This window comes from Microtetraspora glauca, from assembly GCF_040656155.1.
Classification (GTDB): Bacteria; Actinomycetota; Actinomycetes; order Streptosporangiales; family Streptosporangiaceae; genus Microtetraspora; species Microtetraspora glauca.
Window position 1 is genome coordinate 1 of sequence record NZ_JBFALK010000012.1, and the last position, 57,671, is coordinate 57,671.

At 66.3% G+C, this 57,671-nt stretch carries 49 protein-coding genes and 4 pseudogenes; 22 read left to right on the forward strand and 31 right to left on the reverse strand.

Annotation, left to right across the window (positions count from 1 at the left end; translation table 11 throughout):
- Positions 1-814: hypothetical protein (locus AB0I59_RS21585; RefSeq protein WP_358135314.1), on the reverse strand; the 814-nt coding region annotated here is incomplete at its 3' end.
- 738 nt (positions 815-1,552) lie between these two features.
- Between AB0I59_RS21585 and AB0I59_RS21590 the strand changes: the two genes are divergently transcribed.
- From AB0I59_RS21590 to AB0I59_RS21605, 4 genes are all read left to right on the forward strand, one after another.
- Positions 1,553-2,470, forward strand: a complete 918-nt coding sequence (locus tag AB0I59_RS21590) for an NsdA family TPR-like regulatory protein (RefSeq protein ID WP_494410552.1) — start codon at positions 1,553-1,555, stop codon at positions 2,468-2,470.
- The gene (locus AB0I59_RS21595; RefSeq protein ID WP_358135319.1) at positions 2,445-2,960 is read left to right on the forward strand and encodes an NUDIX domain-containing protein; all 516 of its coding nucleotides are present in this window, start codon (positions 2,445-2,447) and stop codon (positions 2,958-2,960) included. The genes AB0I59_RS21590 and AB0I59_RS21595 overlap by 26 nt, the downstream gene beginning before the upstream one ends.
- A gap of 79 nt (positions 2,961-3,039) precedes the next feature.
- Positions 3,040-3,981 (forward strand): NaeI family type II restriction endonuclease, encoded by a 942-nt coding sequence (locus tag AB0I59_RS21600; RefSeq protein WP_358135321.1) that lies wholly within the window; start codon positions 3,040-3,042, stop codon positions 3,979-3,981.
- A gap of 160 nt (positions 3,982-4,141) precedes the next feature.
- Positions 4,142-5,329: a restriction endonuclease gene (locus AB0I59_RS21605; protein WP_358135323.1), complete on the forward strand. Its 1,188-nt coding sequence runs from the start codon at positions 4,142-4,144 to the stop codon at positions 5,327-5,329.
- 8 nt (positions 5,330-5,337) lie between these two features.
- On the opposite strand, the gene AB0I59_RS21610 is transcribed toward AB0I59_RS21605, so the two are convergent.
- Positions 5,338-5,826, reverse strand: coding sequence for a very short patch repair endonuclease (locus tag AB0I59_RS21610; RefSeq protein ID WP_358135325.1), 489 nt, complete (start codon positions 5,824-5,826; stop codon positions 5,338-5,340).
- A 97-nt stretch (positions 5,827-5,923) separates the two neighbouring features.
- Here AB0I59_RS21610 and AB0I59_RS21615 point away from each other — a divergent pair, with 97 nt between their 5' ends.
- The 4 genes from AB0I59_RS21615 to AB0I59_RS21630 all read left to right on the forward strand — a co-directional run bounded on the left by AB0I59_RS21615 (position 5,924) and on the right by AB0I59_RS21630 (position 12,358).
- Positions 5,924-7,216, forward strand: a complete 1,293-nt coding sequence (locus tag AB0I59_RS21615; RefSeq protein ID WP_358135327.1) for a DNA cytosine methyltransferase — start codon at positions 5,924-5,926, stop codon at positions 7,214-7,216.
- Between the two features lie 266 nt (positions 7,217-7,482).
- Entirely contained in the window at positions 7,483-10,002 is a 2,520-nt protein-coding gene (locus AB0I59_RS21620) for an ATP-binding protein (RefSeq protein ID WP_358135329.1), read from the forward strand.
- The gene (locus tag AB0I59_RS21625; RefSeq protein WP_358135331.1) at positions 10,002-11,759 is read left to right on the forward strand and encodes a DEAD/DEAH box helicase family protein; all 1,758 of its coding nucleotides are present in this window, start codon (positions 10,002-10,004) and stop codon (positions 11,757-11,759) included. The genes AB0I59_RS21620 and AB0I59_RS21625 overlap by 1 nt, the downstream gene beginning before the upstream one ends.
- Before the next feature lie 8 nt (positions 11,760-11,767).
- Entirely contained in the window at positions 11,768-12,358 is a 591-nt protein-coding gene (locus AB0I59_RS21630; protein ID WP_358135333.1) for a KpnI family restriction enzyme N-terminal domain-containing protein, read from the forward strand.
- A 70-nt stretch (positions 12,359-12,428) separates the two neighbouring features.
- Here the strand turns inward: AB0I59_RS21630 and AB0I59_RS21635 are convergent, their stop codons facing one another.
- Positions 12,429-12,665 carry a hypothetical protein gene (locus AB0I59_RS21635; RefSeq protein WP_358135335.1) on the reverse strand — a complete coding sequence of 79 codons (237 nt, stop codon included), beginning with the start codon at positions 12,663-12,665 and terminating at the stop codon, positions 12,429-12,431.
- Positions 12,666-13,018: 353 nt separating this feature from the next.
- On the opposite strand from AB0I59_RS21635, the gene AB0I59_RS21640 reads away from it, so the two are divergent.
- Positions 13,019-13,288, forward strand: a complete 270-nt coding sequence (locus tag AB0I59_RS21640; protein ID WP_358135337.1) for a hypothetical protein — start codon at positions 13,019-13,021, stop codon at positions 13,286-13,288.
- Positions 13,289-13,336: 48 nt separating this feature from the next.
- Here AB0I59_RS21640 and AB0I59_RS21645 read toward each other — a convergent pair whose 3' ends face one another.
- The 10 genes and pseudogenes from AB0I59_RS21645 to AB0I59_RS21690 form a co-directional block, all read right to left on the reverse strand.
- Positions 13,337-15,214 carry a hypothetical protein gene (locus tag AB0I59_RS21645; protein ID WP_358135340.1) on the reverse strand — a complete coding sequence of 626 codons (1,878 nt, stop codon included), beginning with the start codon at positions 15,212-15,214 and terminating at the stop codon, positions 13,337-13,339.
- A gap of 164 nt (positions 15,215-15,378) precedes the next feature.
- Positions 15,379-17,646 carry an AAA family ATPase gene (locus AB0I59_RS21650; RefSeq protein WP_358135343.1) on the reverse strand — a complete coding sequence of 756 codons (2,268 nt, stop codon included), beginning with the start codon at positions 17,644-17,646 and terminating at the stop codon, positions 15,379-15,381.
- Positions 17,627-18,745, reverse strand: a complete 1,119-nt coding sequence (locus tag AB0I59_RS21655) for a hypothetical protein (protein ID WP_358135346.1) — start codon at positions 18,743-18,745, stop codon at positions 17,627-17,629. Before AB0I59_RS21655 ends, AB0I59_RS21650 begins: the two co-directional genes overlap by 20 nt.
- 82 nt (positions 18,746-18,827) lie before the next feature.
- The gene (locus tag AB0I59_RS21660; RefSeq protein WP_358135349.1) at positions 18,828-22,073 is read right to left on the reverse strand and encodes a DEAD/DEAH box helicase; all 3,246 of its coding nucleotides are present in this window, start codon (positions 22,071-22,073) and stop codon (positions 18,828-18,830) included.
- Positions 22,070-23,317: a protein kinase domain-containing protein gene (locus AB0I59_RS21665; RefSeq protein WP_358135351.1), complete on the reverse strand. Its 1,248-nt coding sequence runs from the start codon at positions 23,315-23,317 to the stop codon at positions 22,070-22,072. Before AB0I59_RS21665 ends, AB0I59_RS21660 begins: the two co-directional genes overlap by 4 nt.
- A 94-nt stretch (positions 23,318-23,411) precedes the next feature.
- Positions 23,412-24,086, reverse strand: a complete 675-nt coding sequence (locus AB0I59_RS21670; protein ID WP_358135354.1) for a vWA domain-containing protein — start codon at positions 24,084-24,086, stop codon at positions 23,412-23,414.
- Positions 24,087-24,088: 2 nt separating this feature from the next.
- A complete protein-coding gene (locus tag AB0I59_RS21675; RefSeq protein WP_358135357.1) occupies positions 24,089-25,147 on the reverse strand; it encodes an FHA domain-containing protein in 1,059 nt (352 codons plus the stop codon).
- A gap of 112 nt (positions 25,148-25,259) precedes the next feature.
- Positions 25,260-25,529 (reverse strand): annotated as a pseudogene (locus tag AB0I59_RS21680) (IS3 family transposase); the annotation flags it as partial.
- Positions 25,530-26,079: 550 nt separating this feature from the next.
- Positions 26,080-27,318, reverse strand: coding sequence for an RNA polymerase sigma factor (locus tag AB0I59_RS21685; RefSeq protein ID WP_358135360.1), 1,239 nt, complete (start codon positions 27,316-27,318; stop codon positions 26,080-26,082).
- Positions 27,318-27,721, reverse strand: a pseudogene (locus tag AB0I59_RS21690) (YciI family protein). Before AB0I59_RS21690 ends, AB0I59_RS21685 begins: the two are co-directional and overlap by 1 nt.
- A gap of 152 nt (positions 27,722-27,873) precedes the next feature.
- On the opposite strand from AB0I59_RS21690, the gene AB0I59_RS21695 reads away from it, so the two are divergent.
- A complete protein-coding gene (locus AB0I59_RS21695; protein ID WP_358135363.1) occupies positions 27,874-28,266 on the forward strand; it encodes a hypothetical protein in 393 nt (130 codons plus the stop codon).
- A gap of 388 nt (positions 28,267-28,654) precedes the next feature.
- Here AB0I59_RS21695 and AB0I59_RS21700 read toward each other — a convergent pair whose 3' ends face one another.
- Both AB0I59_RS21700 and AB0I59_RS21705 read right to left on the reverse strand, forming a co-directional pair.
- Complete coding sequence (locus AB0I59_RS21700; protein ID WP_358135365.1) at positions 28,655-29,284, reverse strand: hypothetical protein; 630 nt, start codon at positions 29,282-29,284, stop codon at positions 28,655-28,657.
- A gap of 84 nt (positions 29,285-29,368) precedes the next feature.
- Complete coding sequence (locus AB0I59_RS21705; RefSeq protein ID WP_358135823.1) at positions 29,369-29,875, reverse strand: tyrosine-type recombinase/integrase; 507 nt, start codon at positions 29,873-29,875, stop codon at positions 29,369-29,371.
- On the opposite strand from AB0I59_RS21705, the pseudogene AB0I59_RS21710 reads away from it, so the two are divergent.
- Positions 29,864-30,147: pseudogene (locus AB0I59_RS21710) on the forward strand (IS1380 family transposase); the annotation flags it as partial. The gene AB0I59_RS21705 and the pseudogene AB0I59_RS21710 sit on opposite strands and share 12 nt — an antisense overlap.
- 55 nt (positions 30,148-30,202) lie before the next feature.
- Here AB0I59_RS21710 and AB0I59_RS21715 read toward each other — a convergent pair.
- The gene (locus AB0I59_RS21715) at positions 30,203-31,531 is read right to left on the reverse strand and encodes an aminotransferase-like domain-containing protein (RefSeq protein WP_358135368.1); all 1,329 of its coding nucleotides are present in this window, start codon (positions 31,529-31,531) and stop codon (positions 30,203-30,205) included.
- Between the two features lie 113 nt (positions 31,532-31,644).
- Between AB0I59_RS21715 and AB0I59_RS21720 the strand changes: the two genes are divergently transcribed.
- From AB0I59_RS21720 to AB0I59_RS21735, 4 genes are all read left to right on the forward strand, one after another.
- Positions 31,645-32,556 (forward strand): branched-chain amino acid transaminase, encoded by a 912-nt coding sequence (locus AB0I59_RS21720; RefSeq protein ID WP_358135371.1) that lies wholly within the window; start codon positions 31,645-31,647, stop codon positions 32,554-32,556.
- Positions 32,557-32,736: 180 nt separating this feature from the next.
- On the forward strand, positions 32,737-32,865 hold the full coding sequence (locus tag AB0I59_RS21725; RefSeq protein ID WP_358135374.1) for a hypothetical protein: 129 nt from the start codon (positions 32,737-32,739) through the stop codon (positions 32,863-32,865).
- 75 nt (positions 32,866-32,940) lie between these two features.
- On the forward strand, positions 32,941-33,045 hold the full coding sequence (locus AB0I59_RS21730; RefSeq protein WP_358135826.1) for a hypothetical protein: 105 nt from the start codon (positions 32,941-32,943) through the stop codon (positions 33,043-33,045).
- 123 nt (positions 33,046-33,168) lie between these two features.
- Positions 33,169-33,828, forward strand: coding sequence for an HAD family hydrolase (locus AB0I59_RS21735; RefSeq protein WP_061252957.1), 660 nt, complete (start codon positions 33,169-33,171; stop codon positions 33,826-33,828).
- An 18-nt stretch (positions 33,829-33,846) separates the two neighbouring features.
- On the opposite strand, the gene AB0I59_RS21740 is transcribed toward AB0I59_RS21735, so the two are convergent.
- From AB0I59_RS21740 to AB0I59_RS21750, 3 genes are all read right to left on the reverse strand, one after another.
- Positions 33,847-34,347 carry a hypothetical protein gene (locus AB0I59_RS21740; RefSeq protein WP_358135376.1) on the reverse strand — a complete coding sequence of 167 codons (501 nt, stop codon included), beginning with the start codon at positions 34,345-34,347 and terminating at the stop codon, positions 33,847-33,849.
- Between the two features lie 262 nt (positions 34,348-34,609).
- The gene (locus tag AB0I59_RS21745; protein ID WP_061252955.1) at positions 34,610-34,828 is read right to left on the reverse strand and encodes a hypothetical protein; all 219 of its coding nucleotides are present in this window, start codon (positions 34,826-34,828) and stop codon (positions 34,610-34,612) included.
- A gap of 189 nt (positions 34,829-35,017) precedes the next feature.
- Positions 35,018-35,341, reverse strand: a complete 324-nt coding sequence (locus tag AB0I59_RS21750; protein ID WP_358135379.1) for a YciI family protein — start codon at positions 35,339-35,341, stop codon at positions 35,018-35,020.
- Positions 35,342-35,676: 335 nt separating this feature from the next.
- On the opposite strand from AB0I59_RS21750, the gene AB0I59_RS21755 reads away from it, so the two are divergent.
- Both AB0I59_RS21755 and AB0I59_RS21760 read left to right on the forward strand, forming a co-directional pair.
- Complete coding sequence (locus AB0I59_RS21755) at positions 35,677-36,348, forward strand: class I SAM-dependent methyltransferase (protein ID WP_358135382.1); 672 nt, start codon at positions 35,677-35,679, stop codon at positions 36,346-36,348.
- Positions 36,303-36,536 (forward strand): annotated as a pseudogene (locus AB0I59_RS21760) (transposase family protein); the annotation flags it as partial. The gene AB0I59_RS21755 and the pseudogene AB0I59_RS21760, both read left to right, overlap by 46 nt.
- A gap of 152 nt (positions 36,537-36,688) precedes the next feature.
- Here the strand turns inward: AB0I59_RS21760 and AB0I59_RS21765 are convergent.
- The 8 genes from AB0I59_RS21765 to AB0I59_RS21800 all read right to left on the reverse strand — a co-directional run bounded on the left by AB0I59_RS21765 (position 36,689) and on the right by AB0I59_RS21800 (position 46,014).
- Complete coding sequence (locus AB0I59_RS21765) at positions 36,689-37,189, reverse strand: hypothetical protein (protein ID WP_358135385.1); 501 nt, start codon at positions 37,187-37,189, stop codon at positions 36,689-36,691.
- A gap of 170 nt (positions 37,190-37,359) precedes the next feature.
- On the reverse strand, positions 37,360-39,387 hold the full coding sequence (locus tag AB0I59_RS21770; protein ID WP_358135387.1) for a hypothetical protein: 2,028 nt from the start codon (positions 39,385-39,387) through the stop codon (positions 37,360-37,362).
- A 210-nt stretch (positions 39,388-39,597) separates the two neighbouring features.
- A complete protein-coding gene (locus tag AB0I59_RS21775; protein ID WP_061252951.1) occupies positions 39,598-40,140 on the reverse strand; it encodes a hypothetical protein in 543 nt (180 codons plus the stop codon).
- Positions 40,141-40,305: 165 nt separating this feature from the next.
- The gene (locus AB0I59_RS21780; RefSeq protein WP_358135390.1) at positions 40,306-40,752 is read right to left on the reverse strand and encodes a histone-like nucleoid-structuring protein Lsr2; all 447 of its coding nucleotides are present in this window, start codon (positions 40,750-40,752) and stop codon (positions 40,306-40,308) included.
- A gap of 333 nt (positions 40,753-41,085) precedes the next feature.
- Positions 41,086-41,721 (reverse strand): SRPBCC family protein, encoded by a 636-nt coding sequence (locus AB0I59_RS21785; protein WP_358135392.1) that lies wholly within the window; start codon positions 41,719-41,721, stop codon positions 41,086-41,088.
- A 192-nt stretch (positions 41,722-41,913) separates the two neighbouring features.
- On the reverse strand, positions 41,914-42,972 hold the full coding sequence (locus AB0I59_RS21790; protein WP_358135395.1) for a cobalamin B12-binding domain-containing protein: 1,059 nt from the start codon (positions 42,970-42,972) through the stop codon (positions 41,914-41,916).
- Positions 42,965-44,269, reverse strand: coding sequence for a PP2C family protein-serine/threonine phosphatase (locus AB0I59_RS21795; RefSeq protein WP_358135398.1), 1,305 nt, complete (start codon positions 44,267-44,269; stop codon positions 42,965-42,967). Before AB0I59_RS21795 ends, AB0I59_RS21790 begins: the two co-directional genes overlap by 8 nt.
- Positions 44,270-44,427: 158 nt before the next feature.
- Positions 44,428-46,014 carry a TIGR03086 family metal-binding protein gene (locus tag AB0I59_RS21800; RefSeq protein ID WP_358135401.1) on the reverse strand — a complete coding sequence of 529 codons (1,587 nt, stop codon included), beginning with the start codon at positions 46,012-46,014 and terminating at the stop codon, positions 44,428-44,430.
- Between the two features lie 277 nt (positions 46,015-46,291).
- Between AB0I59_RS21800 and AB0I59_RS21805 the strand changes: the two genes are divergently transcribed.
- The gene (locus tag AB0I59_RS21805; protein WP_358135404.1) at positions 46,292-46,822 is read left to right on the forward strand and encodes a GNAT family N-acetyltransferase; all 531 of its coding nucleotides are present in this window, start codon (positions 46,292-46,294) and stop codon (positions 46,820-46,822) included.
- A 17-nt stretch (positions 46,823-46,839) separates the two neighbouring features.
- Here the strand turns inward: AB0I59_RS21805 and AB0I59_RS21810 are convergent, their stop codons facing one another.
- Positions 46,840-48,366 carry a protein kinase domain-containing protein gene (locus tag AB0I59_RS21810; protein ID WP_358135407.1) on the reverse strand — a complete coding sequence of 509 codons (1,527 nt, stop codon included), beginning with the start codon at positions 48,364-48,366 and terminating at the stop codon, positions 46,840-46,842.
- 9 nt (positions 48,367-48,375) lie between these two features.
- Positions 48,376-49,791, reverse strand: a complete 1,416-nt coding sequence (locus tag AB0I59_RS21815; protein WP_061252943.1) for a DUF4407 domain-containing protein — start codon at positions 49,789-49,791, stop codon at positions 48,376-48,378.
- Positions 49,792-50,027: 236 nt separating this feature from the next.
- Between AB0I59_RS21815 and AB0I59_RS21820 the strand changes: the two genes are divergently transcribed.
- Positions 50,028-51,461, forward strand: a complete 1,434-nt coding sequence (locus AB0I59_RS21820; protein WP_358135410.1) for a hypothetical protein — start codon at positions 50,028-50,030, stop codon at positions 51,459-51,461.
- 40 nt (positions 51,462-51,501) lie between these two features.
- Here the strand turns inward: AB0I59_RS21820 and AB0I59_RS21825 are convergent, their stop codons facing one another.
- On the reverse strand, positions 51,502-52,695 hold the full coding sequence (locus tag AB0I59_RS21825; RefSeq protein ID WP_358135413.1) for an RNA-guided endonuclease InsQ/TnpB family protein: 1,194 nt from the start codon (positions 52,693-52,695) through the stop codon (positions 51,502-51,504).
- Positions 52,696-52,802: 107 nt separating this feature from the next.
- On the opposite strand from AB0I59_RS21825, the gene AB0I59_RS21830 reads away from it, so the two are divergent.
- A complete protein-coding gene (locus AB0I59_RS21830; RefSeq protein ID WP_061252941.1) occupies positions 52,803-53,825 on the forward strand; it encodes a hypothetical protein in 1,023 nt (340 codons plus the stop codon).
- Positions 53,822-56,206, forward strand: a complete 2,385-nt coding sequence (locus AB0I59_RS21835; RefSeq protein ID WP_358135417.1) for a hypothetical protein — start codon at positions 53,822-53,824, stop codon at positions 56,204-56,206. Before AB0I59_RS21830 ends, AB0I59_RS21835 begins: the two co-directional genes overlap by 4 nt.
- Positions 56,207-56,267: 61 nt before the next feature.
- Here the strand turns inward: AB0I59_RS21835 and AB0I59_RS21840 are convergent, their stop codons facing one another.
- Positions 56,268-56,798, reverse strand: a complete 531-nt coding sequence (locus AB0I59_RS21840; RefSeq protein ID WP_082776495.1) for an Lrp/AsnC family transcriptional regulator — start codon at positions 56,796-56,798, stop codon at positions 56,268-56,270.
- A 128-nt stretch (positions 56,799-56,926) separates the two neighbouring features.
- Here AB0I59_RS21840 and AB0I59_RS21845 point away from each other — a divergent pair, with 128 nt between their 5' ends.
- Positions 56,927-57,640 carry a nitroreductase family protein gene (locus tag AB0I59_RS21845; RefSeq protein ID WP_358135421.1) on the forward strand — a complete coding sequence of 238 codons (714 nt, stop codon included), beginning with the start codon at positions 56,927-56,929 and terminating at the stop codon, positions 57,638-57,640.
- Positions 57,641-57,671: the final 31 nt, after the last annotated feature.

Below are 57,671 nucleotides of genomic sequence, written 5' to 3' on the forward strand. Positions count from 1 at the left end.
AGATCACCGTTGGTTCGCCCGGGTCGGGGACGACCTCGCCGTCGGCGATGGCATACAGGTGCTCAACGCGGGCCTTCTTGGTCGCATAGTCCGGGAGGCTCAGTGGACTGACATGCGGGAACGGCAAAAATCGCTCCTGACAATAGGAGCCCAAAAAAAGAGCATTTCGCCGTCGCATGAAATGTCCTCGCAGCCCAAGAAGGGGTAACCGCGCGGAGGAATCACGGTAATGCGCCGCGATGACGAAATCCAGTAGCCGAATGTAATCGACACAGGTAAACAGGCAGCCTATCGCCCATATTCGCTCATTTATGTCATGACATATGCGAGTAATCGGCCAGATAAAAATTGCGCGGCAGGAGTTTCCCCCTCCTGCCGCGCGGTCCGGCGAACTCCGTCCCGCCTGCGCGCGGGACTTACGGATCGGCCAGAGAACGACCGCCGGGCTCGCCGGAGTCTTCGGGCATACGGCACCGCGAGTCAGAAGCACCGCCGCGTCGCCGATGTCCAATTCATCGAAAGAAATTAAGAGGGGCCAGGCGTGCATCTCCTTGTCGAAGTCCCGCATGCGTTCCCGGTACAGCAGAGCGATCAAGCGGGCGGCACCGACGGGATCGTTCGGCGGATGAAGGTGCCAGCGCTGCTCCTGCCCGGCCCAGCGATACACATGCAAGAGCCCCGTCCAGACGACGAGCCCGGGAGCGAGGCTGAGCATCGGGTTACCGGAGTTCAACCGGAAGGCACCCCTGTCCTCCGTGGGGATCTCGACGGGTTTCAGCTCCCGCCGGAGGTCCTCGATCACTTCGTCTCTCATCGGGACGCCTCCGTCGTACGAACGCTCCCCGAGCGCGAGGCCGGCCTGTCACGACGGATCCGTACCGGCCTGGCCCTGAAATGACGCTCGATTTCCCACGCCTGGCGCTCAAGCTGATCGGGTGTGCGCGACTCGATGTGCGGCGCGGCGGCGAAATCCCGCGTCCTGGGCAAGGCCCAGAAGTGGCCGGTGTGCCGGCCGTAACAGACGGTCCAGGAGGTCAGGCGAGCCGCGAGAAGCCGGACGGCTTCTCTTGCATTCGTCTCGTCCATGTCGGTGCCCTCGCATTGCCGGAAATCGGGTCAGTCCCAGTAGAGGGCCTGCGTACCGGCCCAGGGAGGGTGACAATGAGGAGCACCAGCGGACACGCACCGTGTTCGAGCGAGTGCGGAGGCCGATATGACCGATTCACCCCAGTGGGCGAAGCGAATTCGTGCCGAGCGCAAGGCCCGATTGTGGGACGTCCACACAACAGCGCGCCGCCTGCGCGCCGCCGCAGGCGACAGCGGGCGCGATCTCCCCGACCACGAGGCGCTCGTACGGTCCATCCGCCGCTGGGAGTCGGGACAGATCAGCACGCTGAGCGAGCGGTACCGGCTGCTGTTCTGCCGAGCATTCGGGCTGGGAGAGGAGACCCTCTTCGCTCGCTCGACAGCAGAGACGCCCTCCAGCCCAGCGAATCCATCTACCGTGAACGGCGGAGTTCCGGCGCCCGCCGACCCTCGCGATTTGAGCGCGATGACCGCCTTCAGAGGAGCCGACCGGCAGGTCGGAGGCGGTCACCTCTACGCCACAGTGGTCGGCTATCTGGAACGAGACGTCGCGCCGCGCCTGTTCGGAGGCTCCGACGGACCGTCGGTGTTCGTCCCCGCCGCCGCGCTCACCGAGATGGCCGGATGGATGGCGCACGACGCCGGCCAGGACACCACCGCGGACCGGCACTTCTGCCGAGCGCTCGACCTTGCGAGCATCGGAGGTGACCGGCAGCTCGAAGCACACATCCTCGGCAGCATGAGCCACCTCTCGCAGCACCGCGGACGCGCGGCCGATGCCGTACGGCTGGCGCGCCGTGGCACGGAGATGCTGACCGCCACGCGCATCTCGGCTCCCGCCATGGAAGCGCGCCTGCTGACCATGGCCGCACGAAGCTTCGCCTCTTTGGGCGACTCGGCGGAATCCGCGAGCCTCCTGCTGCAGGCGGAACGCGTTCTGGATGACGAGCCGACGAGTACGCCGTCGCCCTGGGTCGGCCCTTTCGATGAAGGCTCGCTGGCACTCGATGCGGCGCGCTCCATGCTCGCGCTTGGGCAGATGCACGAGGCTCGCCGACAGGCCGACCGCGCCGTGGCCCTGAGGCCGGGAAAACGGACGCGCAGCAGAGCGCTGGGGCAATTGCTCCTCGCGAAGGTGCTGCTGGCCGAAAGCCATGTCGGGGAAGCGTGCCACCTGGCGCGGGGCGTACTCGAGGACACTCGGTCCCTGAGCTCGCTGGTCGTTACTCGCCAATTGGCCGATCTCCGTGGACTGCTTGAGGCGTACCGTGAAGAGGAGATCGTCGCCGAGTCCCTCACGGCATTGAGCACGGCCTTGGAGGAGCGGCGCTGGCTGTACCAATGGAGAGGTTCTGAACGTGGACCCCGAAGCCCCGCTCTATGAGCGCGATCCGGTCGCCTGGAACGCCTACTTGGCTGAAGGCAACGCCAAGCAAGCCCGCAAGCGCGTCGGTGCCGACGTCCTGATCCGGGACGAGCAGGGGCGGATTCTCCTCGTCGATCCGAAGTACAAGCCGGACTGGGACCTGCCCGGAGGCATGGCCGAGGCAAACGAATCCCCTGCAGCTGCTGCCCGACGCGAGATCAAGGAAGAACTCGGGCTCGACCTGGAGATCGGCCGCCTACTCGTCGTCGACTGGGTCTCCCCCCACGGCCCCTGGGACGACTCCCTGATGTTCATCTTCGACGGCGGAATCCTCTCCGGCGAGGAGAGCGCGAAGGTCTCCCTCGCAGAGGATGAGCTGGCCGGGTTCGGATTCCACAACGGGCACCGGGCGCCTCATCTGCTACGCCCCTACGTCTGGCGACGTACCCGAGCTGCTGTGAAAGCGCTGCGTGCGAATGGCCCCATCTACCTTGAAGACGCTACGTGACGAAGCCTCTGGCCTCGTATGCCGCTTGCTTCAGCGCAAGGTACAGCTATTTGTGACGAAAGTAAGCTAAATTCACCGCGTGATCAGCGACCCATTACCCGGCATGACTGCGCCTGATTCGAAGCTGGAGGCGGTCTTTGCTCATCTGCTAGGCATGAACCCCGACGGCGCAAGGATGGCCGCAGCCATACGGCGTACCTTCGACATGCTCCTTGATGGGCAGCACACCGGCCGCTTCCGCTGGGAGCAGCTGCACAAGACAGAGAAGACCCACTGCGGCACGCTGATCGAGATCAACCTGCAGCGCGAGTTCGGCTTCGCCGACGGCGAGGTGCTCGACTACTCAATCGCCGGTAGCGAAGTCGACTGCAAGTACTCCCAAGACCTAGCTGACTGGATGATCCCACCGGAGGCCGCGGGCGAGATTCTCCTCGGCCTGTGGGCAAACGACCATGCCGGTCGTTGGAGCGCGGGACTGGTGCGGGCAGATCAGGAAAACCTGAACCCCGGCCGAAATCGGGACGCTAAACGAACCTTGAGCAAGCACGGCCGTACAGCGATCCGCTGGCTGTTCAAGGACGCCCCACTCCAGGAGAACGTCCTTTTGCGCCTCGCGGACAAGGACATCGACGCGATCTTCCGTCCCACGAGCGGTCAGAAGCGGATCAACGAGCTGTTCCGGCGAGCCCAGGGACGCCCAATCAGCAGGAACGTGGTGGCCACCGTAGCTATGCAGGAGGACTACATGAAGCGCGTCCGTGGCAACGGCGGCGCGCGTAGCGCTCTCCGCTCTGAGGGGATCGTCATTTTTGGCCAGTACAGGAATCACGCCCAAGCCGCCGCAGCTCTCGGCCTCCCATCACCTGGTCCTGGCGAGTTCGTGAGTGCACACCTTGCCCGCCGACGTGCACACCATGCGGAGGCTCCTTACCTGGAACTCGATGGTGAGCAATGGGTTGTGGCAACCGCTGGAGATCCGATCGAGCAGGTGCCGCTTCTTCCTGACATCGGCGGACTCTAACTCTCGAGGTTGGGTTTCCGCTGGTAGACGACGAACTCACCGACGAGGTATCGATGCCAACACGATTGGACCGGCGAGTTCCTGCCTGACAACGTCCAGATGTGAACAAGGGCCCCCGGACCATTTTCGCAAATTTGGACATATTAGGTAACCTCCCATCGTGGAGGCAAAAGATCAGGCCGTGCCGTTTGCCGATCTAGCGACAGCCGACCTCGTGCTGGACGCCGTCTATGCAGGCGGCACTGCAGGAACCATGGCCGACGATCCCCTCACCCGCCTCCTTCCTGGAGTAGGCAACCAAGGCGGCTTCCGCTTCCACGGCTCCCCCGCGAAGAGGGACGTACGCTTCGCTGTGCTCTTCACCACAGGGGTAGAGCCGGACTGGCCGGACGAGCTGGATCCTCAGAACGGCTTGTTCACCTACTACGGCGACAATCGTCGACCAGGCAGAGAACTGCACGAGACCCCACGCCGCGGGAACGTGCTGCTCCGCGACGCCTTCGAGTGGAGCCACGGTTCTACGCGGGCCAAGGTGCCACCGTTTCTCCTGTTTGAAAGATCTGCACCGACCGGCCGCAATGTCCGGTTCCGCGGCCTGTTGGCTCCTGGCGGTGCAGCTCTAACCCCCGACGATGAACTCCAGGCCATCTGGCGCTCCACTCGAGGTGTGCGGTTCCAGAACTATCGTTCCCGCTTTACCGTCCTGGATGTCCCCAAGATCACCCGTGCTTGGATCCAAGACTTGATCGCAGGCGACCCTCTGGGAGCGAACTGCCCACTTGCATGGCGAGAGTGGGTTGAAGCACGTACCTACCTCCCACTGCTTGCTCCCGCCACGACGACCATCCGCAGCACTGCCGAGCAGCGGCCGGACGCGGCCGGCAAGAGCATTGTCGCGGCAATCCACCAGCACTTCTCGAGCCGACCCCACGACTTTGAGGCATGCGCAGTGGAGATCTGGCGGATGATCGCCCCTGCCACAGGCAAATGCGATGTTACGCCGCGTAGCCGCGACGGCGGCCGTGATGCCATCGGAGAGTACATGCTCGGGCCGGATGGCGACCGAGTCGCAGTGGAGTTCGCGCTTGAGGCCAAGTGCTATGCGGCCGACAACTCTGTAGGCGTCAAAGATGTTGCACGCCTGATCTCACGGATCCGGCACCGGCAGTTCGGGGTGTTCGTCACGACGTCGTTCTTCAATAAGCAGGTGTATGAGGAGGTGCGCACCGACGCACACCCGATCATCATGATCTGCGGGCGCGACATCGCCGACGTCCTCCGGCGCCACGGATACGGGGACATCGAAGCCTTACAGGCTTGGCTCGACCGGCACTTCCCTGCGACGTGAGATTTACGTCAGCCGGGTTCGCTAGTATCGCGCGCATGTTCGGAACGGGAGACCAGCGCAGCCACAACTGCCTCCACGGCCGCTGGCAGCAACTCATGCTCCCAGAGCCGGACGACCCGCCAGCCCGCGCCTTCCAGAGCGGCGTTGACAGCCTGGTCACGTTCCATGTTCCGGCGCAGCTTCGGCGTCCAGTACCACTCGTTTATGGTTGGCTGGCGCCCATGTTCAGGGCAGACGTGCCAGAAGCAGCCATCGACGAAGACCGCAACCTTGCGGGCGTTGAAGACGATATCCGGGCGAACCCTCACGCCTTCAAGATCGAGTCGCAGATCCTTGCGGTAGCGGTAGCCCAACCGGTGCAGCGCACTACGCAACGCCACCTCAGGCTTGGTGTCCGCTCGCCGGTTCGCCTGCATGTTCCGCGAACGGCCTTCGTTGAGCGGGGCTGGATAAAGCCCTCGCGCATGGGCCTGCTTGCGAGCTTGATCTCTAGGCATGGCCCTCCGAATTCTCCCGTATCCCCCGCTCCTCAAGAGGAGGATACGACCGGCAGCGCATCCCATTTGAACGCGGATCCCACGAGGAGTGCACCCCATGGCTCTTGAAGTCGTCGAGATCTGCGCCGGCGCAGGGGGGCAGGCCCTCGGGCTGCACCGAGCCGGCTTCGTCCACCGTCTAGCATTCGAACTAGACCCCAACGCCTGCGAAACCCTGCGCATGAACGCCAGGGCGGGACGGGTCACGGTCTCTGACCCCGATCTAGCCGCTAACGGCAACTGGGTGGTTCCCGGAGACGTTGCTGATCCGCAGAATTGGCATCCGGAAGACTTCAGAGGAATCGATCTCCTGGCCGGCGGCGTACCCTGCCCGCCCTTCACTGTTGCAGGCAAGCAGCTGGGCGCGACCGACGAGCGAGACCTGTTCGCATGGGCGGTTACCCAGGTGAAGACAGTTCGGCCGCGAGCGCTCCTCCTGGAAAATGTGCGTGGGCTGAGCATGCCAAGGTTCGCTGGCTACCGCCAGCACGTGCTAGACCAACTCCGCTCGTTCGGCTACGCAGCCGAATGGCGGCTCCTTCACGCCTCCGACTACGGCGTCCCCCAACTCCGCCCCCGATTCGTCCTTATCGCAATGGCGCCCGAGGATTTCGCATACTTCCACTGGCCTGAGCCAACCGGACCTGCCCCCACTGTTGGCGACACGCTCAAGGATTTGCTTGGCAAGCGCGGATGGAAGGACGTGGGCGCCTGGACTGAGAAGGCGGACAAGATCGCTCCTACCATCGTCGGTGGTTCCAAGAAGCACGGCGGTGCCGACCTCGGCCCTTCCCGCGCCAAGCGTGCTTGGAAGGAAATGGGGGTCGACGCCCTTGGGCTTGCTAACGACGACGACATTCCCGATCAGGATGCCAAGTATGAAATAGGGCCAAAACTCACCTGCGAAATGGTCGCCCGTCTACAGGGTTGGGACGACAAGGAGTTCTCCTGGGAGTTCTTCGGGCGGAAGACCACGAAGTACCGGCAGATCGGTAACGCGTTCCCTCCGCCGGTTGCCAAGGCTCTAGGAAAGGCTATCGCGGCTGCCCTAAGCCACGAGGGAGAGCCACGCGAACAGGACCTTGACACAGAGCACGACCCCATCTATCGCGCACTCCAGACCAACGGTGGCTTCATGACAGCTGCCCAGATTGCGCGGACCACCAAACTGGCCCTGGAGCCACACGAGCTAGAACGCCGAATCAGCCTTCTCGGGCGCGACTTCCACATTGAGATCCGCAACGGGAAAGCTCCTGCAGCATACAAGCTTGGTGAATTTAAGGCGTTCCTCGGCCAGGAAAGCCATGCGCGCCACGAGCAGTTCCAACAGCTTAAAAGCAAGATCAGCTAGAGCGCTTCGCGCACATATCACAGTCACTCTGAAAACGGCACCCTTATCGGATGCAAAAGCAGCAGCTTTCGGAGCCCTCACGCTGAGCTCCCCGGGAGCTACGCTTCGCGTACGGCAACCCTAAACAGGCACCCCCTCTCCCGTTCTCCGAGAACGCACAGCTGCCCAAGACGCCGCCAGTTACTGTTTGGTTACTATGCTGCTTTTCTTCAGGGCTCACCATACGCTGTTCCTATTGCGACCCAGTTATTGGTCAAGGAGCAGCTGTGAGCTCGCACAAGCTCGTGGATATCCAGCCCACGCCCAACGTCCTGCTGGCACTGACACGCACCCCGATCACGCCGCTCGATGCCCTATGCGAGCTGATCGACAACGCCATCGACTCGTTCCGCGCTGCTGAGATCCAGGGCAAGCCGTCCTCTTTCCGGCACGTCTTTCTCGAGGTGCCCGGGGCATCCGAGGTAAACCGAGGCGACGGCTACGTCCGGGTACGGGACTCTGGGCCTGGCCTCACCGAGGAGCAGATCGCGAACGCGCTGCGCGCTGGGTATTCGTCCAAGAACGCGTTCGACACCCTGGGCCTGTTCGGCATGGGATTCAACATCGCCACTGGCAAGCTCGGGAGGGTCACAAAGCTTATCTCGGCCCGGGCCGAGGATTCCCATGCCCTCCAAGTCACGCTTGACCTGCCCAAATTGATCGATCAAGGTACCTTCGAGGTGCCGGCTGAGGTCATCGACAAGCCACACGGGCTCGAGCACGGGACGATCGTCGAGATCCGCGGATGGTGGCCGGAGGGCGATCCGAACAACGCCTTCATTCGCAAGCTTGCCTCTATGGGGAAGAACGTCATCCGTGAGCAACTTGCCCGCCGATACGCAACCATCCTTCGAGGCGAAGGCGGGCACCGTACGAAAATTACGGTGAATGGGGAGTCCTACCCGGCATTCGAGCACTGCGTCTGGGACGCAAGTCGCTTCGTCGAGCGGCCTGAGCATGGTCGAATCTTCGCGCGCATCGCATTCGATCAGGAGCTAGCCAAGTCGGTCCGTTGTCCGCGGGACGGCACACTGATGAATGGTCAGCCCTGCGGCCGATGCGGCGGCATGGAGGCCCGAGAGATCAAGGAAAGGGTCTGGGGCTGGGTGGGAATCCAGCGGTATGACGACCCGAACGAGTACGGAATCGACTTGATCCGAAACGGCCGGGCGATCCGCATCGGGGAAAAGTATGCCTTCTTCGAGTACATCGACGAGAATACCAAGAAGGCCGAGAAAGAATACCCTATCGACCAGCAGTACGGCCGGATCGTCGGGGAGGTCCATCTCGACCACATTCCGGTTGACTTCTCGAAGCAGGACTTCCAGCGGACCAGTGACGAATGGCACACCGCGATGGAGTTTCTGCGGGGGGCGTCTCTGCTGCCGAGCAAGTGGGCCGCAGGCGAATCGAACTCCTCCCCGGTGTCAATGCTCTTCCAGGGGTACCGAAAGGTCCGCAACTTTGGCCGGGCCCACATGTATATGGGCCAATACAATCCCGTGAAGGGAAAGGCCGAACGAATCTCACGCGAGATCGAGCGCGACTACCTCACCCGATTCCGTGGCAAGGAGCCCGGCTACTACGACGATGCCAAGTGGTGGGAACTCGTCGAGAGCGCGAATGACAAGCCGATTGAAGAGCTTCCTGAATGCCCCGAATGCGGCTTCCAGAACGCTCCGCGTACGGAGATCTGTGAGGGCTGTAACTACGTCCTGCTAAGCAAGAACTGCCTGAAATCCGACTGCGGGGAGCAACTTGCCAAGTCCGCCATCAGCTGCGGAGTGTGTGGCAGCTCGCAGATCCCCGAGGTGGTCACGCCGTGGACATGCGAGTTCTGTACGAAGGTGAACGCGGCCAGGGATGAGGCGTGCCTGAATTGCGGATTGGTGCGCGGATCAGTTCACCCAGCGAGTGAGGGGGAACTCCTTGCCTCCTCGACCGAGTGGAGCGATCTCTCAGTAACCGGGCTAACGATCAGCCTGGCGGACGGCGCGACCAGTTCACCGGTGGACGTCGTCTCCCGGATGATGCAGCGGCCGATCATCCCTGCGTACGGCCGTGAGCCGATCCCGGTAATCAGCCATAAGAAGATCGGCAAGATCTCGGTGTTCATTGACCATGCGCACTCGGCCTTCACTGAACTGAGCATGCGCCCTGAGGACCTGGTCGCCGCCGAGACCGCCCAGTATTTCTACGACCAATACGCGTCGCTAACTGGGCAGAAAGGACACTCCCCAGGAGTACTCATGGCCGAAGTGCTCCGCCGCGCCTGGGGCGATCTGGTCGCCGAGACCCCCGAAGGTGTACGTGAGGAGATTAAGCAGCTCTTCCGGCTGATTGCTGACCGGCTCGCTGGGGCCCCCGAAGCCGAAGACTTCTACTCAGACCTTGACGAGAAGCAGCAGCGTTCCCTCGCTGAGGGCATGATCTCCTCTGGGGTCGACCTTAGCGAGCTCAGCCGAATGAAGCAGTCTGGGGAGTACCTTCGTTACTGCGACGCGACTGCGTTGGTGGCGTTCTTCCGAAAGTTCCCGCAGTCCTGGTTCAGTGGGCAGGTCTGGCGAGACCCATGGCCCAATGATGATCTCGGCATCATGGTGGCCGCCGGGCTCCAGGAGGAGCTTGCCACTAAGTACCTGCGTTGCTTGGAGGACTGCGCCTCCTACCTTCGTTACCAGCGGCCCGAACCGCTTCTGGTTATCCGGGCGCGCGCTGCCGCCGACTTCCTGGACAGCAAGCTCTGATGTCTCAGCGGATCGTAAGCGACCTGCTGCTCAGCGGGACCGGCTGGCAGGCATTCGAACGGATGGTGATGCGGTTGGTCCTGGCACGGGATTTCGAGCACGTACGCCTTGCCGGCACCTCCGGAGACGGCGGAGCGGACGTCATTGCTACGAGGGCCGGGAAACGGTGGCTCTTCCAGGTCAAGCGATGGCGCCGTGCCGTGGGCCCAGAGGTCGTTGCAGAGACCCTCGCCGCGTGCCAGCGCTACGAGGCCGACATACCAGTGATCGTGAGCCGGAACGGATTCGAACACGCGGTGCTGCAGCAGCAGCGCCAGCTCATCGCCCAGGGCATCAAGCTGCAACTATGGGATAGCCGGAAGCTATTCAAACAGGCAGAACTCGCTGAGGACGAATCCCTCGCCCAGCGCATGTCCGCGAAGTACGATCTGCGCAGCTATCAGGCCGAGGCCGTTGACCGGATCATGGGCGAGTTCGTCCGCGGATCGCGCAGCGCCCTGGTAGTGCTCGCGACGGGCCTGGGCAAAACGTTCGTGGCGGCGGAGTTCTACCGCCGATTCACGCTCACCCGTCCCGAGGCCAAGGCACTCGTGCTCGCGCATCGCAACGAGCTCGTCTACCAGCTGGAACGCTCCTTCTGGCCGATGCTGCGTGCTTCCCAATCCACCGGAATCTGGAATGGCCATGAGCGGCCTGACCTTGACGCGCTCAAAGACCTGGACGTCGTCTTTGCCTGTGTGGACAGCGTCGCCTCTGGCTTGGACTCGGGCCGGGAGCTTCAGCACTTCGACCTCGTAGTCGTCGACGAGTGCCATCACCTGGGCACTCTGGCGTATAACACCGTGCTGGCCGAGCTGTCCGCCGGAGACGGGGGCGCGTTCCTCGTCGGGATGACCGCGACACCCTGGCGCCCCGACGGCAGTGCACTGGGTCAGTGGTTCGACCACCCGGTGGTGAACATCGACCTGGTCCGAGGCCTGCGCGAGGGTTACCTGGCTAACGTCGACTATCGGATGTACACCGACAACATCAACTGGGACGCGCTTCAAGACCTCCAAGGCAAGCGGTTCAGCCCCAAGGGCATCAACCGGAAGCTATTCATCGAGGAGTGGGACGACGCCGTCGTGGAGCGCCTCGCCGAGGTATGGCAGGAGCAGCGAAACCCGCGAGGCATCGTTTTCTGCGGCACGATCGACCACGCAGAGAAGATGGCGTCCAGGATCAATGCCCTGGCGTTCACCCGCGCCCAGGCCATCTACTCGCGATCGGTCAGCGGCCGGGCTATGAACCCGGTCGCCCGCAACAAGGCCCTCTGGGACTTCGCGGAGGGCCAAACCGGGGTCCTGTGTGCGGTCGATATGCTCAACGAAGGAGTCGACGTACCTGACGTCAACATCGTCGTGTTCCAGAGAGTCACCCACAGCCGCCGGATTTTCGTTCAGCAACTGGGCCGCGGCCTCCGACTCGCCCCCGGCAAGGACCGCGTCATCGTTCTGGACTTCGTATCTGACATCCGGCGCTTCGCCGCCGGCCTTGACCTGCAGAACTCCCTGGATGGCCCGCGGGACCAAACCGCGGCACGCATCCGCCTCGGTAACAAGGTCACCTTCCTGCACGCCAATGAGGAGGACAAGGTCGGCGCGCAGTTCCTCCGCGAGTGGCTCGGAGATCTCAAAGCAGTAGAGGAAGCGGGAGAAGATGTGCATATCCTTCGCTATCCACCGGAATACGTTCCAGGCGCGCCCAAGCGGAGGTAGAAGTCTTCATGTCCAGCGGCGACTCGATCTTAGAAGCGCAATGGTCCCGCCTGCGGCCAGAGCTCCTTGATGCTTACTCGACCCTGATCGACCAGCTCAGGGAGTCCGCATCCCACCAAGACTTGCTCGACGCCTATCTCGCAGCGAAAAGAGTATCCGCAATCGCCTATCAGGCGCTGCTTCGGGCGAACATCCCTAAGCAGGACACGGCCTGGCAAACAGTCCGCCAGACGCTGGACTACGAGATGGATCGGGAGTACGCCCATGTGCTCCCGGACTGGGCGCGGAAGATCCCCTACAACTCCCGGACGCACCAGGAGTTGTTCAGCCTGCTAGCCGAACGACTTGGGGAGCCCGTGCCTGCGGACTACCTGCGCGTGATTGCGGCCGACGCAGTCCACGCCGAGCGGCGTGTCCGTGAACTGCGGGAGCTAGGACTGCCGGTCGTCACCGCCAAGGTCGCCGAAGCCGATACCTACACCCTCGGCTCACTTGACCTCGACAAGTCCTACATCCACAGCATCGCCAGGAACACCATCAAATCAAACAAGAACATCCCAGAGGAGGAGAAGAAACACCTACTGAGCCTTCTTCATTGACTCACCACCAGCTTTGCCGTGCGACGGTCAGGCGGCCTCAAGCGTTGTCTCCCGCAGCACACCCTGCGGATCAGGGCCCGTACCGTGTTGCGGCGAGTAGGTGGACGGCACCATCGCTGGTACGGCTTCCGCGCAGGGTCTTGCCGTCCGCGGCTATGCCAGTCAGGTGGCGCCGGGCGCCGGAGGCGGGCGTGGCCGCGCGGTCAGTTGGGTCTTCTACCAGGTGGGACAGGTAGGCGTAGGTTACTCGGTCGAGGGCGTCGCCGTCCAGCCGCGTCAGCAGGCGGCCCAGCGTGCTGACGAGCAATCGTCAAGACCTGTGAATCAAGATCTTTTAGGCGGCTACCAACCGGTCCTCGATTGCTGGTGATTCCTCGGGCCGCTCGACGAGCTTCATCCACAGGTCTTGACGATTGCTCAACAGCACGCCACGATCTCGCCCGATGCCGGGGGCGTGGGACAAATGCGGGATGATCAGCCAGGAGATGAGATCTCTCTGGGGTATCCGCCCTGGTCATAAGGCATAAGCCATCGGCGCAAGTACTGCTCTCCTGATCCGAAAATCAGACATTTGCCAGGCGCGCGGCAGCGAACCTCACGTGGTGATGCGCAGCGGGGTCGTGCAGGCCCCAATGGTCAGGCGGCGGGTTCGAGAATGACGTGGTAGCCGAGGGCTTCGAGCTCGCGGACGTAGTTGCGCTTCTTGCGGTCGGGGTTGGTGCGTCGGGCGTAGAAGTCGGCGCCGAGATCGATGAAGTGCGCGTCGGGATCAGACAGCAGGTGCCAAATGATGACCAGGATGGAGCGGACGACCGCGACGATGGCGCGTTTCTTGCCCTTGCGCCGGACGATCCTGCGGTAACGCTCGCCGAGGAAAGTGTGGTGCGGCCGATCACGACCGCGGCTTCGCCGAGGGTGCGGGCCAGGTAGCGGTTGCCGTGCCCGGTGACCCTGCTGGCTAACTCAGCTCAGGCGGAATCAGTGGCAGCGCGTGCAAGCAGAGCCAAGTGGATCGGTCGCCAATGGGCAAACACAGCACTCCGGGCAGATGTATCGATTGCCAGAAGTACGTGCCCAGCAGGGCGACGCCAGAGCATCCTGTCCGAAGATGCGCTCCACCCACCCTGGCCCGCTGATCTCGGGGTTTAGCAGTTCCTGCTCAGGCTCAATGATGGGAATCCGTGCCTTACAAGTACCACAACGCTCATGTCCCCACCGAGCCCTGCAGGAGTGGCACTCGATCACGAACACATCACCCACTCGCTGAAGTCGGCGTGCCTCCGAAGCCACTGAGCACACGGGGCAGGTCAGGAGAGGTAGAAGCGATGTCGCTGCAAGGTCAAACGACTTGAGGATTTGGGAGATGTGGTCGCCGTAGTCCCTCTGCCACCCGGTTCCACGAGCTGCTACTGCAAAGTCCCTCACGACACCGTCGAGTCGCGTCTGCTCGGAGGTTACAAGTGGACGCCTAAGTCTCAACTCGTTGCCAACTCGATGGAACAGAGGTGAAAGATTCGGCTCGCCGATACCAGAGGATTCGACGTGGTCTACCAGCCGGAGAGGCATCGGCTGCTCGCCCAAGGTGAGCGGTGGAGGGTAGGCCATCAGCGGCGGAATCCGTACGGCGAGGGCGATACCTCTTGCGACACGCTCCAAACTTGTTGTTTCTAGGGGTGAAACCGGCACACCGGTCAGCAGGGTCCCAGGCTCCGGAGAGTCGTCTTTGGCGGAGATCATCGCTCCGGCCACTACCTGGTCGGGGTTGTTGCGAACGTCGCTAGCCGATGCAAGGAATACGACTACCGTCGGGCGGTCAGCGGCATCTTGCAAGTCCCTCCACCTCTGACCGATTGCTGCATGGTCATCTTGAGGGCCAACCGCGTCAAGAAGGGGAACTATCCGGGTCGTCGAGCCTTGGGAGCCGACTGTGAGAACGCCATCGGCTCCTCGGGTCAGCCTCGCATTCCCCCAGGTGCCTTCCAGTTCAACACCCTCGCCCAACCCGGGCAGGGTGCCTGATGGTGGCGCGTAGCCAAGGTCGCTAAGAGCACGAGTTACGAGTCCAAGCACGTAGTGATCGAACGCTTTGTGGCGGTTCGCCAGCCGTTCTTGCCTCGCGGCAGGTGTCTCCGATGCGATCTCGGGCCGCTCGTAGGCGGTCCACACGTCGCCCGCGGCGCGGTAGTGGCGGTCGTTGTTGATGACGTTCGTTCGTCTCAGACTGCGTTGACCAGTCACCTTCCTCCTAAGGAGGAGGGAGAGGGTGCTGCCTCGCAGCGCCTGGACCCAAGCGGCGAGCTTCTCCAGCGCTTCAAGGGTCTTCACTGCGTGGATATGTGACCCGGCTGCCTTCGCTGCGTCGTCCCCCCAGAACGAGTACAGCCGTTCAGTCCGCTGGTAGGTGCCTACGTGCTGGGTGGGGCTCAGATCTGAGAGATCGGATACGAGTCTGCGGAGCTTTCGGATCCTCTCCAACAGCGCGAAAGACAGGATCGGGTGAACCAGCTCTGTGACCATACGATTCTCGTAGAGGTTGGCATCTTCCTCACGAGTAACTGCCAGCGCACGCCTGGGCACCGGACCGGCGAGGGTTCTGCCAGCCCAGTCCTCGGTGTGCGCCGCAAGCCGTTCGAGTGAACGTCGGGCAGGACGCTTGACCCGCGAGACCGGGAGAAGCTCCGAACGTTCCCCGAGCCGAGTCACGAATCGTTCCGTGATGTGTGCGATCGATGGTAGTCGTTCGGCGAGGAGCTTCTCCCGTTGTTCCAGGTCGATGGTGTCCTCGTCATAGCCGGCAAGTAGCGGGGAACCAAGTAGCTCTGCCCAGGAGCCCGAGTTGACTGCCTCAGACAGCATTTGGCTCAGAGAACTGAGGGCATCGAGATCTTCTGATGTCACCGAGTCCCGTGACTGACTGCCGGTTGCTGGATCGAGCAGGTGAACCGACCCTGAAACCCATCGGCCAGACCATTCGATTCGCCGCGGCGACGGCAGCCCCGAGACGCGGTCCTGCTCAGAATTCACGACCCGAATCCACCCCGCAGCTTCTTCGACTCGTTACGTAGAGCTTCCAGTGTCTTGCTTGGGCGTGAGGAAGACTCCAACTGGTCCCAGTGGAGTTCAATTGTTTCGGCGAGGGCATCAAGGTCCTCTGGGCGCACGCCAAATCGGTCTTCCAACTTGCGTACCAGTTTGGTGGCAACCAAGTGGTCGACGGCCTCCGTCAGATCGCCTCCACCATCAAGTACCACAGGCACGAACCGATCGATCTGACGCTCGAGCCTGTTACCCCAGCCGACGCCGAACTTCTCGAACTCCTCACGCATGCTTGACCTGAGGAAGTCCTTCACCTTGGTAACTTCCTTGGCATATTCAAGCTTTGCGGTGGTGAACGCCTGGTCGAGCGCATCGAAGGAAACGGGATCTGTTTGGCCCTGGTGGTGGGCCTGGAACGGAGCGTAGGTAGCTGGCAGTACCTGGACGTGTGCACGGTCGTACGTCTTGTCGGCGAACGCAACGGTTGTCTCGTCGTGGTTGGCGGTCCCCACAAACCAGACGTTTCTCGGCAATGGGAGCCGGGGCCCTTCAAACATCTTGGGTAAGTGGGGAATCTCGCTAGTAAGGAGGTTGAGGTAGCCTTGGCCTGTCGTTGAATTCTCAAGTAGCGAGAGCATCACACTGAAGTACTGCTCAGGATGGGCAAGGTTCATCTCGTCCAACACGATGACCATCGGCCGATCTGCGTTCGCAGGCAACAAAGCTCGGTATAGGGACTTGGTGAACTCGCTCTCTGCGAAGCGTTTCTCGAACGCATTGTAGTAGCCGAATAGGTCGTCCTTGTCGCGCCAACCTGCCTGGACCTCGACGATCTGAACGGCGTCGTCGCCGGCTAGCGCCTTGAAGAACTCGCGAGGCAAACTTGTCTTGCCGGTGCCCGAGATCCCTTGAAGCAGATGAAGCCTGCTGGAAGCGAGGCCTGCAAGGAACAGGCGAACATCCGTCTCGGAGTAATAGAAGCTCGTCGCTGGATTCGTTGCCATCCGGTTGCGAATCTCATCGACCAGATCAGCCAACGTGTCGACGTCGCGACCAACCATCTCGCGCGCAAGCGCACGGTCTTCATCGTAGTCCGAACAGGCAGGGAATACCTTCGTAGAACTCTCCTTGGCTTGAAGCTCCTCCCAGTCGCTCTTCTGTTGGGCTATGGCCTGTCGGAGGGTCTGTCGCTGCGAGGCGAGAGCATCCCGCTCGTCCCGCAGCACCTCCAATTCTCCGACATTGACCAAGTAGCGACGGAGCTGGGAATCGATCTGGTCGTACCGGCTTCGCCAGTGTGCGGCCTCATTCTCGGCGTCTGTCACGCGAAGCGCCTTGCTGCGCAGCTCCGACACTTCATCCTCGGGAGGCCTGCGCGCCAGTTCGTCCTTCTTGATCCGCAACTCTTCGGACAACTCTTCAATCCGCCGCTTCAGCCCATCCGGATCATCGCCAAACCGTGCCAGTTCGTTGCGAAGCTGACGGACCTCGCTGTCCTTCCTTGCAACACGCTCTAGCTTCGCTTGCAGCTGGGCCTTGGTGTCTTCGAGTTCATCGCGAATAGTAGTGATCTCGATTTCGACTCTGCGCTGTACAAGCGAATCGAGCGAGGCTTCCCTCGCCTTCAAGAACTCCATGGTGGAAGACACCTCGGCTTCCAGGACGCGGACATCGGCCTGGCGCTTTCGGAGAGACTCCCACTCCGAATCGAGTTGTGCCCGCTCCGCAGCCAGACGCTCTTGTTCGGCCGCAGTGGCCGCCAACGCTTTCGCCTTGCCTTCGGCGCCCCACATTGCGGCGTCAATGAGCATCGCATCGATCTTGTCTGAGACTTCCTTGGTGGTCGCCCTCAGCTCGTCAACGAACCCCGCCTTGGCAGCCATCCGCTTGGCTTCAAGGTCCTTCTCAGCGGCGGCAAGCTCAGTTTCGCGCTTGTCGAGCGCGGCTTGCTGCTCATTGACCTCCAAGTCCTTGGCGTTGAGATCCGCCGCCTTCTCGGAGAGCTTCTCGCGGGCTCGCTTGTAGATCTCGCCTTGCTGCTTGACTTGGTCGAAGAGGTTCTTCAAGCGGGTTACAGTGACCGTGCCCGTCTCACGTTCGACGGGAGGCACCTCGTCGACGACATCCTCGGTTACCTCTGGGAGAGTAGCAAGGCCCTGCTCGATGTCGTCGACCTTGCGGGCGTCGGCCTCCCCAGAGTTCGCTGCTGGGCGCTGCGGGCTCGCGCTCTGCCTAGCTTTCGACTTGGCCATGCCCGCCCCCTTCTCCAGCCAGCAGGAGTTGCCCCGCGTTCACAAGCTGTTGCGCCAGCTCAACCAACTCCTGGGACGGAGAACCACTGCCGAGAAGGGAATCATATTGGGCAGTGGCGACAGAAATATCATGGATTCGTGAATCTCCTGCGTATAGACGGGTCACCAGAAGTTCCAGAACCTTACGTCGGGAGTCAGACCGAGGTGCCGCGGCCCATCGTTGTGTGATGCTTGGGCTCAGGGCGAAGCGCTCCGCTACTGCCCGGGTCTCCTCCTCGGTCAACCGCTCGACCGCTGCTGCCAGGCCAGAGTGGTAACGGTAGTGGTCAACCCACCGACCTAAACTCAGCTCAATGAGGCCCATGAGGTGCGAGGAGGACACGGCTCGGAATTCGCCGATGCGGAGATGGCCGAGCACGTCAGTTAGTTCGTCCAGTGCGAGCGCAAGTGACGACTTCTGCGCTTCGGTCGCGCCGAGAGGCACTTGCTTGGCCCACTTGGCTACTGACTCGTACCGATCGACTGCGCTATTCAGTAGCCTCCCCAGGCTCAGCTGCGGCGAGTCCTGCGTCGTGAGCACGGCAAGTCCGCTCTTGTCCCTGCTGACGGGGCTGACGACCAAGCAAGGTTCGCCAGAACTGATGACAGCCGTCCGCTTCAACGCCTCATCGGACCGACTGAAGCGGGCCAGTTCCACCACAGTTGGCTGCAAGCCTCCCGTCTCATGTGTGTCGAGAAGGAGCGCATCGATCGACGTTCTGCGGCCAGCGGTTCCGATGTCAAATCGCCCTCTGAAAGACCCCGAATACCGAATCTCAAGTGATTCGACTTGCTCACCGGGCTGGGGCCATAACTCTCCAGTGGCAGCGTCTCGGTAGACCCACCCCACCGTCGACCGCACTGCGACGATGCTCTGACCAGAGTTCGCCGCATCCAACCGCTCCTGGTCGGCGGTGACGAGCAAGTAGCGAATCAAGTCCTCGGGGAGTTGCAGTAGGTCCGCGATTCTGGATGCATCTCCCTCGCCGGCCTGTCGAATGCGCAGGACAGTGTTCAATATGACATCGTGTTCAACCTGCTGCTGGTCCTCAATGAACACGCGCCACCTGGTTGCTGGGGTGACCAGCGCATGACGGAACTTCCTCGGCCAATCTCCCAAGAGATACGCCGGAAGCCTCTTGCTATCGCCGGAAGCCATCGGCGCCTCCGGTCAAGTCATGGAATGCAGCCAGCGAGGGAACCGTCTTGCGACCCTCGTCAGAGGTCATGAGACCGGCATCCCCGACTGCGATGAGGAGCCTCTTCTGTCGGCTCATGGCGACGTTCAAACGGTTGGGCAAGACCAGAAAGCCGAATGGGTTCGACGTGCGCGACCCGGGCCTGCTAGATCTCGTCGTCGAGAGGTAGACGACGTCGAACTCCCTACCTTGGAAAGCATCCACCGTGCCGATGCGCAATCTGGGAAGGCCTCTGGACGTGTAGAGCCAAGGCGAGGCAGGATTGGTCACCCACTGGTTCTGGTTGTTCCTGACTGCTAGGCCGATATCTGACATTCGCTGCCAAATCTGGTCGACTTGCCCGGAGTAGAAGGTAATGACACCGAACGTCAACTCTTCCGACTGCCGCAGCACATTATCGAGCTCTTCCACAATGACTTGCGCCTCAGCGGGTCGACTGATGCTGGTCCCAGTGCGTTGTTCTGGTCCGGCTGCGAACGGCACATCGATCCATCCGCAGGGGGCGCTGCCGTACCTGGCTAGGCCGTGCACGAACGGTGCCGGGTCGTTGATGCCGTTCTCCAGGAGCTCCCCAAATGGCTCATAGAACTGTTCACTGATGAAACGGCCGAGAGTGGGGTGGGTACGGAACTGCCGGTCCAGCGTGATAACTCGCTTGTTGCCGTCCGCCCGCTCTAGTTCTTGCAGAGTCGTGAATAGTCGCTCGAACATGGACTGTCTGAGCGTGTGCTCAACAATGTTGCTGTCATGTCGCTGCGAAAGGAGCGGGACTAGTTCGTCATCCAACAACTGTGGCAACTGCCTGTGGTCGCCGACGAGGATGACGCGATTCATCGCCAGACTCATCGGGATCATCAAGTCGAGCGGATTGGCCCTGGCCGCCTCATCAAGGATGACCGTGTCGAAGAACCCCCTGTGGGCCCCACGCATCGCTCCCGAAGCGGACTGCTGACACGTTGCCGCAAGTGCGCGGGAATGCATCTGTAGGGACTTTCGCACCGCTCCGGGCTGGTGCGCGACAGCGTCCCGATAGTCCTCGACTGCGAGGTCGATCTCGCTCGTGGACTTGCGCACTTCGGCCTCCGTCGAGTCGATGGCGCGTTTCAGGAGCGCCTCGACTTCTGGTCGGGTGGCCACGATGCTGGATGCCGCGCGGGCATTCATCACCCTGTCGAGCAGCACCCTCTTCAGGATTGCCATGTATGCCGAGGCCGTCTGTTCATCTGCGGTGGTGGCAGCCTCGTCGAGCATGGAGCGCTGCCGGTCATCCAAGAGTTCCCTCACCGATGGGTAGAGAGCGGCGTCGCGCGCTCGCGCCCGACCGTCATCCTCGAAGCTCTCAGGAGATGAGCGTAGGCCGCGGGCCAGCACCTCAACCTTCCGGTGACCTGCGGTAGACCCACCGCCACCCAGCTCCTTCTCGATTCGTCGTGCGAGTCTCCTGGCTGTTCCGGATACTGCCCTGTCGGTCAGCTGAGTGCTTGCCGCGAGCCAGTCCAACAGATCTACAGTGCCCGGAACATCGAATGGTTGAGTCTGGTAGGCAGTCAATCTCTCGCGAAGCTGCCTCAACGTTTGCAACAGCTCAGTCGACTTCTCACCCTCGTAGCGATGTTCCAATCGCTGTTGCAGGTCTGCGACCCACGCATGGAGGTAGGCATCGTCTTCGGTGCCTCGGTGTCTTGCGCCGATCTTGACTGGTGGCAGCGTCCCATCGTCTGCAGCCTGGATGAGATTCTCGACGGCATCGTGCTGGTAGCTTGCAAAGAGGACTCGTCGATTGCTCGCTAGGTGGCCCTTGCTGAGCTCTGCCAGCCGGGCCTGAATGGCTGCGATGACCCTGGTCTTGCCTGTGCCGGGTGGCCCCTGGATGAGAACCAGGTCCTGAGAGTTAATCGCGAGATCGATGGCTTCAACTTGCGCTGGGGTGGGTTCGCCGCCAAGCAGGGCTTGCACCCGTGCCGACAACGGTTTGTGACGTTGCGTTCTGCCGACCGGGTCCGGGCGTTTGCCGGCAAGAATCAAAGAAAGCTGCCGTGCAGGAGAAGTTTTTGCCAGCGAGATTTCCTTCTGCGCTGTTTCACGCCGACTAATGCGGATGGAGTCGGTCGTGTAGACACCATAGATCTCACCTTTGGCAGGGATATCACCTTTCCTGACTTCGCGTTCGGGCACGAGAACCAAGGTGCCGCGTCCAGTCGCCCGAGCTTCGCCAATGACGAAGCCGCGGTCGTCCTTGGTTCGGCGGTGCGTGACTCCGTTCGGGTGCTCGCTGCTGACATCAAGGAAACTCCGTGTAAGCGACGCCTCCAGGCCGACGGTGTTGTTGCCTATGCGTTCCAGGAGAGCGCTGGCCCGGCTGTTGTGCACCAGGTCGAACTCGATTGAGCCGTCACCCAAGACTCGGTACCGGTCGTATTCGGCCCATCCGATGTCTTGGGCAGACTCTTTCGCGGCCCTCTGTTCCAGCCTGCTGTACTCGTTCCAGATAGCGAGGAATGCGTTCTCCGCCGAGGACAGGCGTCTGAGTTCCTCTCGGTCCTCCGTACTCACCAGGCCGATGCGCGTGTGATCCTTGATGTCGATTCGTCCCCTCACGAGGACCAGTCTTTGGTTTCGGCTCCTAGGCTTCTTGGTCACTCTTACCACCAAAAGCCGACCCTCTTCGAGGCCAATGTCCGCGACGATGCCAGAGCCAACCACTCGGAATCCGGCCTTGTTGAACTCGCCCGCACCGGTGGCAACCACGGTGATTGGGTCGTTTGAATCAAGGAGTAGCTGGGCCTTCAGCCACGTCATGACCTCCTGCGACGAATCATTCCGTCGACGGTACCTGTTGACGTCGGCGACAGTGCGATCGTCCACGCCTACTTCACGCGGTTCTGCCCAGAGTTCTACGTCGTCATACCGCAGAATCCTCAGTTTCACCTCACCAGGCATCTGTCGCGTGGGACTGTCAATAGACAGAAGCTCAGCGACGTACGCTCCTCTGGAGGTGACGCCAGCGAGCCAATCCGCGTCATGAAGTCTGGGGGGTTCGCAGAGCAGCGCTTCGTTGCTGCGTCGAACAATTACGCCTGTTGGTGTTACATCCAGACTGACAAGAGATCCGGCCGGAAGCGAGCTCTTCCCGACGGGGACGAGACTGATCGCCCTCTCATCCGAGTACACAAGGCTTTCAAGCTTCATATCGCCTCGATTGAGGTGACCCGGAGAGTGCGCGCGGGCCTGCCGCTCGTCTCAACCCTGACGCGGTATTCCTTTCTATTCTCGGGGTAAGGGATCCGCTCGACACGCTTACCAGCTCCATCAGTGACGCGAACACCTTCGCGTGCACCGAGTTCAAAGCCCTTGCCGACAGGCGTGAAGGTGAGCAGTGGATCCTTCGAGGCGTATCCACCCCACAGTTGCCTCTCACCGACTGGCGTCGAGCGGTGGAGGGAGAGTGTCAGCGAGTCTCGCGCCGGAGGGTCGACATTGGCCCACTCGGTCTCGCCCCATTCCGGAAAGACCGTTGCCAAGACAATCGGCGGCGTCTCTCGGCCGCAGGCAGGGCATTGGGGCAGCAGGCGGAAGTAAGTCCAACCACAACCGTCCGCGCACTCGACGACATTGTCGTATGCAAGCCACAGTGCGTCTCGCCACCTGGCGGCTCCCGGACGCGCGAGTGGGTTCAGTTTCCCTACGCCGAAGGTCTCCAGGAAGAGTTGCCGCATTCGTCCGCTGAGAGCGAGGGCGAACAGTTTCGCGGACAGGCTCCTCGGGGGCAGCCGGTTCGAGTCGTCTGTGGGATCTCCGACATAGGCCAACGCGCCGGCGTTGATCGCCGCTGCAGCCGCATCACCGTCAAGACTCTCCCCAGCCTGTCCTTCGAGCGGGTGGCTAAGAACCAACAACCGGAAGGTCAGGATTGCCAAGGTGTACGCATCGGCGAGCGTCGACGGTGGTGCCTTCTTCGTGACTCGCTCCGGGACTGCGTAACCGGGGAAGCCGATGATGTCCCACTTCGGATTTGCTCTGGAAGTCAGGTTGTCAGTGTCGATCAGCCATGTTTCCTCGCGACTGACATCGTCCGAGATCATGACGTTGTTGGGATTGAGGTCCACATAGGCGAGGCCTCGTTCGTGGAGAGCAGCGAGACATTGGGCGACGCTACCCGCCAGTGCCAACCTCCGTCGGATGCCTCCCGTGTTTCTGTACCAGACGATGCTGCCTGTCTCCCGTGGCCCGAACTCTCGGGGGAGATAGGGCTCACGCAGCGGATTCATGTCTGAGGCGAGAGGCATTAAGTACCCAGATCCGCCATCTCGGATGAGCGAAATTGGTGCTGCGAGAGGGAGGCTGTCGAGAGGAAGTCTCCTTACTTCCTCGATTCGCGCAAGATCAGTTTCGCGCTCCAGAAGCTTGATGGCGAAGCCGGGCTGGCCGTCCACGCGATAGACAGTCCCTTGGGCGCCGCGAGCAATCTCTTCTCCAAGCACATACTCAATCCCGGTGTCATCGCGTACGCGGCTCCCGGAGCGACCATCAGAAGGCATCGTCTCGCTGCAATCGCGCGATTGATTCGTCGGACACGGACTGAGACTTCACGTCCGAGTCGAAGATGGACAGGGTCACTTGCGTCACTGTGTTGGTGACCCACTGGAGGAAGTTCCTAACTTCGGCTGCCTCGCTCGCTTCCATCACGCCTCCACCTGACGCGAACTTCGCGAGCAGGTCCCGGTCAGCATCAGCGCCGACCGCCAACGCAAATCTGGACGACTTGGAACCACGGCCGCTGTCGATCAGTGCTTCAAGCTCACCAGCCAGCGCGGGCACGGGTAGACCGTCGGAGACGAGCGCGATCGTGGGCCGGTATGCCTTCGACGAGATCTCGTCCCGGTTTTCGATGAGCTCACGCGCGAGTGTGAAGGAATGCCCCATCGGGGTCTTGCCACCGGCTTTCAACGGGGTGAATGCAACGTTCCCGACCGGGACGTTCTTGTGGATCACCTCGGCGGACTCACCGCCAAATGCGATGAGTGTGAGAGTGATGAATCCGTGGCCGGCATCGACCGAAGCGAGCTCCTTAATCATCTCGGCGACGCTGTCGTTGAGGACGTCGATCTTGTCGTCCTGTCGCATGCTCCCGCTGGTGTCCAGCAGAAGGATGACCGGAAGGGTCCTGGCCTGTACGGGCTCGATGTCATCAAGGAGAGACATGCTCAGTCCCCTTCGATTCGCAGGAATGGTGGGGTGGTCAGGTCAGTTTCGTACGTGCCGCGGGGTCGCTTCTTGCCCGAGAGCCTGATGTTGAGGACCCCGCCGGCAAGCGCCATGCGCTCATTTGGCGCTAGGGCCTGTTGAACACCTTTCTGCAACGGTGCAGCTGCCCCGTCTTCTCTGACGATGTTCGTGCCGTTCTTGGACCCCAGCTCCTCGACAAAGATTCGGCCGCTCTTATTGATCACCTTCAGGTGGTCTCTGCTTACCTTGCTGGCAATCGCGTCCTCCAACACCTCTCGGACGTCGTACCTGTCGGTGTCGCGACCACGACCCACAGTGAGCTCGGAGCATTCGGCAAGCGGAAGCCTGTCGACTTCATCATCACCAAGGAGGAGCACTATCTCTTTGGTGCTCTCTCGGAACCCCAGTCGCCTTGCAAGAGCGGAGCAACTCGGGCACACGACCTGGCCATCACGGAAGGCAGGATCCTCTTCGATGACCGCCTTGCTTCCCCACGGACAAGTGCTGGTGGTGCATCCCCACTCGTACTTGAGCGCGTCCCTGGCTCCGGTAGCCTTGAACCCCTTGGGAATCAGGTTGGCTTCCTCGATTCGCCAGGACACCTCTTCCGCCGGAATTGGGCTGTAGTCGAGCCGGTCGAATCCGACCGCTCCGTCACGTACAACTGGCTTCCAGATGCGGTCCGTACCTTGGAGCCAAGGAAAGTCACGCCGGTGGTCACGGTAGAGGTCCGTGGTCAGTACGGAGGCGGTTTCAAAGTGTGTCGCGAGTTCGAGCACTTCGGGGTCAGCCCAGGACACCGAACGTGCCATGCGCTTGCGCTTCCACTCCGACAGACCACGCTTCCCTGCATCGTCGAGTTTGTAGTAGAGACTGTTGTCGGCAACCCCGTAGAACCGAGCGTTGGGGTCTTTTTGCTCCCGCCAAGCCTTCACGGCCGCCTCCACCCAACCCCAGCTTGGGTCTCCTCGGAGCAGCACGATGGGCGAGAGGTCGATGATGACGCTCGGCGGAGTCGCCTTCCCCCAGGACTGCATGCTCTCCATCCTATTGACGGCATCCGACAATTTGGGCGAGTAAGTACGACTAGGCCCGGCCCGGTCACACCTTGGAGTTGCCCCGGTTCGGTAGACACTTCACGAATTGGGACTATGCGGCATCGTAGTGGACATTTCCTCTTATCAATTCGTGGTAGCGGCGCTCGTACTCTGCGGGGCTGAGCTGGCCGTTGGCCGAATGCCGGCGGCGTGGGTTGTAGAAGCCCTCGATGTAGCCGAAAACGGCCCGCTCTGCCTCTGACCTGGTCCGGAAGGTCCGCTGGTCGATCAGCTCACACTCCAGCGACGCGAAGAAGCTCTCGGTGATCGCATTGTCGAAGCACGTCCCCGTCCTGCCCGTTGACGGGCGGATCCCGGCCTGGTGCCGACTGGGTGAGACTGGGCGGCGGTGGCTCAGCGGCCACGGGACCCGCCGCGAGGACCAGCGTCGTGGCGACCGCTGCCACGAGGCCGAACAGTTTCATGGTTCCCCTTCCCTCCATGGATTGGGCGCCAAGGGCACGGGAGGAACGTCACCGCTTGGATGCGGAGCTTGGGTGACGTGGCTCCTTTGGCTCCTCGAGCAAACTGTTCGGCACCCGGGTTGGTCCAAGACCGTTTCGAGATCACTAAGACAGTTCTCGATATGGCTGCCGCTCTGTTGGCCGCGGCCGCTTCGGGGCTTAGAGCTTCTAACGCGATGAGTTGAGGCGTCGCCAGCAGATCAGTACACAGGCCAGGATGAGGAAGGCTCCGTGCGCTTTGACCATCGCGAAAGCCAGGGTCGGTCCCGGACGAGGTCTACGCGCCGACCGCAGGCGAGTTTCTCCCCGGGTTCGCCGCACTCCCGCCGTCCGTGTTCGGGGATTCGGCCGACGTGGCCCACGGCATCCGGGCCGCGTTCGAATCCCGGCCGGTCGAGCTGAAAAAGGTCAGCCCAGCGTGGCCGCCTTGCGGAGCAGCACTGAGCGTTCGCGCTGGTTGGCGCACAGCCGGGCGGCCAGCTCCAGCTCGGCGCGCGCCTCCGGTCGCCGGCCGAGCCGGGCCAGCAGCTCACCGCGTACGGTCGGAACCAAATGCGAACCGGGGAGCCGGTCCGAGGCGATCAGCTCGTCCACGATGGCCAGGGCCTGCGCCGGCCCCGAGGCCATGGCCACGGCGACGGCCCGGTTGAGCTCGACCACCGGCGAGGGCGCGACCCGGCCGAGCGCCTCGTAGAGCAGCACGATCCGGTCCCAGTCGGTCGCCTCGACCGAGGGCGCCGACGCGTGGGCGGCGGCGATCGCGGCCTGCAGGCCGTAGGGGCCGAGGCCGCGAGTCGATGCCCTGGCCAGCGCGGCCAGCCCCCGGCGGATCGCCGAAAAGTCCCACAGCCCCCGGTCCTGGTCCTCGAGCAGGACCGGCGTGCCGTCCGGGCCGGTCCGGGCCGGGAAGCGCGCGGCCGTCAGCTCGCACAACGCGAGCAGGCCGTGCACCTCCGGCTCGTCGGGCTGCAGCGCGGCCAGCGTGCGGGCCAGCCGGATCGCCTCGTACGCGACGTCGGGGCGCAGCAGCCGGTCGCCCGACGTGGCCGTCGACCCCTCAGTGAAGATCACGTAGATGACGCTGAGTACGCCGTCCAGCCGCTCCCGGCGCTCGCCGGCCGGCGGCAGCTCGAACGGCACCCCGGCCGCCGCGATCGTCTTCTTGCCCCGGGTGATGCGGGCCTGCACGGTCGGCACGGGTACGAGGAACGCGCGGGCGATCTCCTCGCTGGACAGGCCGCCGACCACGCGCAGGGTCAGCGCCACCCGGACCTCGCGGGAGAGCACCGGGTGGCAGCTGACGAACATCAGCGCCAGGACGTCGTCGTCGATCCTGTCGGGGTCGATTTCCTCGTCGACCGCCGAGTCGACCGCCGGGTCGGCCGCCGGGTCGGCCGCCAGCAGGGCATATCGGTCCCGGAGGGCGGTCCGGCGGCGGATCGCGTCGATCGCCCGCCGCCGGGCCGTGGCCATCAGCCAGCCGGCCGGATTCGCCGGAGAGGCGAGCGGCCACGACACCAGCGCCTCGGCCACCGCTTCCTGGGCCGCGTCCTCGGCCAGCCCGAAATCGCCGGTGAACCGGGTCAGCGCGGCGACGATCCGCGCTGACTCGATCCGCCAGACGGCCTCGACATCGGCCGTACTCATCAGGTCTGGCCGTTGGTCTCGGGCCCCGCCCAGTCTTTGACGATCACTCGTCGACCTGCGGGACCTCGTCGCTCCCGGGCACCCGCCGGACCTCGATCTTGGACCCGGGGGCCGCCGGGACCCGCTTGGCCCACTCGACCGCCTCCTGTTTCGAGGCGACATCGAGCAGGAAGAAGCCCCCGAACAGTTCCTTGGTCTCCCCGTACGGCCCGTCCGTGACCACCGGGGCCTCGCCGCTGAAGTCGACCACGACGCCCTGGCCCGGATCGTCCAGCCCTTCGGCCGCGACGTAGACGCCGGCCTTGAACAGGTCCTCGATGAACTGGCGGGTCGTGGCCATCATCTCGTCGATGTTGGCCATCATGGCCGCGTTCGACTCGTCGGTGCCCCGCATGATCAGCATGTACTTAGGCAACACATTCTCCTCGTCCGGCGGGGCCGCCTCTCGGCCCTCGCACCCACACGTCGAACGAGCGGCCCGCAGATCGACACAGCCCCGGAGAAATCTCTCGCCGCGACTCAGCCGATCCCTCCGACGTCTCCGGTAGCGGCAGGGTGTTCGACCTGTGGAAAGCGAACGCCGCGATCGCTGACACCGGGTTCGTCCTGCTCGCCACCATCGGCGCGATCACCGCGATGGGGCACGAGACCGTGCAGACCCGCTACGCGGTCAAGGAAGTCGTGCCCCGCCTGTTCGTCGCGGCTCTGGCGGCGAACACCAGCTTCACGATCTGCGGCAAGGTCATCGAGCTAGTGAAAGAGCTCGACGGCTCGACATCCGATCAGCAGTTCGTGGCCCCAGCCGGCCACAGGCCCGCGCACTGCGTAAGGGCTCGGTGGCCCCGGCATGAGTGGGCGGTGGCTCCTGTGACTGGCTCACGGCACGATCTTGGTGGAACCGGGCCAAGGCGGGTGGTGGTGGGGCGGAGCCGAGCCGCACGGCCTTAGCAGGGGACTCCAGGCCCGGTATCTCCACAGGCTTTCACTCGGCTCCGCCCCACCACCACCCGCCCGATGCCTCACCCTGCTGCGTACGGCCTGCGTTTGGGAGTCAGCGCCCCTGTTCGAATCGAGACATAAGCAGGGTGAGTGGGCCTGCCCTCGGGCGCCTGCTGAGGGGGCTTGGAGAGTCATTAGGTTCGAATCCTGCCGGGGGCACATCTTCGAACAGCCGCTTTGCCTCTGACCTGGGGCTTAGCATGGCTTCTCTCAGCGATCACATGCAGCCGGGTGCCGTCATATGCAGCCGTAGGTCAATGATCGCGGGACATATTGGGGACGATCTTGAGCGCCTTTCCGCAAGTCGTTCGCCGAAATAGCAAAGGCGCTCCGTGCCTCAGGCGTCGAGGGGAGCACTGATCTGCAAGCGTCGGTCCACCGCGAGAACCAGCTGATCGGCCAGGCCGGGAACGATGCCCTGTGCCCACTCCCGCAGTGCGAGCAGGAAGCCGGCGAGGTCCTGCTGAACGCCCTGGAGAAGGTCGGGCAGGGCGTCGCATGGGATATCGATGTGCTGCTCGGATAAGCCGGGGAGTTCTCCTGGACGAAGCTGGTCCTCGTCCTGCCAGAGACGCAGCACCGGCCCACGCTGCTCCAGCAGTACGTCAGGGCTGTGGCCGAGGTAGATCATCTGTCCGCGCTGGACATCCAGCCAGTCGCGCCATTCGTCGAGCCCCACGCAGCATCCGGGGTCGATGACGACATCGCCAGCCGTGACGCGGAGACCGCCCGGCGCAAAGGCCTCATCGTCGGAGGTCAGATACACCTCGATGGCTTCGGCCGCGTCCGCCACGGTGATCGACAAATCGTTATCGGTGACGTTTCTCCCGATCAACGCCCACACGATGGCTCCGACCCTTTCCGGCGTCGGCAGGCGGGGAACCGTGAGGAGGAACCCACCCTGCTCGACAGCCCAGAACGGGCAGTCGCCAGACCACCGCTCAAGGACCGGAGTCATCATGATCACTACTGAAGTGTAACGAGCCCGTCGCTCCCAGAAATAGCGAAGGCCCCGGGACAGCCCGGGGCCTGGTGGAACAGGATCGGCAGCTCACTCCTCCAGTGCTTCAGAGATCTTGCTGTTGGCGCGTCCTCGCTGCCCTTCGAAGCACTTGGCGTAGACCCTCAGGAGCACATCGACGCTGTGCCCGGCTCGCTTGGCAACCTCTGTTGCCGGCACCCCGGCATTCAGCCACAGAGACACGGCGGCGTGGCGCAGGTCGTACGGCCGAGCCGCGAGCGGCGAGGCGACCTGTTCAGCGGTGAAGGCCCGCCGTCGGGCCTCCTGCCAGACCGCCGAGTAGGCCGAGGAGGAGAACGGGCGCCCCTTGGAGGTACGGAACAGGCACCCGTCCCCGGCCACGCCGTACCGGTCGATGTGTGCCCGCAAGATGGCCACCAGGACGCGCGGGACCGGGATCTCCCGGGTGTCGTCCTTGGCCCGGTGCTTCAGCCCCCGGGAGTCGTGGGTCTCCCCCGAATTGGTCCACCACTTGTTCGCCTGGGGACGCGCCTTCTCAACCGTGAGCAGCAGGCGATCCTGACCTTGCCGCCCGATGCGTGGACGCCCGCCTACGACTCAGGCGCCCAGGTGAGGCCCGGCGCGTGGGTCGCCGAACTCACCGGCCTGCTCGACCTCGCCGGCTGGCCGAATGGGATGCGGGTCATCGTGCGCAAGGAACGGCCTCACCCGGGCGCTCAGCTGCGCTTCACCGACATCGACGGGCACCGCTTCACCTGCTTCGTTACCAACACCCGGCGCGGTCAACTCGCCGTCTGGAGTTACGGCACCGCCGCCGCGCACGCGGTGAGGACCGCATCCGAGCCGCCGCGTCTCCCAGGTGACGGCCTCGGAGGAACAATGAGCGCAAAAGCCTGCTGAGCCCTACTGGCCGCGATCTCGCCAGGCGCCGCCGAGACCCGTGACGGCCTGGTCGAGTAGCGGGGGCGGGAGCGCGAAGCTGAGGCGCAGGCGGTCGCGATGGCGGCCGTCGGCGGAGAAGAGCGAGCCGGGGGCGACGGCGACACCGTATCGGCGAGCGAGCGCGGCGAAGCGGTCGGTGTCGACACAGGGCAGGCGGACCCACAGCGACAGCCCTCCGCGCGGCGGTTCCCAGGTCCATTCCGGCAGCGCGGCGGCGAGCGCCGCGGCGAGGTGATCACGGCGGCCGGCCAGCTCGGCTCGCCAGGGGGCGATGGTGTTGCGTTCGAGTAGTTCGGCCGCCAGACGCTGGGAGACGGCGCTCGTGGCCAGATCGGTGTCCTGCTTGGCTTCGGCCAGCCGGGCCAGCAGCGGCTCGGGCGCGCGCAACCAGCCGACCCGCAGCCCACCCCACAACACCTTGGACAGTGAGCCCACGGTGACCGTGCCGTGCGGGTGACCGGCCGCGAGTGGCGCCGGGGATGCGCCCTCGTACACCAACTCGCTGAGCGTCCTGTCCTCGAGGATCACGAGGTCCTCGGCACGTGCGAGGTCGGCGACGTGCCGCAGGTCGGGGACCGCGCCCGTGGGGTTGTTGACGCTGACGACGTAGACGAGTTCGGGCCTGTACAGGTCGATTGCCGCGCGGACCGCCTGCGGGTCTGTCAGGTCGACGGGCACGGCGTGGGCCCCCGCCCGCTTGAAGACCGTGAGCGCACCGCCGTACGTCGGATCCTCGACCAGCACCCTGTCCCCCGGCCGCAAAAGGACCCTGGCGGCCAGATAGATGCCCTGCTGTGCCCCGCCAGTGATCACGACGTCCCCGCCCAGCAGCGCGCGCAGAAAGGGGTCGCCTTTGGCGTCGTACCCGTGACCGCTGGGTGTGCGCAGGAGGTCGGCCACCTCGAGCGGGGGCAGGGTCAGATGCGAGGGGTCGGGTACGACGGAAGTCGACAGGTCGGCGAGGACGGCGCCCGCGCGTAGCAGCCCCGAGAAGGAGTGCGTGCCCGCCGGAGCCGTCTCGCGCAGGTATGTGCCGCTGCCGTGGCGGCGCTCGCAGAGCCCCTCATCGCACAGGGCTTTGAGGGCGGCGGCGACCGTGCCGCGGCTCAGGCCGACGATCCGGGCGAGTTCGCGTTCGGACGGCAGCCTTCCGCCGGGGGCCAGAACACCGAGCTCGACGAGGTCGTTCAGCGCCCCGGCGAGCCTGCGGCTGGGCGACTCGCCGCCCTCGCGCAGCCGTAGCCGGTCACGGATGAGGACGGCGAACCTGTTCAGATCCTCACTTCCCACCGGGCTATTGTGCCCTGTTCACGCGGCCCATTTGACTGCTGATTTGTTTGCCACTTCTTGAAGAAGTGGCTTACTTGTGTGAGGGTAAGCAAGCCACTTCAAAGGAGGATGGGATGAGGCTGCTGGAGTCTGAGTCGATCTGGATGAACGGCGCGCTGGTTCCCTGGGGGGAAGCGCGTGTTCACGTACTGTCACATGCTCTGCACTACGGCACGGCCGTGCTGGAGGGCACCAACGTTCACGACACACCGGACGGACCCGCCGTCTTCCGGCTCGACGCCCATCTGAACAGGCTCTACCGGAGCGCCAAGATCATCGGTCTTGCCGTGCCGTACTCCTATGGCGAGCTGCACGCCGCCACCTTGAAGACGGTCGCGGCCAACGGCCACTCCTCCTCCTACATCCGCCACCTCGTCCATCGCGGCTACGGGGAGATGGGCATCTCGGCCAGGAACTGCCCGGTCACGGTATCGATCGCGACCTGGGAATGGGGCGCCTACCTGAACGAGGGGGTGCGGCTGATGACGAGCTCCTGGCGGCGTAACGACCCCGCCGTCGTCCCCACGCTCGCCAAGGCTACGGGGCCCTACCTGAACTCCGTGCTGGCCAAGGCCGAGGCGCTGGACGCGGGCTTCGACGAGGCCGTACTGCTCAACGCCGCCGGCAACGTGAGCGAGTGCACGGGCGCCAACGTGTTCCTTGTCAGCGACGGCGTGCTTGTGACCCCGCCCGCCGGCGCGGGCGCCCTGGAGGGCATCACCCAGGACACCGTCGAGCGGCTCGCCGCCGACCTCGGCCTGCCCGTACGGCGGCGCGACATCCTGCGCGCCGAGCTCTACACGGCCGACGAGCTGTTCCTGTGCGGGACGGCTGCCGGGATCGTTCCGGTCGCCTCCGTCGACCATCGAGAGATCGGCGCGGAAGGTCCGGTGACCGCCAAGCTCAAGCACGCCTACGACGCGGCTGTACACGGCCGGGACGACCGCCACCGCGACTGGCTCACTCCGGTCAACGTGGATGCCTGACGGCGAGCCTGCCGAACGCCGACCCCGCGGTGGAGGTCGTCCCGGCGAGGGCGACGGTACGGCCTGGGCGTGTTCCGCACTCTCCGGGTGATCTTCCGTTCAGTGAGGAATTTCCGCCCGATCTGGTCAAGCTGCCCCCACTCGAGTGAAGGCGGCCAGGACATGATGCGGCCGTTTCGCGTGGATATCCCGCAATCCTGCCTGGACGACCTGGCCGATCGGCTGGCCAGGACCCGGTTCACCCGCCCGCTGCCCGGCCAGGGTCACAGCGTGCCCACCGACCACCTCAGGAAGCTGGTGGAGTACTGACGTGAGGAGTACGACCGACGGGCATGGGAGGCCTAGATCAACGCCCACCCACAGTTCACCACCGAGATCGATGGGCTGCACGTTCATTTCCTGCACGTCCGCTCAGCCCAGCCGGACGCCTTCCCGCTGACCCTCACACATGCCGGCCGATGTCGGTCGTGGAGTACCTGCCCGTCATAAGGGCCGCTGGAGCAGGCCACGGAGCCGAAACCCACGGCGATGCTCACCGCGGTGACGCGCCACCTGGAGGCGAAGGCGATCGAGGCGGTGTACGGCCAAGACGATCACTTCTAGAGTGGCGTCGTGCGACGTCTTGTGCTTTTCGACCTTGATGGGACGCTCATCGACTTGGATGCCGCGTTCGCGTTGTGGGCCGAGGAGTTCGCCGAGGAACACCGGCTTGGCCACAAAGGCGTTGACCACCTGATCAAGCTGAACCGCGACGGCCTCCCCCACCGTGAGCTGTTCTTCGCCAAAGTGCGCGAGCGGTTCAGGCTGTCCACCCCCGCGGCGAGCCTGTGGGCCGCCTATCGCCGGCGGATGCCGCGTCTCGTCAAGTGTCGCGCCGAGGTGATGACCGGACTGGCTGAGCTACGCGCGGCTGGATGGCGGGTGGGGATCATCACGAACGGCACCCCGGACAACCAAATGGCCAAGCTCCAACGGACCGGGCTCGCGGAAGCGGTCGACGGCTACGCGGTGTCGGGCCTCGAGGGCATCCGCAAGCCCGACGTCGGGCTGTTCGAGATCGCCGCGCAGCGGTGCGGGATGAGGCTGGCCGAAGGAGGATGGATGGTGGGTGACACCCTCGCCGCCGACGTCGAAGGAGGCCGTAGGGCGGGCTTGCGCACTGTGTGGATCGATCACACGGTTCGGCCCGGCGAGGAGCACCCTGCCGACCACGCGGTATCCGACGTCATGCAGGCCATCGCGCTGCTCCACGAATATGGCAGTAGATCGTAGGCGCGGGTGTCGGCCACCTCATCGGTGGCGGTTCACCCGCAGGCGCCGGGAGACCACAGTCAGGGCTACGGCGCCGGCAACGCAAGCGATGGCCGCCAGCAGCGGCGGCATCCCTGAACCGCCCAAGCCCGTACGGAAATCCGGCTGGCTACCCGCGCTGATGTCGGCCGGGGTGAATGGCCGAGGGCGGTACTCCACGAAGAGCATCAGATTGACCACAGACAGGACGCCGAGGAGCGTGGCGCCCGCCATCCCCACCGGCCACCACTGCCAGGAGGCGCCGGCCGCGACCAGGACGAGCAGCGGCAGACCGCCCGCCAGGAAGACATCCAAGGGGAACAGGAATCGCGCGTCGACACCGATGAAGCGCCAGGCGAAGGAAACGATCGGCAGGTAATCGATGCCACCGCTCTCGGTCATGACCATCAACACGAACGGCACCCCCGAGGCGAGCACAGCCAGGACCACCCACGGCCACGCCCGGCGACCGACCCGCTCCCGCCCGACCTTCTCGATCACCAGCGAATCGTACGGGACCCCGGCTTGGTCAAAACGACTTCCGGGGCATCGTGACAAGCGAAAAGCCCCGGCGGTCGGGCCGGGGTGGGAATAAGGCAGGCTATCTCCGGGCGTCATTGATCTTTCCGTTGATGTGGTCCTGCTGCCCGTCGATGCCGGGTCCACATATAGCTGTCCGATCCAGTCGGCTTCCAAGACCATCAGTTCCAGCAAGGGTGCCGTCATAGGCGACGCGAGCCAGGCCTCCTGCTCTTCGCGGGCGCTACCCCAGCTGGTCGCGACGGCGTGCCAAAAAGGCGATCTCGGCGGTGTTGCCGGCCAGCTCGATGGCCTTGTCGTACGCCGCACGCGACTTCTGACTGCGGCCCAGCCGGCGCAGCAGGTCGGCGCGGGTCGCATGGTAGGCGTGATAGCCGGCCAACTTCTCCTCAAGACGGTCGACGGCCGCCAGTGCCACCTCCGGGCCGTCAAGCTCGGCCAACGCGACGGCCCGGTTGAGCGCGATGATCAGCGAGGCGTCGAGGCGGACGACTGGTCGAAGAGGGCGACGACCTGCGACCAGTCGGTGCCGCGTACATCGCGGGCGGAGGTGTGCACGGCATTGAGGCGACCACCAGGGCCCACTCCTCGTGGTGTGCCTGAGTGATCGCCTCCCGTACGTCGACCACGCTCACAGGAACGGCCGCACCTCAACCTTCCGATTGCAGTGCTTCGACCCCTCGGCGGCGAGCTTGAGCGCCGCATCGAGGTCGGCGGCCTGGATGATCCAGAAGCCGGCGAGATACTCCTTCGACTCCAGGAAGGGCCCGTCGGTGAACATCGCCTCCTCGCCTCGGTTGTCGATGACGGTGGCCGAGCTGGGCGCCACGAGGCCACCGGCGAAGACCCAGTGACCCTCCGCCTCGAGCCGGTCGTTGAACGCGTCGATGGCCGCCATCTCGTCCGGCGTGGCGAGGCCGGCGGTGTCGTAGATCACGGAAACCAGGTACTGCATCTCGGAACATCTCCTGTGGTTCGGGGCGCCCCTCGTGGGCGGGCCTCACACCCCTGCTACGAACACCTCTGCCCCGATCCGACATCGCCTCCGGATTTCTTTCGAGGACTTTCTCGGATCTTCGCCAGGTTCCCTTCCACGCGGGTAGGCGGTTCAGGAGGGCCCGGGGCGACTTCAGTTCATCGTTTCGATACGCACTGTCTTCGAGCTTTGACGGCAGGGTGATCTGCTCTTCAGTTCGTTGAGGGCGTGGTCAGCCGACCGGAACGGAACGGACGCGCCGCCCGGTCGATGATCGACGACTTTTGCCGACCGATGAACTACAGTCGTCCGCCGTGGCCGAATCCTCCCCCTATCTGACCGCGACGGCGGACGCCTACGACGCCGTCGCCGACCTCTACGCCGACCTCGCCCGAGACTCGCTCGACCGCCTGCCACTGGATCGCGCGATCCTCGCCGTGTTCGCCGAACTCGTACGGGCCGCCGGACCCCGGCCCGTCGCCGAGGCCGGCTGCGGTCCAGGGCACATGACGGCACACCTGCGTAACCTCGGACTGGACGCCTTCGGCGTCGACCTGTCCCCCGCACTGATCGACATCGCCCGCAAAGACCATCCTGACCTGCGTTTCGAGGTCGGTTCGATGGGCGCCTTCGACGTGGACGACGGCGAGCTGGGCGGTCTGCTCTCCTGGTACTCCGTCATCCACATCCCACCACCGGAGCTGCCGCCGTACTTTGCCGAGTTCCGCCGGGTGCTGGCCCCGGGTGGTTACCTCCTGCTCGGTTTCTTCGAATCCGAGGGCGGTCCGGTGCTGCAGTTCGACCATAAGGTCGCGCCGGCCTACCGGTGGCCGATCGACGACTTGGCCGACCTGGCCCGCAAGGAAGAGTTCGTCGAGGTGGCGCGGATGTTGCGCGAGCCTTTGGAGGGTGAACGATTCCGCCGCGGCCACTTGCTGATGCGCTGCGGCCGTACGACAGCGGCGAACACAAGCAGCACGGAATGAACGTGCACCTGCCGGCCGATCCCATGGACCGGCTGATGTGGGCTTCACCTGCACTGCCGGGCGCCGTACACGATGTGACCGCCGCTCACACGGTCGGCCTGGTCGACGCCTTGACCAGCGCTGACGTGAAGACCTTCGCGGACAAGGGCTACCAAGGAGCTGGCGGCGCGATCCGCACGCCGTTCAAACGGCATCGTTATGTCTCGCGAAAGCCCTCATCCGGCAGATGCACGGTCCGGCGAGGAGCACCAGGCCGACCATGTGGTCTCCGACATCATCGAGGCCATCGCGCTGCTCCACGAACACGGCGGGCGTAGTAGGCGCGGGTGTCGGCCGTAACTCAACGGTGGCGGTTCGCCCGCATGCGCTGGGAGCCCACCGACAGGGCTACGGCGGCGACGGTGCAAGCGATGGCCGCCAGCAGCGGTGGCACACCTGACGCGCCGAAGCCCGTGTGGAACTCCTGCTGGCTTCCCGCGCTGACGTCGGCCGGCGTGTATGGCCTGGCCTGGTACTCCATGAAGAGCACCAGGTTGACCACGGCCAGGATGCCGAGGAGCGCGGCGACGCCCGTCCCCATCGATCGCCACTCCCGGGCGGCGGCAGCAGCGGCCAGGACGAGCAGCGGCAGGCCACCCGCCACGAGGGCATCGACGGGGAACTGGATTCGCCCGTAGAAGCTGCTGAATCGCGCGGCGAAGAACACGATCGGCAGGTAGTCGATGCCGCCGCTCGCGGTCATGCCCATCAGCACGAACGGCACCGCCGAGGCGAGCACCGCCAGGACCACCCACGGCCACGCCCGGCGGCCGACCCGCTCTCGTCCGACCTTCTCGATCACCAGCGAATCGTACGGGACACCGCTTTGGTGGAAGGCGATGCTGAGGGAGCCTGACAAACGAATGGCCCCGGTGGTCCGGCCTCGCGACCGGGTGAACCCTGGCGTGCCCGGAGGATCGCGAGGCAGGACCGATCCGGGGCTCGGTCGATCACAGGGCGTCCTTGGCAGGTTCAGCGCTTGCGCTTCTTGCCGTGGCCGCTGCGGCGGCCTCGTGATCCGGGTGCCGGGCTGGGCACAAGGCGCAACCGGTGGGTTCGGGCACGCATCGGTTCTGCCACCAGGGTGCGCAGCTCCTCCATACCCTCAACGGCGGAATGGCCCGAGTTCAGCACCGCCTCGACCACCCCGAGGGCGTCCTTTCCCGCCATCTCGGTGACCTGATCGAGGACTCCTTCCGGACCGCTCAGCTCCAGGAGCGAGAGCAGTGCTTCGGACATGAGAGCAAGTTGTTCATCAGGAGTGAGGTCTTCTGGCCGCAGGTCTCCCGCGTCGAGGAGGGCGGTCACGGCGATCGGCCCCAATGCCGGGTCACGGCGCAGCCCCGCCAGCATCGAACGGCCGTCGACGCGTGCCTCGACCAGAGTGGCGAGCATGGCCGCCGCTCGGGTACGGAACGGACAGCCGCGTACCGCGTCCAGAAGCGACTCGATGGTCCTCCCGCGCACGGCCAGCCAGCCGTCCAACTCGATGGCGGCGGTCTCCGGGGTGTAGTGCTGGGCGAGCACACCCAGCAGCTCGGCCGGCGGCGCGTCGGCCAACTCTCCGACCAACGGGACGTCCCGACCGTCGGCGAGCATCCGCTCCCGTACGGCTCGCACGCCCAGAGGCGTCAGCCGTACCAGCGGGCCGGGCTCGGCGAGCTGGGAACGCAGCCGCGCGCACACGTCGGGCGGCAGTACGCGTTCCGTCTCGCTGAGATCATCACCGAGGTCGCGGGAGTACATCTCATCGGCCACGCCGTGACTCAGCTCTACCGCGCCGAGATCGGACAACACCTCGAACGCCGCGACCAGATCCCTGTCGATCTGTCGCTGCCAGACCTCCTGGCGGACGCCGTCCTCATGAAGACCGAACATGAAGTATTCCTGGCAGGACAGCCATACGGTCGCCTGGAGCCGCACCACGGGAACCGGGCTGACCATGCTGTACACCGTGTTCAGCGCATCGGGCAAGATCTCGTCGAACGCCTCGACGAGCATCGACGAGTCGGTCCACGTGGAGGCGGGCGCGCCGATCGCGGCGCCCAGCTCGAAGAACACCTCGAACGCGCGCCGCCACAGGGCCTCCGGATCGCGCAGGACCGGCGCGGCCTTGGCCACCCGCAGCAGGCGGCCCTTGCTCACCCGCACCAGACGTGCCTTCTTCGCCCAGGCGAGCAGGAGGTTGGTACGGCGCATCTCGGCCGAGCTGCGGACCTTGAGACCTTCCTCTCCGGTACCGAGCAGTGCGGCCAGCTCGCGGGCGTCAGCCAGACGCGGGTTCCCGGCCGCGGTGAGCGGCCGGCCCTCCGTCCCCGCCCACTCGGCCAGGACGGCGAGTTGCCGCACGATCCCACTCCGGGCTGCCGCCTCGGCCAACTCTGCCGGGGGCAAAAGCGTCACGGGAAGCTGGATGAATGCCCGCTCCTCGTCGAACCCTGGTGCCAGGAACCGGGCTTCGACCAGCTTGTCGAGTACGCCGGTGTCGTAGCGCACCCGCCCTGCGTCGACGTCCCGCTGGAATCTGTCCAAAGCCCTGCGGTCGGTCAGGTCGACACCGTTGTCGAGCGCCGTCTGCGCCCAGAACTTCCCGATGCCCTGCCGGAGCGGGTCGGCCAACGCGGCCGAATACTCCGCCGTAGTCGCGGCGATGGCCGCCTCCAGCTCCACCAAGGTGGCACCACGCGGATCGCGTAGTCCGGACGCGGCAAGATAACGCAGAAGCGTCAGCAGGCTCTCGGGCGCGGTGTCGAGAACGTCCCGGTGGGCCACGACACGCTGGGGAATCCACTCCAGCAGCAGGCGCCGCACCTGTTCGGGCCCCCAGAAGGCCAGCCGTCCGTCGCGGCTGCTGTGGCGCGAGTCCAGCGCCGCCGACAGCACCACCCCGTCGGCGGACATGTCGCGCTCATCCGCCCAGGCGAGGCAGCGGCGGATCAGCAGATCCTTGGCCGCTTCGAACTCCTCGTCGTCTTCCGGGTCGAAAAAGGTCCGCATCATGCACTCCGACGTCGCAGGCTGGTGATCAGATCACGGATGGCTCGGGCCCCCCGTGGCCGCCGGGGGCTCATTCTCCAGCACGCGCGCCCCTTGTGTTCCCGCAACTCCCATAACTCGGCACGCCTCGCGAGGGCTCCATGTGATGGTTCGCAAGGGGCCGGCCCTGGTCGGGTGGGTCGGGGTTCGCCCTCGTCCCGGACTGGTGGGGGGTCAGAGCCAGAAGATCGCGAGAACGGTGAGGCCGAGGCTCAGCGCCACGAAGCGGAGCGTTCTGGGGTGCCGGGCGGCCTCCCTTCGCGAGGAGATCACCAGCAGGGCTCCCGTGGCCAGCGCCGCCAGCAGGTGCAGGCCGTACCACCAGGGAACGGGCAGCTTTCCGAGGACGGTCCCGGACAGCAGGTCGTCGGCGGAACCGTAGCCGGCGAGCGCGCCGAGCACGCCCAGGCCCAGCACCGCGATCGCGTACCGGAACCGGCCGAGCAGCGCCCAGACGACGGTCCCCAGGATGAGCAGGACCGAGAGGCCGTGGTGCAGTCGCCGCATGAGCAGGCCGCTGCCCGCATCAAGGTTGATCTCCAGGATCGACTCGTAGGCGGCGCTCATCGGGACACCGTGCAGTGGTTCGTACCAGCCGTCGTAAGCGACCACCTCGCCGCTCGGCGTGTAGAAGAACGCCAGGAAGCCGCCGGTGAGCAGGACGAGCACGAAACAGTAGAGCAACATCTCGCCCACCAGCTGCCGCACTCGCTCCATTCGGCATATTTCACCACAAGGGCATCGTGTACCCGGGGTGATCCGATCCGAAGCCGGAGCGACTTTTCACAACGACCCCGTCGTTCGTCCTCGCCGTGCTGTTCCGGCGATGTGGGGCGCTGTTCGGGCGATGTGGGGCCGGCTTTTCGAGCCGGCCCCCGCGGCTCAGGCGTCGGCCTTCGACTCCGTGCCGGCCTCAGCTTCTCCGCCGGCCTCAGCTTCTCCGCCGTCGGCGTCTGCCTCTGTGGCGGACTCCGTCGGGGCCGCGTCCGGATGTGCCGCGATGAACTGCTCGATGACCTCGTCGGCGACCTTCCCCCTGAGGGGGACATCCAGCCCTTGCTCTCGCGCCCATTCGCGAACGTCGGTGGCGGTGTAGCCCCGCAACCGGGGGGAGGTGTCGGCGACCTTCTTCGACCGCGACGCCTGCTTCACCTCGCGCGAACTCTCCAGGACCTCTTCGATGAACGCGAGAGCGTCGCTCAGCCGCTTCTGGTTGGCGTCGGACAGGTCGATGGCGAAGGTCCGGTTCAGCAGCGGGAACTCCCGTCTCGCCACGTCATCGCCCTCGGAGTGGTCGAGGTCGTCAACCAGTATTACCTTCTGCGCCACGTGCAGCCCTTTCCCGGGTGGATCTCGTCTGTCTGGAACCGTGGCATCCTACTGGTGGTTGGCCGGACGATCATGTTATTGATCCGCCCTCGCGTCATGGCGCGGTGCCCCCTCCGAGCGCGAATCACCGGCAGGACCTGGCGGCGGAGCGGGCCGCGAGGGGCCGGGGACAGGTCGTTGTGGCTGTCCGGCGGTCAGCCGGGACCGGAATGTGGTCGGCGACTCCGGCTCCGGTGCCGGTGGAGACGCGAACGGGCATGATCATGCGTGCTCACGACGCCGACCATGCCCGCTCTCACGTCGTCGAGGCGACCAGCCTCGATCCGGTGTGAATCAGCTCTCGATCGCCTGCTTGAGGGCCGCCTGCGTCTGCTGGTGGGAGGCGACGCCGTTCGTGGCGACGAAATCGATCAGCGTGGCGTCCGCGTCGAAGGTGAGAAGCTCCGTGACCCGGGTCTTCCCGCCGTTCAGACGGGTGAAGACGATCTTCTGGTGCGTGACGACGTCGGGCAGCGACCAGGTGTCCGTCTCGTAGTAGAGGTCATCCTCGTGAAGGCGCTGCTGCGCGTGCGTCTTGCTGACGACGACCGTGCCCTCGTACGGGATCTCCTCGATCGCGGTGAGGTTGATGTAGCGCGTGTCGCCCCGGCACCAGTCCTTGTGCGTGACGACCCGCTTCAGGAACGGGTTCTTGCCGATGTGGTTGTTGATGTTCGAATACGCGGTGAAGACGCGCTTGGCGGGGGCGTCGATGTCGATGGAGATGCTGCGCGTGGCCCTGCTGCGCCCTGAGCCCGGAGCAGGTGGCGTCGTGTCGTAGAACTTGTGGGTGTCCCACGCGGTCTGCCATTCGAGGGCGATCGCGGCATCGGTGTCGGTCGTCTCGGCACGGGCGGGGCCGGAGACGGCGGTGAGGACGAGGGTGGCGGCGAAGACCTGGACCGCGACCACTCGAAGGAGTTGCTTCACGTATACCTCGCGAAGAGACAGTAGGTGCGAATGATCTTCTATCGCATATGCCGGTGATCCAGAAGAATCTGCGCCGAGGAGGCGAGCGCTGCCCCGCCTTGGGTGACGTCCCGAGGACACGCGTCCAGGGACGTCCACGGCGTCGTACCAGCGTCCCTGGGCCGGCCGAGGCCGGACGTCCGCGACAGCCACTTAGCGGGGGCCGTTCGCGGCGGCGGTCTGGGCCACCCTGATCCCCTCCGTCAGGAAGTGGTGGGCACGAGGCAGGTCGCGCAAGCGGTCACTCAGGATCCGCAGCCCGGTCACGACGGACTCGGGCGGCGCCCCGCGCGCACGCGACACGGCACAGGTCCAGGCGATGAAATCACCGAATATCGCCATGTCATCGACGTAGAGCGCGGCGCACAGGAAGTCGGCGATGTGGCCCAGGTTCTCGGCGGTGTTCTCTCTCTGCCGGTCATCGTGGGCGGATATCGACGAGCCGCCACAGACGAGGGCCTCCAGCACGCCGGCCAGCAACTCGGGGCGCCGCCGGAGCAGCTCGGCGCACTCCTCGTCGGCTATGTGGGCCGGGGAGTCCGGCGGGGTGGGAAAGGAGGGCAGCCGGCCGGCCTCGATGACCTCGGCCGCCACGTCCGCGGTGGGCGCCCACCCGTCGGCCCCGAGCAGCCGAGCGAAGCGCCCGTCGGATCCGAAGCCGGCCCCACCGGCCAGTACCGGCACCCCGGCGGACCGGCAGGCGGTGAGTACGGCGTGCGCGCGGGGCAGGCGGGTGGGCAGCGTACAGCTCAGGGCGACCAGGTCGGGACCGGTCTGGTGCACGTAGGTGATCAGATGCGGTCCGGGCACGCTGGCACCGAGGAAGTCGACCCGCCACCCGCGCAGGCGCAGCACCTCGGACAGGAGCCGGGCGGGCAGCGCGTGATATTCGCCCTCGGCGCAGGCCACCGTGACGCGGCCACGGGCAGGTCGCCGGGGTCGAGCCCGCCTGGCGACGGCGCTCACGACCGCCTCGCTGACCGCGGTGGCCGCGTGCTCCCTGGCGACCGACCACTCGTCGGCCGCCCACAGCTCGCCGACCCGGCGCTGAGCGGGTGCGATCAACCGCAGCAGCAGGCCCCCAGCGGGGACACCGTCGTCAAGCAGGCCGAGGACCATGTCCACGGCGCCCTGCTCGTCGGCCTCGCCGATCCGTTCCAGGTACAGCTCCGAGGCGAGGTTCAGGTCGCGACCCACGGTCAGGTCACTCATGGGATCGGACTTCCCTGTGGGAGGGTGCGGCGGCGGCCCGGATGGCCAGGAGCGCCCGGTCGTCCTGGTGGCCGCCGGCCAGCCAGTCGGTGCTGAGCTGCTCCAGCCGCTCCACCAGGGCAGAGGCCGGCATCCCCGCACAGGTGGCGAGTGCGCCCTTCAGCCGGTGGTCGCCGTACATCTCCCGGGCGACGGGACCGCCGAACGCCTCGGTGATGCCATCGCTGTAGAGCAGGCACACCTCGCCGGGGGCGAGTTCGACCGCGACCGGGCGCACGCCGGTCTCCTCCAGCACACCGAGCAGGCAGCCTGTGGTGGCGACCTCCTCCACGGTGCCGTCCCGGCGCAGGATCAACGGCGGCGGGTGCCCCGCCACCGCCAGGTCGATGCGCACGTGCCCCGAGGCGGCTCGGTGCAGCGCGCCCAGGACCAGCGTCACGAGAGAGGAGGGAGCGGGAGAGCCAAGCAGAGACCTGTTGAGCAGGTCGGCCAGCCGCTCCGGGCGGCTCTCCAGCAGCGACAGCGCGCGCAGGCAGTGGCGCACCCGGCCGGCGAGCACCGCGGCCTGCGCGCCCTTGCCGCACACGTCCCCCAGAACCAGCAGCGCCCCGCGCTCCGGTCCGTCTCCCCGATCAGGCAGGCAGACATCGTAGAAGTCTCCCCCGATCTGGCCGGCCTGCTGCGACGCGCGCAGGGATCCGGCCAGGTCGATCCCCTCCAGCTTCGGCAGGGGCGGCGGCAGCAGGTCGGCGGTCAAGATCGCGTTGATCCCGCTCTGCTCCTCGTACAGCAGGGCGGCGGAGAGGGCGGCGCCCGCACGTATCGCGAGGGTGCGGGCCAGCATCTCCGCATCCGCGTCGAAGGCGGGGCCCTCCGCACGGCGAACGAGCACCAGCGCTCCGACGGGCATCGTGTTCCCCGGCAACGTCGCCACCAGCAGGCGGTGAGCCGAGCCGAACTTGCCGGGCAGCAGCCACGCGGGCGCGTCGCCCGGGTCCAGCCAGCGGACGGCCCCCGGCAGGCCGGCCAGCACCTCCCCGAGACAGGGCACCCCGGCGGCGACCGTGACCGGGACCTCGCCCTCCTCCGGCGCGGCTTGTCCGGCGACGGCGCGCAGCCACCTCGCCTGGCGGCTGTCGCCGGGCGACAGCACCACGGTTGCGGCGTCGGCGAGGAACGACATGGCGATCTCCGCCGTGGCATGAGCGCACCGGCGGGTGTTGAGCGAGGCCGACAGCCGGGAACCGATCTCCACCAGGAATTCGGTACGGCACCGCTCGGCCTGTGCTTCTGCCATCACCAGCCCCCCACATGGCGTCATGGCGTCCACCAACGCTACCCGCCGCCTTTTGTCGGCTATTACGGAAATGGACATAGTTTGTCGAGACTTGCCCGACCAGAGGTGAGTGCCGGAAAGACAGCTGAAACCCGCAGTTCAGTCCCAGCGGGAATCCGTCAGGCGGGCCGCTCGATGGGACGGCCCAAGAAGGCGGCGAGGCGGTCGGCGGCCGTCGCGTCATCGGGGACCGGTCGTACCGGGCCGAACGAGCCACCCGGAGTACGCGGCAGGTCGCCGTAGATCTCCTGCACGACGGGCATGGTCGCCTCCGCCACCTCGGGAGCGAGGTCGGTCGACCCGCCGATCGCCGTTGCCAGGTCCCAGCCGTGAACCAGCATCTCGATGGTGACCTGTTCGACCAGGCGCCAGCCGGGGGCCGGGCCGTACTGCCGCTGGAGCATTCCCGGACGACGGAAGGCGGCGAGCGTGGCGCGGGCCGCCGTGCGGAACGCGGCCACGTAGTCGTCGCCGAGATGGTCGGCGGCGAAGTCGGAGCGGGGCTCCCCCTCGGCCAGGCCGGTCCAGAGCAGGTTCTCCCAGACGAGATGGTCGAGCAGCGCACGCACATCCCATCCGGCGCACGGGGTCGGGTCGCCGAGCCGACCGCACGGCACGGCCGCGACGAGAGCCTCCACCTCGGCCAGCACGCGGGCACATCCCTCCAGCTTGTACGCGGCGTCGACGTCGGCGTCCTGCCCGAGCATCTCGCTGATGCGGGCGGCCCGCGCGCCCGGCTCGGGATTGGCGCGGAGCGCGGTCACCAGCCACTCCCCCGCGGCGACCATGCTGGGGCGCACCGGACTGCCGTTGATGACGCACATCAGCTGCCAGTACCTTTCGAGACGGGTGTCCGCGGCGACCTCGAGCTGTTCGAGAAGGCGGCGCCGGGCCGCCGCGCCGCCGCCGCCGTCGCCGCCGCCGTCCGAGCGGAAACCGGCTCGGGCCTGGGCGGGCAACCAGGCCGCGACGATCTCGGCCACGACGGGCTCGGCCGCCGGCGAGTCGGCGGCCGTCCCTTCCGCGATCGCGGCGTTGACGCGGGCGACCCACAGGTCGGTGAGTCGCCGCGCCTCCAGCAGATCCTCGTCGCTGTGCTCGCGTACGGCATGCTCGGCGGCGTACTCGGCCGTACGACGGATCGCGGCGCGCAGCGCGGGATCGCGGATGAGCGCGACCAGCTCCAGCCACGCCTCGATCTGCTCGGCGGTGGGGTCGCGCGGTGGGTCGGGCAGGGCCGCGAGCAGCCCGTCCCTGTACGCGGAGGCGTCGAGGTCGCCGAGCGCGTCCGACACGAAGTCGTGGACGATCGTGTTGCGTTCCGCGGCGGAAAGCCGTGCCAGTCGGGTCATGACGGTGAGTTCCTCGGGTGTCGATCCTTGCCGGGAGACGGAGCGCAGCACCGCCTGTCGCAGCCGCAGCATGCGGATCTGCGCCTCCAGCGCGTCCGCGTGAACCGCCGCCACCTCGGGCAGCCCGCGCTCCCGGGTGACGACCTCGCGGATCGCGGCCATGGTCAGCCCGAGATCGCGCAACGTCCGCGCCAGTTCGAGCCGGGCGACCGCCTGGGGTTCGTAGAGCCGGTAGCCGGCCCGAGTGCGTCCCGCCGGGGGCACCACGCCGATGTCCGACCAGTGCCGGATCAGCTTCACCGACAGGCCGGTTCGCTCGGCCAGCTCTCCGATGCTCAGTAGGTCGTCGCTCACATGCCCCACCTTGCGGTCTCCCACATTGGGAGAGTCAAGCCAGGAGACATCAGGATCTGGCGGGCCCGCGAACCCGCCACCGGTTCGTGGCCGCTCACCCATCGCCGCGCGTACGAGCCGGCCGATTTCGGTCCGGGCTCGGAGTCATGCCGCTCGGCCGGCCGCCGCACTCTCCTGGGGGGCCGCGCGGAGCACAGCTCGCGGGTGAACGAACGGTTGTGGGTCACCGCGCGGCTCCCAGGGAATCCGCTCGGGGGCGCGGGCCGATACTTGGCCCATGACTTTTTCCGTACGCCGTGGCGAGCCCGCCGACGCCGAGGAAGTGCTGCGAGTCAAGAACACCTCATGGCAGGCGGCGTATCGAGGGCTGCTGCCCGACGCCTACCTCGACGCACTGGTGGTCACGCCAGGGGCGGTCGCCCATTGGCGGGCGATGATGGCCGATCCGCTGCGCGGTGTCGTCGTCGGTGAGGCCGGGGAGGAGATCGTCGGGCTCAGCGCCTTCGGGCCCGTGGAGGACCCCGTACGGGATGGGGGTCCCGACTGCGAGATCTATGCGATCTACGCGCTCAGGGAGCACTGGTCGACGGGTCTCGGACGCGCGCTCATGACCCGCTCGCTGGACCGGCTGAGGGAGCTGGGTCACCGCGAGGTCGGGCTCTGGGCCTTCGAGGCCAACGCCCGGGCTCGTCGTTTCTACGAGCGGATCGGCTTCGCCCTTTCGGGACGCGTACAGACGATGGATGTCTCCGGCGCCTCGTTTCCCGAGGTGCATTACCGGATGGCGCTCGCCGCGGATTCCGCCTGACCGGCGCGAGGTCCCGGTCACGCGCCGCCGGTCAGGCGGGTGATCTCATCGCGTACGGCACGGCTGAGCCCGCCGAGGATCCGGTCGGCGCGGCCGTCGGAGGTCGCGGACAGCAGCTCGGCGACGACGGCGGGCGGCACGTATTCGAGCACCCGGCAGGCACGGCGCAGCGTCATCGCCTCCACCAGCCGGACAGCGGCGGGGACGACGCCGATTGCGCCGAGGACAGCGGCCGCGACGCGGTCGTCCGTGTGGGCCAGCGTGCTCGCGCCCCGGCTGGGGGACATCGCGCGCACCAGTCGGGCCGCCCGGTCAGGGGCCATGTGGTCGACCACCCGCCCGGCTCGCGACGGCGGCAGCAGCGCCAGCACCTCGGCCGCCAGCACCTCGGCCGCCGGAGCCGAAGCGCCGTCCACACCGACACTGCCGACACTGCCGACACTGCCGTCCATGAGCTGTCCGGCGGCCCTCGGCTCCATGGAGGCGAGCAGGGTGGCGGCTTCCTGCCGGGGCCGTTCGAGCAGCGGACGATCGTCCCGCTCCGCCTCCGGGCGGGCCGTACCCGGGCCGCTCCCGGGGGTGGAACCGGGGGTGGAACCGGGGCCGCGCGCGTCGTGCCCGCGCGCCGGCGTGGGAGTGTCCCGAGGCCGCCGGGGGGTCGCTTCCTCCCACCTGCGTGACGGCGGCGTACGTGCCGGCGGCGTACGTGATGGCGGCGTGCGTGACGGCGGTGTGCGCGGAGCGGGAGCGAGGATCGCGTCCAGCCTCCGCCCGAGTTCGGCCGCCCCCATCCGCCTGCCGGGATCGGTGACGAGCAGGCCGGTGATCGCGTCGGCGAGCGGGCCCGGTCGCCGGAAGCGCAGGGGACGCCCCGCGCCGACCGCCCGTACGGTTTCGATCGGGCCCTCCCGGAGGAAGGGCGAATAGCCCTCCAGCGCGCAGAACAACGTCACTCCGAGAGACCACAGATCGGACGCCGGGCCCACCGCGTGCCCGTCGACGCGTTCCGGTGCCATGAACTCGACGGTTCCGAGCAGCATGTTCTGCGAGGTGAGGCCGCTCTCGCCGGAGATCCGGGCGATGCCGAAATCGACCAGGAAGACCCGGTCCTCGGGATCGAGGACGATGTTGGCCGGTTTGACGTCCCGGTGCAGCACCTGCGCGCTGTGCACGGCGACCAGTCCGGCCAGCACGTCGCGGCCGACTCGGGCGATCTCCCGCTCGGAGAGGATCTGCCTCTCGATCCGGCGGTCCAGCGACGCGCCGTCGATGTAGGCCATGACGATCCAGGGCGACCCGTCATCCAGGAAGGCGTCGTAGATGTCGACGACCGCCGGGTGCCTGATCCGCGCCGCGGCGCGCGCCTCGCGCAGCGCCCTCTCCCGCCGGACGGCCACGTCCTCGCCGTACGGCGACAGCACGACCTCCTTGAGCGCGACCGATCGCCGCAGCGTCCGGTCCCAGGCGAGCCACACCGTGCCCATGCCGCCCCTGCCGAGCCGCGACAGCAGCTCGTATCTGCCGTGGACGATCCGTTCCGTCACGCCGTGGCCTCAGTCCTCGTCGGGGAGCAGCTCGATCCCGCCCGAGCGCTCCGCACCCGGCCCCGGTCTCCGCAGGATGCGGGTGTCCGCCATGCCGCGCAGTGCCTCGTCCTCCAGCGACCCGTACTCGTGGCCGGGGTCGGCCGACTCGACGCGGGTGCCGTTCGGTCCTTCGGGCGTCCCCTGGGGCGAACGCGTCCCCTCCTCCTCGAAGGAGGCGGTGCGCCGTCGCGGTTCGTCCTCCTGCGGCGACCAGATGCGCCACACACTGCCCGAGCCTCCGGGGTCCGCGGACCCGCGCCGGGGCGCGGCGCGGACGCCGAACGCCTCACGCACGCCGTCCAGTTCCTGACGCTGGGCGAGCGCGAGCGCCTTCTCGTAGACGCCCGGCCGCTGCATGAGCTTGACCGCGACCGGCAGGCATTCGATGAGCAGGAACAAGGCGAACAGCAGCAGCCGGGCCATGCTGAGTGTGAGGTCCTTGCCGGTCAGCTCGTTGAGCGCCCGGAGCCGGGTGAGCAGCCCGTCGGTGGCCAGGTTGTCCTCGTCGAAGGACCGCTGGATCCGGGCCTGCTGCGCGAGCGCGATGTCGAGCTGGCTCTGGACCTTCGGCAGGGCCTCCTTCGCCGCGGCCAGCCGGGTCTCCTTGGCCTGTTCGCCGGTCGCGTTCAGCTCGCCCTTTCGGGTCTCTATCTGCCGGGCGAGCAGCTCGATGCGCTTCTTGTCCTTTTCGTACGCGCGCTCACTCTCCTGGGCGAGCGGACCATTGCCCTTTTTGGGGCAGTTCGCTCCCCCGTAGAGCTGACACTGCCACTCTTTGTAATGTTTGTCCGCCTGCTTCTGCTCATCGGCACGCTGGGCGGACAGCGCCTTTATCTTCGCGTCCTGTTCTATGTCAAGAGGAACGTCGCCGCCGGAGGAAATCACCTGCCGCAGACCGGCCACCTCCTTGCGGAGCTGGTCGACGCCCTTCCCCACCGCGCCCTGCTCCTGCTGTACGGCGAAGGCGTCGGCACGCCGCTGTTTCATCTCGACGATCTGGGTGTCGATCTCGGCTTTGAAGACCTGCAGCACCAGCGGAGTGGAGATCACCAGGCCGAGCACGACGGCGATGACGATCCGGGGCGCGGCCAGCGCCCAGCGGTTCGGCGCGTCCGCCCTGATGGTGGAGACGAGCCACCGGTCGAGGCTCAGGATCGCCAGGCCCCACAGCAAAGCTGTGGCGACGGCGAGGACGATGTTGACACCGAGCGCGCTGTTGAGCGCGAACGTCATGGAGACCACGGCGAGCACGCTCGTGGTGAGGACGGCGCCTCCGATGCCCTCGAACTTGCCGCGCTCACTCGGGCACGTCCGCAGAACCTCGGGGCGCGCTCCTGACAGCGCGATCAGTACCGCGGACAGCGTACCCAGGAAACGACTCATGCTCCTCCTCGGGAAAGCGAGTCCCATCGTCTCGGCGACGATCGGAACGCCGCCGGCCCCCCTGGACGGGCTATCATAGGCGCCTAATGTCGCATTTCCGGATAGCCAATAGGCATTCACCGAAGAAGCACGTCACCACTCTGCCCACATAACTCATCATAACGTTATATGTGCTAAGTAAGCTGGATATCGGGGACGCAGCGTAACGAATACGACATACCTATGGAGGACTCCTCGTGCCGGAGCCCGACAAGGATCTGACCAGGAAGGCCGTCGCCCAGGCCCTGGCGAACCTCGCCGACACCGATCACCTCACCCTGGTGGAGGTCGCCGCCGACGGCGTCACCGCGTTCCGGATCCATCGGGACGACAACGGACGCCCCCGTGGCCGGAGCTGGTCGGCGACCTGGACGGACCTCGCGGGAGAGCGCGGATGGGACGCCGACCCGGCCGGGACCCGAGAGGCGGTGCTGCGCGCGGCCCGTGTGCCGTCGCCCTCCGCCGAGGTGATCCTCGTGGCCACGTCGCCCGACGACCCGAAGGCCGAGCAGGCCCTCGACTGGCTGCGCGCGACGCATCCCGCCGCCCAGGTGCTGCGCGCCGAGGCCCCGAGCGCCGCGCTCGTCCGCGAGGTCATGGCGGATGACCCGCTGACCAGGTCGTACGAGCTGGTCGTCATGCTCGCCGTCCCGGGCACCGATCGGCTGCGGCTGACCAGCAGGCAACTGTTCCCCCTCGGCACCCGTCCGGGCACCCGGACCCGCGTCACCGTCCGCTGCGAACCCGGGGGCGCGTACGGCACCGCGTTCGCCGTGGTCACCTGGCAGGGGCCGGAGCCGCGGCTGTTGTCCGTCCAGTCCGCCACGGTCCCGCCCGGCCGGTACGAGGTGACCGCCGAGCTCGTACGGCCCGGCCTGGTGCGGTTCACCGGCCTGCCGGAGCTGTCGCCCGACCCCCGAGACTGGGGCCGGCTCGTCGCCGCCCTCCCGGACCGGCTGCCGGGCGCGACGGTCCCGGCGGACCTCGTCTGCGCCGTGGAGATCTGCGGGACGGGCGACCAGGTCGCGGAACGGCTGAGCCGGGCACGCCAGATGATCAACTGCGCCTCCGGGGAGCTCGGCGGGCTGCTCCGCGTCTCCCTCGTCGCCTACGCGGCGCACTCGTACGACCGGTCGGCGCAGGAGTTCCCGGTCCGGGTCGCGGCCTGGCAGTCCGGCGCGGCAGAGGCCCTCGACGCGCTCGGCGCGCTGGAGGAACAGGGAGCGGTCGCTGGCGGATATCCATACCACCCGCACGCGGCGCAGCTTGAGGACGCGCTCGCCCTGATCGTCCGGCGGCTCGACTGGGGAGATCGGACCCCCACCGTCCTTCTCACCGTCGGCGACCGACCGCCCCATCCGGCCCGCACCGACCGGTCCAGGCTCCTGCCCTGCCCGCACCGGCACGACTGGCGGAAACTGCTCACCGCCCTGGAGCAGCGGCCGGGCACGCTGCTCGGCGCGATCTACGACGACGCGGCCGACCAGGCGCACCCCGCGTGGCACCGGCTGGGTGCGGCGGCCCTGGCCCATCTGGAGGCGGTGGACGTGCGCGGGCTGGCCGCCGAGCTCGGCCTGGTCGCCCCCTCTCCCGGCCATCTCCCGTTCCCCCTGCTCGACGAGACGGATTGACATCCTCCCCCTCAGAAATGAGGGAGATTCCAACCCATCCCTACGCTGGCAGGAGGACAGGTTGAGGTTCACGGTTCACCGGCCCCGGCAACCCGGAGCCTCCCCGCGCAGCCACCGTGTGCCCCACGGCGGTATCCCGGATGTTCATGGCCGCGTTCACATCGGCGTTGGCCTGATGCCCGCAGGCCACACACCAGAAGACCGCTTGGCTCTCGCAGCTCTCCCTGGCGACGTGCCCGCATGCGTTGCAGGTCTGCGACGTGTAACGCGGATCGACCTTCACCACCCTGCCGGGCGCCTTGTGCTCCAGCCGTTCGACGAGCTGCCCCCACCCGGCGGCAAGAATCGCACGGTTGAGCCCGGACTTGGCCCGGACGTTCCTCCCAGGCACGTCGATGCTGCCGCGCGCCGATCGGATCATGTTTTTGATCTTGAGGTCCTCGACGCCGATCACATCGAAGTCACGCGCCAGACCGGTGCTGGTCCTCTCCACCCAGTCCCTACGCCGATCCGCCTCACGCGCCTTCAGCTTCGCGATCGCCGCCTTGACCCTCGCCCGCCGGTTCGACCCACGCGCGGCACGAGCGAGTTTCCGTTGCAGCCGCCCCAGCCGCTTGGCCTCGGCCTCGCGCAGGGCCGGGACATACAGCAGGTCACCGGTCGACAGCGCGACGGAAACCGCGACACCCCGGTCAATACCGACCACGTCACCCGCACCGGGGGCGGGGATCGGCTCAGGGATCGCCGCGAACGCCACATGCCAACGCCCGCCACGATCACGGGTCACCCGGAACGACTTCACCCCGTCCGGGACCGCGCGGGACCAGCGGAACCGTACCCAGCCGACCTTCGGAACCTTCACCTCACCGACGTTGCGGGACAACCGCCGGATATCACCGTCCTTGACGGCGACGATCCGGAACCCTTCGTTCTGACTGCGCCTACGCCATGTCGGCCTGCGATGGGTGCCGCCGAAGAAGCTGGCCATGGCCTGGGCGAAGTCCTTGAGCGCCTGCTGCTGCACGATCACCGACCCGGCACGCAACCACCCGAACTCGGCCCTGGCCTCGGTCAACTGCCTGCACTGCTCGGCGAAACTCGGCGCGCTCTTACGCCCCGGCTTCCAGTGCGCGTGCTGCTCGACCGCGAGGTTCCACACGAACCGCGCGTGCGCGCAGTGCTCGGCCAGCGCCGCCTGCTGGGCAGGCGTCGGCTGGAGCCGGAACAGGGACATGACGATCAACCTAGCGAAAGGCACCGACAGAACATGGCCTACGGGAAGGACTTCCTCCCCACCCTGAAGGACAGGGCGTCCGCCCTAGATACCCGGTGACAGAACGCATGCAGCCCGAAGTGACCCGGGGGCGTCCCGATCACAACATCTCCATGTGGGGCGCCCCCGGCAGCGGCAAGACCACGCTGCTGGCGGCGTTGTTCATCGCCCTGACCCGGAGGAACGACGACTGGAAGATCGTCGGGTCCGATCCCGCCTCGTCGGACTACCTGATCGAGAGGACCAACGCGCTGTCGCGGGGCAAGGTGTTCCCCGAGGCGAGCAGGGCCCTGGAGCGCTATCAGTGGACGCTGATCGGCCCTCCTGCCCGGCGGTCCGGTTTCTGGGGCAGGAAGGCCAAGGCGGGGCCGCCGACCAGGATCGGCATCAACATGATCGACGCGCCCGGCGGGTTGTTCGGCACGGGACGGCGCCCGGCGGGCGGAGCCCCCGGCGGCGCGGGCGCTCCGGACGGCCCGGGAGACTCCCGCCGGCACGAACTGCTGGACAACCTCGCGGAGAGCCGGGGCATCGTCTTCCTCTTCGATCCGATCAGGGAGTTCACCTTCGGGGACGCCTTCGACCACATGCACGCCCCGCTCACCAGGCTGGCCGAGCGCATGCTCGCCGCCGGCGAGTTCGGCGACGGGAAGCTGCCGCACCACATCGCCGTGTGCGTCACCAAGTTCGACGACCCCCGGGTGCTGGAGACGGCCGAGAAACGGCGGCTGCTCACCACCGACATCGACGATCCGTACCATCTGCCCCGGGTGACCAGCGAGGACGCCCGGGAGCTGTTCCACGAGCTGTGCCAGGTGTCGGCCAGCGGCAACGCCGACATGGTGCTCAACGCGCTCGACCAGTTCTTCCACCCGGATCGGATCAGGTTCTTCGCCACGTCCTCGATCGGTTTCTACGTCGACCGGCGCACCAAGACGTTCGACTGGGACGACTTCCAGAACATGCTGCCCGGAGAGGCGGACGAGGACTCGCGCATCCGGGGGCAGCTTCATCCGATCAACGTGGTGGAGCCCATGCTGTGGCTGGGGCAGCGGCTCGCCGCGATCCGGCCGGCGACGGAGGCTACGTGACGATCCGCGAGATCAGGTTCGAGTGGGCCCTGGAGGGGAAACGGCCGGGCGGCCACGACGACTACGAGTTGCTCTCCTGGAGCGACGAGCGGCTCGGCCCCGAGGTCTTCGAAGAGATCAGGAGCAGGTACGCCACGGGCGTCTCGGCGGATCTGCCCCAGGTGACGATCGCGGTCGCGGCGACCAAGGAACGCGAGCAGGTGTCGCGCCACATCGTGCTCGCGATCCAGGAGTGGTCCGGGCACCGGGACGTGACCAACCGCAAGATCGCCTACACCCGCTGGTTCTATGTCCCGTACGAGGAGCTGGCCGCCCATCGGGTGTCCTACGAGGCGCTCTACCTCGCCCTCGCGGGCCTGCCGGCGACCCCGTCCCCTCCGCTGGCCGTACCCGTGCCGGAGTTCGATCCCACGGCCCTCGACCCGGGGCCGGACGCGCGGTGCGCCGCCGCGCTGCTGCTGACCGGGCGGCCCGTCTGCGTGGTGGGCGCCGACGGGGTTCCCGTGATCGAACGGCTGCGGTTCCTGGACACCGTCGCCGCGCTCCTGCCGTACGGCATGCGGGCGCGGCTGACCGCGGCGACCTGGACCAGCAGCACGGCCCGGCACCGGATCCGGTTGTCCTTCGCGCGGCACGCGCCGGAGGACGCCTATGAGGTGCGGTGGGGGTACGGAACGGAGATCACCCGGCAGGACGGCACGGCGAAGGTGTGCCTGGACCTGCTGACCCGATCCGAGGTCCGGCTCGCGGACATGCTCCGGGGGCTGGCCGGGCTGACCGATCCATTGTCGTTCGGCCCCGCCGACCGGCCGGTCGCCGTACGGCTGCTCGAACACTCCGGCTATCCCGAGGTGCTGTCCGCCACCGACGTGCGGCGGGAGCCGGAGCGTTCAGGCCCGGAGGGGCAGCGGGCGGGGAGCTCCGGTGGGGAGGCGGGCTCCGCCACGGGGCACGGAAGGGCCTTGCCGGGCTCCGGCGAGCCCGGCTTCAGGGGGCATGAGCCGGTATCGGCGGGAAGAGGGGGAGACACCCCGATGGCCGGGGCGGCCGCGCCCACCCGGAGCCTGCGGAAACGGCGGCCGACCGTGCCCGGCCGGAGCCTGTGGAGGCGGCTGGGCCGGGGCTCCGGCGACGCGTCGGCCGTGCTCCCACCCGGCACGGCGCCCGGGACCCCGAGCAACCCGAGCAACCCGAGCAACCCGAGCAACCCGAGTTCACCCACCACACCGCCGATCACGCACACGACAACAGGGACCACGGCGACCACGCCCTACCGGCGGACGCCCGCCGAAGGCCCGGTCGCGGGCACCATGCCGCCGTCGATGCAGGCCGCGCTGGGCGGGCTGGAACAGGCCGACCGCGGGAAACGGTCCCAGCTCCGCCTGGGTTCGCAGGCCAAGCTCACCGTGACCGTGGCGTTCGCGACGCTGGCGATCACCTTGATCGGCGTCGGCACGGTCGCGCTGCTGCGCTCCCCCGGCGGCGATCCCCGCGCCGGTGCGGAAACCGCCGGGACGGAGCCGGGAACCATCGTCGTCCTGGCTCCCGCCCGGCGGGAGGACGCGTTCGCCACGAACGTGGTGGCCGAGGTCGTCCGGCGCGCGGGGTATCGGTTCGACATCCGTTACCCCCCTGCGGGCGCACCCACCGGGGAACCGGCCGTGGTCCTCGTGGACGACCCCGGCCCGGATTCCGCGCTTCCGGGAGAGTTACAGGTCCGGCCCGCGAACCCGCTGACGGCCCAGGGGTTCTCCGAGGCCGCCACCATTACGGTCCCCGGCCGCGACGTCGTGGTCTACGACATCGATCAGATCAGACCCGAGCAGTTGAGAGCGGCCTTCGAACATCCGGGCAAGGAGGTCGGCGTCTCGCTGCCGGACTCCTCCCGGGAGGGGCTGGAGCAGGTACTGAAGCAGCGCTATCCCTGGCTGCGCCTGGAAACCGTCCCGGCGTCCGACCCGCTGCGTGCCCTCCGGAGCAGGACGGTGCAGGCCGCCATCGTGCCCCGCGACATTGCCCGCGACAGCGGTTACCAGCGTCTGGACGCGTTCGGCGGACTGTTGAACCGTTCTCTGCTCGTCCTCTGCAACCAGGCCGGTGGCTGTGCGGTCCGCGACGCGCTGGCCAAGGTCGCCCGGTCCATCGACCCCGTCGGGCTGGCGTCGGCGGAGTTCGACTCCCCGGGGACGGCGGCCGCCCGCCTGGTCGACTCGGCCCTGCCGCCGTCCGAGGCGGCCCCGCGTCCGGGGGAGGGGGAGAGCGACCGGGGGCAGGACTCGTCCTGGTTCGCCCTCGGCCTGATCGGCGCCGGGGGCGTCGTCGGCTTCCTGGCCCTCTTGATCGGGATACGGGTGCCCTCGCGGATCCGGCCGCGCCGGTAGGCGGCGCCCGCGCCTGGCGGTCATCGGCTCCGTCGCCCGGCGGCAGTCACCTCGCCCTGAGTCACCGCGCGTCACCATGCGTGCCGGTCGAGCCGGTCGAGCCGGTGGAATCCCGTACCGCGAAGGGCTGTGACTCGGCCAGGGGCTGGACGCGGTGCGGGACGACGGCGGACAGGGCGATCACCGTGCTGCTCCGCCGTACGCCGGGGATGGTCAGGGTGCGGTCGATGACCTGCTGGATGTGCTCGTTGTCGCGTCCGGCGATGCGGCACCACACGTCGCCGGGCCCGGTGACGATGTGCGCTTCCAGAACCTCGGGGATCGCGGTGAGGGCCGCGGAGATGTCGGCGCGGGACGCCTGCTCGACCTCCAGGGTGGTGAACGCCTGCACGGGGTAGCCCAGGGCGCGCGGCGACAGGTTCGGGCCGAAGTCGGTGACGACTCCGTCGGCGACCATCCGGTCGAGCCGGGCCTGGACCGTTCCCCTGGCCACGCCGAGCAGCCGGGAGATCTCGAGCAGGCCGGTCCGGGGGTGTTCCCGGAGCAGCCGGAGGATCCGCGCGTCCAGCGCGTCGAGCCCGGTTCTTGCCAATCTGCCCACCTCCACGGCTCCGGCCGGTCCGGATACTGCCGATCTGTCAGCGAATAAGGCTATCTGTTGCCCGCTCTGTCACGACAAATCACACTACGCCTGCATATATGACAGTCGTGGAGGTTGCGATGGCACGCGAGCACGCCCATCCGTTCATCCCGTACCGCCCGGAGCGGTACGGCGAGCAGGAGATGATCGCCCGGGGACGGGCCTTCTACGAGCACCTCGACCGGCGCAGGAGCGTGCGCTTCTTCAGCGACGAACCGGTGCCGCGCGAGTGCCTGGAACTCGCGGTACGTGCCGCCAACACCGCGCCGTCCGGCGCGCACCAGCAGCCGTGGAAGTTCGTGCTGATCGGGGACGCCGCCACCAAGAAACGGATCAGGGAGGCCGCCGAGGTCGAGGAACGGCAGAACTACGAGGGCGGCCGGCTCACCGCCGAATGGCGCACGGCGCTCGCCCCGCTGGAGACCACCGCGGACAAGGGCTACCTGGAGGTGGCCCCGTGGCTGGTGGTCTGCTTCGCCGAGAAGTACGGCGTGCGCCCCGACGGCACCCGGGTCAAGCACTACTACGTCAACGAGAGCGTGGGCATCGCCTGCGGCCTCCTCATCGCCGCGCTGCACGAGATGGGCCTGTCGACGCTCACCCACACGCCGAACCCGATGGCGTTCCTCAGCGAGATCTGCGCGCGGCCGGCCAACGAGCGGCCCTACATCCTGTTTCCCGTCGGTTACGCGGCCGCCGACGCCGAGGTGCCCGACCTGGTCCGCAAGCCGGACGCCCTGGTGCCGTTCGACCCCCGCCGCTCCCGCCCGACCCACCCGCCGACCGGCCGCTGACCGGCCGCCGATCACCGCGGCTCCCCGCCCG

Excerpts from the sequence above, each read along its gene's own strand:
- AB0I59_RS21590 (WP_494410552.1), top strand. The coding sequence starts at position 1,553 with ATGACCGCCTTCAGAGGAGCCGACCGGCAGGTCGGAGGCGGTCACCTC.
- AB0I59_RS21610 (WP_358135325.1), bottom strand. The coding sequence starts at position 5,826 with ATGCCTAGAGATCAAGCTCGCAAGCAGGCCCATGCGCGAGGGCTTTAT.
- AB0I59_RS21615 (WP_358135327.1), top strand. The coding sequence starts at position 5,924 with ATGGCTCTTGAAGTCGTCGAGATCTGCGCCGGCGCAGGGGGGCAGGCC.
- AB0I59_RS21625 (WP_358135331.1), top strand. The coding sequence starts at position 10,002 with ATGTCTCAGCGGATCGTAAGCGACCTGCTGCTCAGCGGGACCGGCTGG.
- AB0I59_RS21630 (WP_358135333.1), top strand. The coding sequence starts at position 11,768 with ATGTCCAGCGGCGACTCGATCTTAGAAGCGCAATGGTCCCGCCTGCGG.
- AB0I59_RS21645 (WP_358135340.1), bottom strand. The coding sequence starts at position 15,214 with ATGCTGTCTGAGGCAGTCAACTCGGGCTCCTGGGCAGAGCTACTTGGT.
- AB0I59_RS21650 (WP_358135343.1), bottom strand. The coding sequence starts at position 17,646 with ATGGCCAAGTCGAAAGCTAGGCAGAGCGCGAGCCCGCAGCGCCCAGCA.
- AB0I59_RS21660 (WP_358135349.1), bottom strand. The coding sequence starts at position 22,073 with ATGAAGCTTGAAAGCCTTGTGTACTCGGATGAGAGGGCGATCAGTCTC.
- AB0I59_RS21670 (WP_358135354.1), bottom strand. The coding sequence starts at position 24,086 with ATGTCTCTCCTTGATGACATCGAGCCCGTACAGGCCAGGACCCTTCCG.
- AB0I59_RS21675 (WP_358135357.1), bottom strand. The coding sequence starts at position 25,147 with ATGCAGTCCTGGGGGAAGGCGACTCCGCCGAGCGTCATCATCGACCTC.
- AB0I59_RS21685 (WP_358135360.1), bottom strand. The coding sequence starts at position 27,318 with ATGAGTACGGCCGATGTCGAGGCCGTCTGGCGGATCGAGTCAGCGCGG.
- AB0I59_RS21720 (WP_358135371.1), top strand. The coding sequence starts at position 31,645 with ATGAGGCTGCTGGAGTCTGAGTCGATCTGGATGAACGGCGCGCTGGTT.
- AB0I59_RS21750 (WP_358135379.1), bottom strand. The coding sequence starts at position 35,341 with ATGCAGTACCTGGTTTCCGTGATCTACGACACCGCCGGCCTCGCCACG.
- AB0I59_RS21770 (WP_358135387.1), bottom strand. The coding sequence starts at position 39,387 with ATGATGCGGACCTTTTTCGACCCGGAAGACGACGAGGAGTTCGAAGCG.
- AB0I59_RS21775 (WP_061252951.1), bottom strand. The coding sequence starts at position 40,140 with ATGGAGCGAGTGCGGCAGCTGGTGGGCGAGATGTTGCTCTACTGTTTC.
- AB0I59_RS21790 (WP_358135395.1), bottom strand. The coding sequence starts at position 42,972 with ATGAGTGACCTGACCGTGGGTCGCGACCTGAACCTCGCCTCGGAGCTG.
- AB0I59_RS21795 (WP_358135398.1), bottom strand. The coding sequence starts at position 44,269 with ATGGCAGAAGCACAGGCCGAGCGGTGCCGTACCGAATTCCTGGTGGAG.
- AB0I59_RS21805 (WP_358135404.1), top strand. The coding sequence starts at position 46,292 with ATGACTTTTTCCGTACGCCGTGGCGAGCCCGCCGACGCCGAGGAAGTG.
- AB0I59_RS21815 (WP_061252943.1), bottom strand. The coding sequence starts at position 49,791 with ATGAGTCGTTTCCTGGGTACGCTGTCCGCGGTACTGATCGCGCTGTCA.
- AB0I59_RS21825 (WP_358135413.1), bottom strand. The coding sequence starts at position 52,695 with ATGTCCCTGTTCCGGCTCCAGCCGACGCCTGCCCAGCAGGCGGCGCTG.
- AB0I59_RS21830 (WP_061252941.1), top strand. The coding sequence starts at position 52,803 with ATGCAGCCCGAAGTGACCCGGGGGCGTCCCGATCACAACATCTCCATG.
- AB0I59_RS21845 (WP_358135421.1), top strand. The coding sequence starts at position 56,927 with ATGGCACGCGAGCACGCCCATCCGTTCATCCCGTACCGCCCGGAGCGG.